Genomic DNA, 56,771 nt, shown 5'->3' with positions numbered 1-56,771 from the left:
TTCTTTCCCAGTTTCGGCAATCCCTATGATTTTGAATCCTTCTGATTCCAAAATCTGTTGGAGTTGTTTGGACTGGAATTTGGAATTCTCAGCAATGAGAATCTGGTATGGTCTGCCTGTGGGTCCTATGCCTGCTTGCATGATGTTCTACGTACCTTATCCAAGTGCCTTTTCGATTTCAATCCCAATTTCTTTCGTTCCAAGGACGGTTGTGCCTTCTTCCGCAATATCACGGGTTCTCAGTCCTTTTTTCAAAACACTTCGGATCGCATTTTCGATGGCAACTGCCTCTGTTTCCATTCCAAATGAGTAACGTAACATCAGGGCTCCCGAGAGAATTTGGGCAATTGGGTTTGCAATTCCTTTTCCAGCAATGTCAGGTGCAGACCCACCGGACGGTTCATACAAACCAAATCCAGATTCTGATAAGGAGGCAGAAGGTAACATTCCAATCGAACCAGTGATGATGGAAGCTTCATCGGAAAGGATATCTCCAAACATATTTTCACAAAGCATCACATCAAATTGTTTTGGTTTCACGATGAGTTGCATTGCAGCATTGTCTACATACAAATGTTCCAATACACAATCAGAGTATTCTTTTTTATGAAGTTCCACAACCACTTCGCGCCACAAAACGGAAGTTGTTAAAACATTTGCTTTATCGATACTTGTGACTTTTTTATTCCGTTTTTTAGCCGCTTCAAATGCAGTACGTGCGATTCTTTCAATTTCCCTTCTGGAATAACGCATTGTGTCATAAGCAAATTCTTCGGCTCCACTGCCTTCTCGGCCTTTTGGTTTTCCAAAATATATACCAGATGTTAACTCACGTAAAATTAAGATATCAAGTCCATCACCAATAATGTCTCCTCGGATGGGACTTGCTTTTTTGAGTTCAGGGTAAATGATTGCGGGGCGAAGGTTTGCAAACAAATCAAAATGTTTGCGAAGAGGGAGTAGGGCACCTCTTTCCGGTTGTCTATCTGGAGGTAGGCCTTCCCATTTAGGTCCACCCACAGAACCAAAAAAGATGGCACTTGCTGATTCACAAAGTTGTAAGGTTTCGTCCGGGAGTGGGAATCCTGTGGCGTCGATCGCTGCACCCCCAACTAATGCGTGTTCAAAGCTAAATTCACTTGCTTTATTGCCTAATGCTTTCCCTACTACTTGTAGGGCAACTTCCATTACTTCTGGGCCGATACCATCACCGGCAAGTACTGCTACCTTTTTCATTTCATTTCCTTTAAAACTGATTCTAAAATATCCAATCCTTCTGTTGCTTTTTCAATGCTAAGAATGAGTGGAGGGATAATACGGATCACTTTGCCTGCGGTGCTATTCACTACCAAACCACGTTTCAAACACTCTTCCACTACTGGTCTTGATTCTGAATAGAGTTCCACACCGATGTGAAGGCCACGTCCACGTACTTCTTTGATTTTGCCAGTGGACTCCATGATTTGTTTGAGGCGGAGAAACATTTGTTCTGAAATTGTTGATACATGGTCTAGGATATTACGAGAAAGTAAAATTTTAAATGTTTCATATGCTGCCACACAAGCCAAATGGTTTCCACCAAAAGTGGAACCATGCATACCTTTTTCCAAAACAGTTTCATACTCTTTGGAGACTACAAGTGCCCCCATTGGAAATCCAGAGCCAAGTGCTTTTGCCAATGTAAATGCATCAGGGTACATCCCATAATGTTCAAAACAAAACATCTTTCCTGTTCTTCCCATTCCTGTTTGGATCTCATCAAACACCAAAAGGGAATTGGTTTCTTCTGTGAGTTTGCGAGCTAAGTTCACAAAGGATTGCGAAAGGGGAATCACACCACCTTCTCCGATAATGAGTTCCATAATGATCCCCGCAACGGAACCACCGTACTGTTCAAAGGCTTGGATCAGGGAATCTTCGTTATTGGCTTCCACAAAATGGATGTCAGCTGCTAGTTCGCCAAATCCGTTACGCACCGATTCATTTCCTGTCATGGACATTGCAGATAAAGTCCTTCCATGAAAACTTGATTGCAGTGCTAAAATAACTGGATGATCGATGTTTTGGTTGATTCCATGTCGGCGCATCAATTTGAAAGCAGCTTCATTGGCTTCAGTTCCAGAGTTACATAAAAACACTTTTCCTGGAATACTGTTTTCAATGATGACTTCTGCGAGTTTCGCTTGTTCTTCTGAGTAATACAAGTTAGAAGAATGGAGGATTTTATCCATTTGATTCCGCAAGGCTTCGATGAGATCTGCTTCCCCATGGCCTAAGTTGGATACAGCAATCCCTGCTAGAAAATCAATATAACCTTTGTTATCTTGGTCAAAGATCATTTCACCAACTCCATATTGGAAGGCAACAGGGTACCGATTGTATGTATTCAAAAGGTATTTGTCAGAAAGTGATTTGATACTTTCAAATTTAGTTTTAGTTTCGGAACTCATAGTAGGCCTGCCAGTTGTAAAAAGTCTTTTTCTGCGAGGGAAATTTCATTTCCAAGAGTTTCCCAAAAACTTGGGATCTCCGATGTTTTTTTTGGTTTTTTTAGAGAAGCAAAAGAGGAATACACTTTCACTTTGGGTTCCGTTCCTGAAGGACGGATGGTTAGTTTTGCATTTCCCTCAAGTTCCACTTGGATGACGTTGGATTTTGGCATCCCTTTGAAGACAGAAGGTTTTCCTTTTCCAGAAGCGATTTGCGTTTCGTAGTCGAAAACACTGACAACCTTCCTTCCACCAATCACTTTACCAATGAGGTTTTCTTTTCGTAAGCTCTCAATGGATTCTTTGATTTTGATTTGGCCAGTACTACCTTCTAAGGTCAATGAATACAAACTTTCCCGGTAAAGTCCATACTTCAGATAAATTTCATTTAAATAACTGAGTAGGTCACCTTTTTCGGCAAGGATTTCCACAAAAAGAAGGGCACTCGAAAGTGAATCTTTATCACGCACAAAGGGAACTGGTAAATATCCATAAGATTCTTCACCACCAAACAGAAATAAGTTGTTTTTCTTAGATTCAATTTCTTTCATCTCTTCAGCAATGTATTTGAATCCAGTCAGAACGTTTTTAATTTTGATTCCATTTTTTTTGGCGATGGCTTCTTGTAAGTCAGTTGTCACAATGGTTTTGACCAAGTGATATACCTTCCCTTTTTCTTTTTTCTTTTCAGAAAGGTATGCCGCCATAATGGAACCAATTTGATTCCCATTTAAATACTCATATTCTCCATCAGGTTTACGAACTCCGACTCCTAACCGATCAGCATCAGGATCTGTTGCGATAAATACTTCAGCTTTTTTCTTTTTCGCATGAAACTCACATAAGGCGAGTGCTTCCTTTTCTTCAGGGTTTGGATATTTGACAGTTGGGAATTCACCATCTGGTTTTTTTTGTTCAGGGACCAAAAAAACAGATTTGTATCCAAAAAAAGATAACATCTCTTTCATGTATTCGCCGCCAGTCCCGTGTAACGGAGAATATACGATCTTTAAATTGTTTCTTGTTTTTGGTTTGGCGTTTGATTGGATTTTTGCTTTTTTTAAATCTTTAAGATAACTTTTGAAACAATCTGTACCGACTGATTTCACAAATTTTTTATAGACCTTATCTGATTTGGAAATCATAGGAATGGAGTTCCAGTCTTCGATCCCACTGATCCGATTTATGATGAGAGCATCATCTGGTGGCACAAGTTGCCCTCCGTCGGCAAGGTAGGCTTTGAATCCATTGTATTCGGGAGGGTTGTGGGATGCAGTAATGACAATTCCTCCACTTGCCTGAAAGTAACGAATGGCGTATGAAAGAAGGGGAGTTGGAGTAACCTTAGGAAATACATATACCTTTACCCCAAGTGTTGCACCAATGCCTGCAGAGAGTTCTGCAAACTCTTTGGACAACCTTCTTGAGTCATACGCGATGACAATGGATGGATTTTCTTTTGTATCTCTTAGATAACTTAAAAAACCAAGTGCCGCCCGGCCTACAGTGTAGAGGTTCATTTTGCCAATACCATTGCCAATTTTCCCTCGGATTCCACCTGTCCCGAAACTGAGAGGGTGTGCGTATGAATCAACGAGTTCCGAGCTGATTCCCTTTTGCCAATCTTCGTATGCCTTTTTGGCCTCTGATTGGATTTCTGTAGAAAAAGGTGATTTCGTCCAAGATAGGATATTGTCTTCTGGTTTCAACATAGCTTACATACTAATCTTTTGAAGCTAAGTTGAATGGAAATCAATTTTGGAACCGAGAGAATTTTTCATAGAAGACCGACTAGAACGATACCGTTTGCATGCTTTTTGTAATATGGGTGAAAGTGGACTTTCCCATTTTACCATGGAGGAGATGTTAACACTCGCAAACCTCACATGGAAAGATCTTTCCCCAATTCCCATGTATGACGCACCAAACCAAGGTTCCTTCGAACTCCGTTGTTCCATTGCAAATCTTTATCCTGGTGTTTCGCCAGAAGAGGTACTAGTCACAACAGGAACAGGAGAGGCATTGTTCCTTGCCTTCCATCTCCTGGTCAAACCAAAGACGAAACTGGCTCTCATTTGGCCGGCCTTCCAGGCTTTGTATGAAATTCCAAAGATGTTAGGAGGAGAGGTCATTCAAGTACCTTACGAAAACGCATTTTTGGCCAATACATGGGAAAAAGTCCACGCGGACCTCTATGTGATCAACCACCCTCACAATCCAACTGGACAAACACATTCACTTGCAGAATGGGACAAACTTCTCACGTTCTTTCGATCACAAAAGAAAACCATCCTATTTGACGAACACTATCGATTTTTACCAAAAGGCGGAGGTTTGGGACGAACCGGTGTGTGTCCAGAGGATCGGTTTTATGGAACAGGTTCTTTTACCAAATGTTTTGGTGTAACAGGGCTTAGGGTAGGTTGGCTTATCGCTGACAAAGATTTTATACGAAGGGCACGTTCGTTTAAGGATTATCTGACCCATACGGTAAATCCAATCTCCGAACGGATTGCACAAGGACTCCTTTCACAAAAAGAACGATTCCTTCCCGAAATCCAAAAAAGGGTACAAAACAATATCGATACATTTACCTCCGTTTGGCAAACGTTACCAATGAGCCTATCCTTTACCCCTCCTGAAGGTGGGCTTGTGGGTTGGTTACAACTGAAACCTGGGATTCGTTCTGAAGGCTATGCTGATAGACTCTATCAAAGAACTGGCGTTTTTGTTTTGCCAGGGTCCAATTTTGAAATGGAAGGATTTTTACGCATTGGATTTGGTGCGAAAGAAGATGTGTTTTTGAAAGGTCTAAAGCGGTGGATCGAATGTACGGATCTCATTTAAAAAAAAGCCTACAACTCTTTCCTGGAATTGGAGAGAAAAAAGAAAAACAATTGTTAGGTGTTGGTGTGTATGATTGGCAGACACTCATCCAATACCAAAAGAAAGCGAATGATCCACTTTTGCCAAATGTATCAATTTTGGAAGAAAGGTGGGAAGAATTAGAACGAGAATTCCAAGAAGCCAATTTTTCTTTTTTCACAAAAGAACTTCCTAGTTTAGAATATTGGAGGCTTTGGCAACATTTCCCCGAACGATTTTGTTTTTTAGACATTGAGACAACAGGCATTTCTGAATCCTCGGTCACAACAGTTGTGAGTTTGTTTCAGGATGAAACCATTCGAACTTTTGAACGTGGGAAAGACTTGGAGTTTTTATTTGATGTGATTGAACCAGAAGACATAATTGTCACCTACAATGGTAGACGATTTGATATTCCTTTTTTAGAAAGAGAATTCCATTACCGTGTGAAAAACCCACAACTCGATCTTATGAACCTCTTACATTCCATTGGCATCAAAGGGGGACTCAAAAAATCAGAAATCCAACTTGGCCTTGTGCGCCCGGAAGCCATTGCAGGAATGGATGGCAGAGAAGCTCCCCTTTTATGGTTTGAATACCAAAGGACAAATAATATAGAGGCCTTGGAAAAATTAATAGCGTATAACAGAGAAGATACGAAGAATCTTAAAATTGTTTTGGAGAAAACAATCGGTTTATTAACGGAAAACCTTTTGTTTTAGTGAGGACCATACATATACTCTCTGAGGATATGCATCTCCGCTTGTGTTTTGCTGAGTTTTGTTTTGACAGCATCACCGATGGAGATGAGTCCAATGATTTTATCACCATCAAGAACCGGCATATGGCGGAAACGTTTTGTGATCATATTGTTTAAGATATCATCCACGTCCTCATCAGGTCCAGCAACTGTGAGTTGGGTTGTCATCACATCCTTTAATTTGATTTTATCCAAATTGGCGTGGTCTTTGGCTACCACACGCATCAAATCTCTCTCTGTAAAAATCCCAACAAGTTTTCCTTGGAAGGTGACGATGAGGGATCCCACTTTGGCACCTACCATCATCTGAGTGGCTTCCAATACATTTCTATCTTCTTCGATGGAAAGAACGGAGGAGGCTTTGTCTTTGAGGATATCTTTTACGGACATGACACCATTGGTGTACCGGAATTCGTTTGAGATAGCAAGAAATTTTTAAAAGGAAAGGGAAAACGGGTTTTTGGAGCGTATCGGGATCGAACCGATGACCTTCTGAATGCAAATCAGATGCTCTCCCAGCTGAGCTAACGCCCCGTTTCTTTTATGGGCCTGACAAGACTTGAACTTGTGACCCCTCGCTTATCAAGCGAGTGCTCTAACCAACTGAGCTACAGGCCCGGGATACGAACAGTATTTTTCGAGAGGGGTCTATGGGCAATCTTTTTTTAGGATAATTTTGCAAACGAAAAGAGAAAATTCAAACAATGATGGAGAGGATAAGGTCATCTAACAAAAGTAATGCTTCCTTTTTCCATTGGAAAATTCCATTGGAAATGGAACAAAGCCCACGTTTTTCCCACAAATGGATGGTTTCGATGTATTTGGCCTGTGAAGATTTGTCCAAATACATTTCGATAAACTCTAAATACCGAAAAGGCGAAAATAACCGAAACAGTGTGAGAGCCAGCTCTGAATTGGGAGTCACTGGTTCATACTGATTTGTTGGTGTTTTTTTTTGGTAAAGACTCGCATTCCTTGGGTTCCCATAACGATGTCCTTCAATCATTCCATGTGCCCCTGGTCCTATTCCAAGATAGGGTTCATAGGTCCAATACTTAAGATTGTGTTTGGATTCAAAACCTGGTTTTGCATAGTTAGAGACTTCATACCAACGATAACCGTGTTTTTCCATTAACTCCGGTAAGGCGGTTAATATTTCAGATTGGATGTTCTCTTCGGGTTCCGTTTTTTTATGATCTTTTACATCTCTCGAATACTGCGTACCTTTTTCCAAGGTGAGGGAATACAAACTTAAGTGGGGAAGTCCAGCCTCTAAGAAGTAAGATAGGTCGGAATAAAAATCAGATGTTTGTAAACCCGGGATTCCATACATCAAATCAATCCCCACTCTTTGGATCGGTGAGTGGGTGAGCGTTTGCAAAAGTGAGTCATATTTTTCTTTGTCGTAATGGCGGCCTAGGTAGGCCAATCCTTTGGGGTTACGAGTTTGTACACCTACATTCACACGGTTGATGCCAATTTTTGCATATTCTTCTAATAATTGTGGGCTTAGGTCTTCTGGATTCACTTCAATGGAAATTTCCAGGTCCCTTGCAACATTGAATTCGGACCTAAGGAATTCTAATAAATGATACCAATTCTTTGTTTTTGCTTTCGAAGGAGTGCCTCCACCAAAAAAAACGGTATCAATGGTCCGATGTTTCAAGTTGGGAAAATGAGATACCCTTTCCGATACTTCCTTTTGGTAGGATTTAAATAGCGACAATTCGTCGTTAGCTGGACCTGCTCCTATCCCTTCTGAATAAAAATCACAATAATCACATTTTTTAAAACAATAGGGAAAGTGTACGTAAACTCCAAAAAAGGAATTTCGGACTTGCCAGACTGTTTCTTCAGTGGACTCTTTCATGTGATGAAGGTTTTGATTTGTTTCCTTTTCCTATTGGGAGGTCTGTCTAATACGATCCTTTCCCAGACTCTCGTGGAACCAAACCAAAACTTTCAATGGGAATCTTTTTCTTTCCGATTCCCAGAACCTGTTGTCGTCAAAGAAGAATCCACAACCCAAAAAAAACTCAACGTGTATCCTGCAAAACGGGATGGATTTTTTATGGTCGTAAGGATACTTCCCTGGAGTGAACCGGTAACGGAAAAAAATCTTTGGTCACAATCGGTATTCCAAAAACCAATCAATCCAAAACAAACCGAAAAGATTGTTTTAGGCAAAACATTCCAAGTGTATGAGGCAGACCAAATTCGGAACCAAAATGCTCTAAGAAACCAAGTATGGGTGCATATGGACAAAAAACCCTACCTTTGGATTTGGCTACAATGGAAATCGGATCGGAAGGATTTGACAGATTTTTTTGAATCCAACCTGTTTCTTTCGCTTTAATGACCAGTCACTTGTTTTGTGCTTGTCTCTACTTATTTCCTCGAAAGATTGGAAGTCAGTGGGGCCTATAGCTCAGTTGGTTAGAGCAGCAGACTCATAATCTGCGGGTCGAAGGTTCGAGCCCTTCTGGGCCCACAAAACAGGAAAGGAAACGATATTGTATGGAGTTTTATGAAGTAAAAATTTCTGATATCAGCCTGACCAATGTTGGTTTTGCCGTTTTCTTACGCCCAAAAGATTCGGAGGACAAACGTGTTGTTCCCATCTTTATTGGACCACTTGAAACCCATTCCATCACCACTGTCATTGATGGCACAAAACCTCCGCGTCCCATGACACATGACCTCATGTTGTATATGTTAACTTCACTTGGGGCAACTGTTCTAAAGATCACGATCGAAGAAATCATTGATAGTACGTTTTATGCTAAAATCCAACTTAAGAAGGATGAAGAAATCATCACTTTGGATGCAAGGCCTTCTGATTCCATCGCACTTGCACTCCGTGCTAATGCTCCTATTTTTATCGCAAAATCAGTGTTAGATGAAACTGGAATCATCATGAAAGAAGATGAAATCCAAGGGGAAAACATCTCTTCTGAGAAAAAAATCCAAGCATTACCAAAATCAAATTTGCAAATCTTAGAAGAAACATTGGAAAATGCTCTCAAAACGGAAGATTACGAAACCGCTGCGAAGATCCGCGACCAAATCAAGAAACTCATCGAAAACAGTTAGTCCAAAACGGGGGTCTTTCCCTTAATTGACTATGTCTCATAGAAATTGTTCGGTCTTACATTTTTTTATTGTAATCCCCAATTCTTTTTCTTACACTTAGAATCCAAAATCTAGGGTAAATCCCTTCGATAGGAATGTTGTATGGAAAAATTGGTTATGGATGTCGTAAATGCTGGAATCGCTTTGTTACGTTCTGGTGAAGAAAAATTTAAGTCAGCAGTTGTAGATTTAGAAAAAGTATACAATGAGTTAAAGTCAAAAGGGGAATTGGATAAGTCGGCGGAAACACAAAAAATCCGTGACCTCTTGAGTAAAACAATCGCTGATGCTCAAAGTGCGATTGGTAAAACTAACGCTAGTTATGATGAAGTTTTGGCAAAATTACAATCAAACTACCAATCCATTTACCAACAAATTGACACAGCAATTCCTCCACAAGTGAAAGAGAAATTGAAACAAACGTTAGATGAGTTAAAAGCACTCATCGACAAAGCAAAATCTAAGTAACGATACAAAAGATTTTGTAGAAAATCACCACAAGCCACAGAGTTTTCTGTGGCTTTTTTTATTTGTTCCCAGAGATTTGTTCTGATGAGTCAGTCTCCTAAAAAAATCCAATTCATTTTATTTTTGATCGTATTTACGGATATGATGGGATTTTCCCTTTTATTTCCCCTTTTTCCAAAAACCTTGGAGTTTTTTTTAGCAAAAGGAGACGATGTTTTTTTTCGATTGTTTTACTCATTCGCAAAAGAGTTATCTTTTGGTGGTGAAGAGAAATACACCTTTGTATTGTTTGGTGGTATTTTAGGTAGTATTTATAGTTTATTACAATTTTTAGCGGCACCAGTTTGGGGTAGGTTGTCTGACCTTTCCGGTAGACGATCCATTTTACTATTTACCACACTCGGTAACACCATTGGGTATCTGCTCTGGTTATTTTCTTCACAGTTTTGGATGTTTGTGTTAAGCCGCGTTATCACCGGGATGATGGGTGGGAATTTATCCGTAGCATCAGCGGCCATGGCAGACCAAACGGATGAAAAGTCGAGAGCTGCGGGTATGGGACTTTTAGGAGCTGGCATTGGTTTAGGATTTGTGATGGGGCCACTGCTCGGTGGGATTAGTTCCCAATGGACGTTTTTAGATTCTTATTTTTTGTCTGGTGAGTTTGTTATTTTTCCTGCTTCTGCTTTTTTTGCCATTTTGGTTTCTCTTGTTTCCATGGTGCTTGTGTATTTGTTTTTACCTTCCACAAAACCCCAAACCATACCTGATAAAGAAATCCATCCGTTTTTATCCTTAAAGAAAATTGAATCTAGGAACTTGGTTCGCATCTCTTTACTCAATCTATTGTTTGTTCTTAGTTTTTCCGGATTTGAATTTGTGGTGAATTTTTTCCTTTCGGATACATTTTCATTTTCACCGAAACAAATTGGATTTACGTTTTTATACATTGGGATCATCATCATACTGGTGCAAGGTGGGGTGGTAAGGCGATTGTCAGGAAAGATATCGGAAAAGAAAATTTCTCTTTATGGAGGAATGATTGTTATACTTGGTATGGCTTTACTCACTCTCTTTGGATCAGAGATGACCGGCCTCTTCGTTTCATTATTCTTTTTGGCTTTTGGAAGTGCTTTAGTGAATCCTGGTTTGTCTTCTTTTGCATCACTCGAAAGTGGAAAAGGAGACCTAGGGAGGTCCCTTGGTCTCTTTCGTAGTTTTGGGTCACTGGGAAGGGCAGTGTCTCCAATCGCCTTTTCCTTGTTATACTTTCAAAAAGGACCTAGTTTCGCATTTTTCGTATCACTCGTTCTACTCATTGTCTTTACTATTTTATTAGGAAAACAACAAGAGAAAACAACTTAAAGAAAGGATTCCAATTTTGCCCGAAGCATTGGAAACATAAGTTTTTCGTCTAATTTGTCTCCGGTAAGAGAGGTACGAAGTAAAAAACTATCTCGGATTTTTCCATCAAAACTATTGGCGGTGAAGCTGATGATATCGATCCCTAAATGGTACAATGCTTCCGTAATTTGGAACAAAATTCCCGGGGTATCCTTCATTCGTAAATCCATCACAGTAAAATCAGAAGAGATTGGGTTGTACAATTTGAGTGAGGCTTCGGAATCTCCAATCTTACGAACTAGAATTTCTTCTTTTGCATTTTCTCTAAGGTACATCGCAACTGATTTCCCTTCATAAAAAAGTGAGTAAAGGTCGGTTCTGATTTGGGAAAGAAGACTTTCCGTCATTTCCTTTCCATCCCAACTTTGGATCACAAAGAGATCCTGGACATGCCCATCACTGGCAGTCTCTGCCACTGCCTCTAAAATATCCCACCTGTGGTGGAATAAGACAGAGGTGACCCGGTAAAGGATACCCAAATCATCTTGGGAAAGTGAAATTTTGAGCAGGGTGGTGTCTTTTCTCGGGACACAAGAGATATGTAGGATGGGTTTTTTGACTTCTTGTATGACTTGTGCCATTGGAATCTCCTAAAACATTTGCAATTTGCTTAGAACCTAAACATAAGGTGTTAGGAAAATCCCACACTGGTTCTAAAATGATCCTACCCAGTAAATTGCAAAAAGAGTGCCAAAGGAAAGGCTAAAAGGCAAATTTTGCGCCAACCATCACGGATTGTACATTCTGCGCTACAATTGCTTCGACGGTTAGTTTGGTGACGAGAGCATTGATTTCCAAACCCGCAATGAGAAAGTTTGTTGTGTTAGGTGCTTGAGCCTTTCCGCTAACATCCATGGTTAAAGTTCCCGTTCTTGTTTGGCCTATTGCAGAAGCAGGGATGAGTGCTGCGACCTCGGCAGAAAGAGAGGAAGAAATGGCATTTGAATCCAAGGCCAGAACGAGGGGGCCAGAACGAGAAAGGTTCAGTGAAGAACTTCCAAAGTTCATAGAAGTTCCTCCTCCGGCAAATAAGGTAAAAAAGTAAAAGAATCGAAATCCTGTACGAAGGTCAATGGGGACACTTGTGACCGTATTGGAATAGTTAAATGTAGTGGCACCACCCCAAGTCCCTACTGCTGGCCCAAGCGTTAGTGATTGTGATTTATTATCGTTGTAGGTAACATCAATGAGTTGGCGTTGGTAGTGCAATCCAAGACCCATAGAGATTCCGGTGAATTCAAATAGTCCAATTCCATCTGAATAGTTTTCAATCAAATGGTAACGAAGCGTAAATCCACCCGTTGTGATATCACCACCCAAATCTACGTTTTTGTTTTGGGCCTCAATTGCCTTTTGAACGTCCCCTTGGGCAAAGTTAAACTGGAATCCGTGTAAGTATAAATTGAATCGATGTAAAAATGTCCTAAGTTCTGGTTCCGTATCAGATGGACCACCACCCATAAGCCAACCTAAGTTGACCGCCACAATGAAGTTAGGTGCAACAGAAGCTCCCACATTGGGAAGTTTTTGAAAACTTAAATTTTGGTACACAACATTGATGTCTTCTTTTTGTTGGCCAGCAACTGCAACACCAAGACCTACCTGGAAACGATTGACAAGGCCAGGTCCCATCAGTGATGAATTGATGTTGGAAACAACGGCAGCTTCAGACATAGTCGTAAGTACCTTATCTGTGTATTGCAATTGTAAGGCTTGGTCTAAATTATTGATCTGGGATTGAATGGTCGTTGGTAAAATGGTACAAGCATCTCCAGAACAGGTGACTCCCGCCTGCATTTGACTTGGCGAAAGGAAAAAACAACCCAAAACAAAACTGATTGTGATAACTTGCGTTTTCATGAAGACCCTATCATACCAAATATCGGAGTTTGGTCTATGCTTTCTTAACAATTGAGGGAGCTAGAATTTCCTAGTTTACAACCAAAGAAATTTGTGCCAAATTCTCGGAATGCCACCAATCCAAGAAAAACGGAAATATGTCCGTGTCAAACCCCTAGAAAATGAACCAGTGGAGATCCATTTGATGGGAACTGCCCTTTTGGATGTTTTGCATGCAAGTGACATCAGTATGGGTGGGGTAGGGATCGTAGCTCCCAACCATTTTGACGAATGGGATATGAACGAAACTGTCGAAATCCTGGTCGCACTTCCAGGGGATTTGGCAGATTTTATGGCCAAAGGTGTGATCAAACAAATTGGGAAAAAATCCAAAGAATCTGGCATATACGGTGTTCAGTTTACAGCTATGGGTCCAAAAGGGAAACAAGATTTACAAGTGTATGTGAACCGGATGGTTCGACAAAATCGCGTTTTGAGTTAAATAAGGATAACACTGTTCTAAATTGAGAGAGATTACCCATTGGATGATTGTTTTATACGTAAAAAGAGAAAGTTTTGGATTTTGAAAATTCGTTTTTACTTATATTCTGAATTTCCAATTGTAATCTAGCATCATTTAATGTAAATTATATCCATCTTTAACAAACCAATCCCATTTTTTAGGGTTGTAGGTGCACGTATGTCGCTTTTCCGCCTTTCGGGAGTTTCTCGTTTAGACCAACTCAAAATTTACACACCTCTCTTTTTGGACAGTTTGTTTGACTCCCATAAAAGGGAATTGATGTTAACAGACCAAGCTGCAAAGGTATTGGCAAGTTTACGGAAGTTATGTGTTCCAGATCTAAACCAAAGTTATTTTGCATTCCAACTCAATTCTGAGACAATTAAAGAAAATGAACTTAAGGTATATGGGAAGGGAATGGTCTCACTCATCCAAAATCTATTGGATCATGAACTGGCAATGCCTATATTTTATTTGGTCCGAAAAGAAGAAGAAGTTTCTGCAAACCAAATTCCTGTCTTTCCTAGTTTGCTGGAACCATTACAAGTGGAGTTAGCCATTGTTTCCTATTCTGGAGAACGGGTCGAAGAAAAATATGCTTTTGCCTATAATGCCATCGCAGCTAGATCCTTTGTAAACTTACAAAATTTTTTAGTCGATAACTTCCAAAAAGAAACAAGTGACTTCTTCCAAATTGCGATGGAAGATTTAAACACAAAACCCATTTCAATCATAAATACCATGTTATTCGAATTTGAATCTCCATTCGAAATCAAACAAGAATTTCGTGATGAATTGATCCAATACTTGGAAGATGGATTTACCAATTCAGAAATTTACTTTTTTTTGCCAATACTCGGTTGGGTTTATTATGATACCACCGATGCGATTCAAAAAGAATTAGAATACTCTAAATTTTTTGATGAGAAAATTGTTCCAAAACTCATCGAATTAGATCCAAGTTTAAAAGTAAGTTATCAAGGAATGAAAGAGAAAATAAAGGATTCAAAGTTTGATGAACTTAGAAACAAATCCTATCTGCCTCAAATCGAATTTCTAGAAACCATTCAGTCCACTCTCTCTTTTGAAGATTATCCGATTCTAGAATTTGTGAAAATATACCAGATATTAACGACCAAGGCGGAAAAAATATCAGAAGAAAAAGCAGCGATTGAAGCCAAACAACATTTTGAAATATTGTATACAATGTTAAAGATGGGAGATAATTTTATCAGTCGGTTTTTGTTAATTGATCAGGCTATGTATACGGGTAACGACCGAGTCATCTTAGAATTACAGAAAGCAGATGATGTGATGTTTTGTGAATACTATTATAATTCAACTTTTTATTGGGTTTTCCTTTCAAAGGATGTGAGCTCTGGAAACATCGTGATGGAAAAAACCATTGAACATTATTATGATGGAGATCACACTCTATACATCTTTGAAACACTCATGGAAAAATACCCCAACGTGAAAAAAAGTTTTTTGTCAAACATAAGATTTAAAAACTTATACAGAGATGCCAAAAACATTGTTTACTGGAAACAAATGCCTTTTGTCTATCGATTGTTTCGTTTTTTCATTGGGGATGAATTTCCATCGGAATGGGAAAAAAATATCCTTTCAAAAGTGAAATACAACCAAATGAAAGCAAAGTATCTACCAAGGAAAAATAAAACCAAAGGATCTGGAACGAAACCATAATCAACTTCTCTTAATTTTGTTGTCAAAAAATGAGAATCCAAAGAGATAAGAGATAACCGTTAGGGGTGCCTAAGGTTTTTGGTTTTCCAAAAATTCGGCTGAGAAATACCCTTTTTGAACCTGATCTTGGTAATACTTGCGAAGGGAAACGGAAAAAAAATATTCCATAGTAACTGTCATTGGCCATGTTCCATAGAAATGGTTTTTATTGATGTTTACGTTTGTGATAAACCTTTTCCTTTCCATCCAAACCAATGATGAGTGATTCCGGCCAAGGAAATCGCATGTCTGAAAACCATCAAAACCATTTACCTGTAAACGAAGTGTTTACACCACAAACCACCATTCCGCTGTCAAATGGAACTGAATTTAAAGCCTATCGCACAGAAGGGATGTATTGCATCCATGAAGAAACATATGATTATAAACAAGGAATCCCGAAACTAAGAAGATCTTGGATAGAAGGTAGAGAGAATCGGGGAGATGAAAATTTTTCCCAACTCTATTTTGCGAAACGAAACATCGTGACCGAAGAGATGTTGTATGTAGCAAAACGAGAAGGGATGACTCCAGAATTTGTGATGAACGAAGTAAAAATTGGCCGTGCCATCATTCCATCTAACAAACGTCACTTGGAACTAGAGCCCATGATCATCGGGAAAAAATTCCTCGTTAAGATCAATGCCAATATTGGAAATTCAGCCATTTTATCTTCCATAGAAGACGAAGTGGAAAAACTAAGATGGGCACTCCACTGGGGGGCTGATACCGTAATGGATTTGTCCACTGGCAAAAACATCCATGAAACAAGGGAATGGATCATTCGGAATTCTCCTGTTCCCATTGGAACTGTTCCTCTCTACCAAACGTTAGAAAAGGTAAAAGGAAAGGTAGAAGATTTAAATATAGCAGTATTTTTAGAAACCTTGGAAGAACAAGCAGAACAAGGTGTGGATTATTTTACGATCCATGCGGGAGTTTTACGTGAATATGTCCAACTAACAGAAAAACGAATCACTGGGATCGTATCAAGAGGGGGTTCGATATTGGCAAAATGGTGTAACCATCATAAAAAGGAAAACTTCTTATACGAACATTTTGATGAGATTTCGAAAGTGATGCAAAAGTATGGAGTTTCCTATTCTCTTGGGGATGGGTTACGGCCAGGTTGTATCAATGATGCCAATGATGCTGCCCAATTTGCAGAATTGAAAACATTGGGGGAACTCACAAAACGTGCTTGGGCAGATGACATCCAAGTGATGGTGGAAGGGCCTGGTCACGTTCCCATGCACCTCATCCAAGAAAATGTTCGATTGCAAGAAGAGATCTGTATGGAAGCTCCGTTTTATACACTAGGTCCACTAGTCACAGACATTGCTCCTGGTTATGACCACATCACATCGGCCATTGGCGCTGCGATGATCGCATGGTATGGGACAGCTATGCTTTGTTATGTGACACCCAAAGAACATTTAGGCCTTCCGAACAAACAAGATGTAAAAGATGGAGTGATTGCTTATAAAATTGCAGCCCATGCCGCAGACCTAGCAAAAGGTCACCCTGGTGCCAAAGAACGTGATGATTTGTTAAGCAAAGCAAGGTTTGAATTCCGATGGGAAGACCAGTTTGCTCTCTCTCTTGATCCAGAACTGGCAAGGTCGTACCATGATGAGTCACTCCCACAAGATGGAATGAAAAAAGCACATTTTTGTTCGATGTGTGGTCCCCATTTTTGTTCCATGAGGCTTACATCAGACCTTCGTAAGGATATAGCAGGTGTGGAAATTGGAATCAGTGGAAAAGAATCAAATCTTTGAGTGGAGAACCAAAGAGTATGATGGGATATGACGAGGTAAGTTTTCTTTACAGTTTACTTACTTTTTTTTGAAACGAAGTTGGAACGTTCTGATAAAAAAACCAGGCAGAAAGCCTGGTTTTATCGGATTCACGATCGAAAGAAAACATGAATTATGTTTTCTCTCCAGTTTTCGTTTTTATAAACCTAAACTTCTACCAATGATTTCTTTCATGATCTCAGTGGTTCCCGCATAGATGGTTTGGATCCTTGCATCGAGGTAAGCTCTTGCAATTGGATATTCCATCATGTAACCGTATCCACCAAAGAACTGTAAACACTCATCTGTATGGCGTTTTTGCATCTCAGTCGCATACCACTTACACATAGAAGCTTCTGCCGTTGTATTTTCACCTTTCATGTGTTCCATGACCACTTTGTCACAGAAAACTTGCGCCATCTCAAGTTCTGTTGCCATCTCCGCCATTTTGAACTTTGTATTTTGGAAAGATCCTATCTTTTGGCCAAATGCTTTTCGTTCTTTGATGTATTGGAGGGTGATGGTTTGTACAAGTCGTGTTGCTTCCACGGCTGCCACTGCTAACACTAATCGTTCTTGCGCTAGTTTTTGCATGAGGTAACGAAACCCTTGTCCTTGTTTACCAATGAGATTGGATTTGGGAACAATCACGTCATTGAAATACAATTCCGATGTATCTTGTGCTTTGAGACCAATTTTATCTAAGTTACGGCCACGTTCGAAGCCTTTCATTCCTTCTTCGATCATGACAAGAGAAATGGTTCCGTTATCATGTTTCACAGCTGTGATGATGAGGTCCGCAAGTTGTCCATTAGAGATAAATGTTTTTTGTCCATTCACAACGAAGTGATCACCTTTATCCACTGCACTCGTACGAAGGGATTTTAAATCGGAACCAGCACCAGGTTCTGTCATCGCAACGGCAAGGATGGATTCACCCGAAGCACATTTTGGCAACCAACGTTTCTTTTGTTCGTCACTGGCATAGGTCGAAATGTACGGAGCGATTACGTCATTGTGGAGGGAAATGAAAAAACCACTGTTTCCCACTCGAGATGATTCTTCGATGATGATGATGTTGTATAGAAAATCGGCTCCCGACCCACCATATTCGGTTGGAACATCGGGACAAAGCAGTCCGTTTTCCCCTGCTTTCCTCCAAACTTCCTTTGGCACAATGTGGTTTTTTTCCCATTCTTCGTGGTGTGGTTTGACTTCTGTTTCAAAAAATTTCCGAGCCATCTCGCGGAATTGTTGGTGTTCTTCAGTAAAGGGGAGGATACGCTCCATAAAATTTGTGACTCCTTGATATGGAAATGTTACAAAAATGGCGAATTGAGGTCAATTATAAACAGTGTTCAGCTTCATGTAGACACCAGGATTTTTCTTGATGTACTGGATGGCATCTTCTTGGGAAAGGACATAGAGTTCTGTGCCTGGCCAAGCGACGAAACTGAAATGGGAAGGCAATCCTTTGGTGAGAGAGTAAATTTCACCCACAAAATCCCCAGCACCCAGTTCCCGTATCGTTTTGTGGTTTTGCATCACCACCACGGTTCCAGACCTCACGATATAGGCATTTTGGAAGGTTTGGTTTTCTTCGATGAGGACGGCTTCTTTTTTGACAGTCTCTAGTTTTAAAATCAGTTCGAGTTGGGTGACTTGGTAACTGGTAAGGCCACGGAAGGTTTGGGACTCGGTCAGTGTTTTCCAAGTATTGGTCTCTCGGATGCTATTCAGTTTGATGAGGTTTTCGTGGAGTTTTGATCCGCGGATGAACTGGAAAAATCTCGTTTTTTCAATCGTGAGGGCAAGTACATCTGTCTCAGCATACACATCGGCTTGGCGCACTGTATCTAGGATCAGGGATGCTTCTCCAAAGTATTCATACGTTCCATACCGTTTGACAGCAGAATGGTCACTGGAAAGTCCCTCAAACCGAACATTCCCTGAGGCAATGATGAAAAACCGATCCCCATGAGTTCCTTTTTTGATGATTTGTTCCCCACGACGGAAACGTTCTTCCTTTACGATTTGTAAAAATTCTTTTGCCTTCTCAATGGGAAATCCAGAGAAGATATCAATCTGAGATAAAATTTCTAAGAGTTGGAACGCCTCTTGGTGTTTGGGAGGAGTGATCTCCGGGTACAATGTATTTTCAATTCCAAATTTAGCAAGAGTTAGGTGGTTCCCTTGTGGCATGTCTTTTGCCGCAATGTGGTAAACTGTAATCCTTTTTTGCACCTCTTCTGGTAAGGAAGCCAAATAACTGATTTTGGTATGGAGGGGAGGGACACCCGCTTCATGGTAAATGATTTTGCGATCCCATGGAAAGTCTTTTAGGAATTGGTACCTGGATTCTGGTAAAACTCCTTTTTTGTACATGTCTTCGAAGGCTTCTGGATCATTTAAATGGTCAGATGTATAATAAAAGGATTGGTCTTGGAAAAAGAATTCAAATCCAACAGAAGGAATGGAATGTAATGCATAGTGAAAGTAAAATTCACCACCGTTGATGATGGTGGGTCTTCCAATCACAACTGGGATAAAATCAAACAAATCTGTGATTTCTTTTCGTGGAATCTTTGTTAGACTACAGTATTTTTTAAGAAACGATTCCATCACCGTTGCCGTTGCATAAATGGTGATTTTGGATTCTTCCAAGATTTTTTGAAAGGTTCCGGCATCATGGTCCGCATGGCAGTGGGTGAGGATGATGGAGTTGATAAACTTTGGATTTACATTGGATTCCCGTAACCATTCCGTTGAGTTTACAGGTGGGTCCACCATGATCCCTTGGCCATTCAACCAAATGATAAATCCAGAAGTGTTGTCTGTGGGATCAAATCCATGTGAGGGTCCAAGACAAGTGATGCCGATGAGTGGTGGTTGGAAAGGTTCTTCCAATCGTTTTCCGATATCGTATTTGACATGAAAGTCCACTTCACCAGGGATTTTGATTTTTTTTTCACCATCGACTACAAGGAATTCATTGGAGGGAAGTTGTTCAATGGTGATTCCACCAAACTTTGCTTTGTGGGAATCATCAAACAAAACAAACTCCACAACCTCTTCCATCGATTTATAACTTCTAAAATAAGCCATTTCGGCTTTGATATCCGGGAAACCAAAACTTTCAGCACCATCGATGAACTCGGAAGAGAGGTTTAGTTCTTGTGGTCCCATAAGTGATTCCCCGAGAACAATGGTTAGCTGTTCTTTTTGCTCAGGGGAACAAACGATAAAGGTTTTTTTGCCACCACGAAAGAAGAAATTAAAGTAAATAGGGAATTCAAGTTCGGCAATGGAGATGCCTTTTTCCACATGGAAAAACTTGTTTGGGAGGACAAACACCAGAGGGGTCTTCTTTTCGAGCCCCATGGTGTCCTTAATTGTTTCAGGAGGGGATCCGAACTGGATGTACCCTTCTGAAGTATCGACTAAATATCCCCCTCTAGGGAGTGCTGTAAAACCATTCGGTTCGGAACTGACCATTAGGGGATAATTTATTTCCTACTTGTGATTTTCTATAAATTTTTTAATTTGCGGTTTTGGTAAAGCACCAATTGCTTTGTCTACTAAAACTCCATCTTTATAGAGAAGAAGGGTAGGGATGGATTGGATACCGAGCTCCTGCGCTGTCTTCTGGTTGAAATCAACGTTTAGTTTTGTAATTTTGATATCCGCCATTTCTTGCGATAGTTCGTCAAGAACAGGGGCTACCATTCTACAAGGTCCACACCATTCTGCCCAACAATCTACTAAAACCACGCCATTTGCAGTTTCTTGTTTGAAATTGGCGTCATTGATTTCTGTAAGTGCCATATTTCGAAATCTCCTTTTGAAACGTATAACCTTTCTATAAACTAGACTGGGGATTCGAGGGAAAATCGTCGATTATTGTTTCTTTTTTTTCTTTTTATCGTCGGATTCGAGGTCAGTGATCTTTTGTTGGAAGGATTCAATTAGTGTTTTGGTTTTTTCCAAATCTTCATTTTCGCCGGTAATTTGGAATATTTTGCGGTTCATCTCGAGCATTTCCACAGAATGTTTCAAATCTGTGGAATCTTGTGTTGACATTTCAAATTTGGAACGATAGTCCTGTGCCGCTTGGTTGGCAAGTTCGATGATGAGGTTAAAGTGTTCCTTTCGGATATAATAATAAGGATTTTCTAAATCTTGTTCTTTTTCATACGCAATGAAATCGAATAAATTTTTAGTACATGCCGCTACGCGGAAATTGATATCAGGCCAAGACCATTTCCATTTCGAATTGGTTCCAAAGGCAGTCACTGTTTTTTTCATGGCTTGCAGTAAACCTTTAATGAGGTTTAACCTTTGGGTAGGTGTGAACCTTTCGATTTTTGCAAGTTGTTCTTTGTTTTCTGAAAGAGAACCGTCCACATTGTTCCCAACGGTTTTTTCAATATAAGAGATGCAGTTATAAATTTCTTTTCTAGCCGTTTCTAAGTAATTGTTATTATTGATCTCAAGGATGGCCTTGGAAAGTTCATTGATCACAATACAAGTGTTAATCGTTTTGATCGAATTGATGGCAAGGGAAATGTTAAAGTAAGGTTCCATTTCCTTACTTTTTTTGGCTTGGACTTTGAAAATATTGGCTTCTTTTTTTAACTCTTCCAGGTAGTTTTTGAAATCTACCAACTTGTCATTGAAGTCCGCTTTTTTTTCCTTCGTGATGGCCATGTCTGGTTTTATTTTCGGCAGAAAGACCTGGTTTTGTCCATAAAAAACGTCGACCTGGTCTAGAGTTTGCCGAAACTGGAAAAGAATGGAAAATTCTCCTAGGAAACATAGGGACCTACTCGATTTACTCGATACCTACAAATACATGAACCAGGCAATTTTCTGGGATTTTTTGGATTTGGACGGGCGTTGGGACTTTGCCAACGGTTGGTTGCAACTAAACCACCCTGAGGATGAGTGGCGGGTTCGGGCCTCGGAACAATTCCCACCCATCCGCCCCGAAGGCACAGACCACTAAATTTTTCCGACAAGGCTGATCGTTTTTGGTTCCTTCCGAAATCCACTTCGCTTCCCACACATACTTCCGATTCCCAGTCTTAATTCGTTCCTTTTGCCATGGCACCTATTGTGGCAGACATAGTCAGAACAAAGGGAGCACGAAGGTTTTAGAATTGTGATTTGATTCGAGGAGAGAAAGAGAACGGAAAGGATTTGGAAAGGGATCCAAGACCAATATTAGGTCTTGGATGGAGATTGGTATGCTTAGATTAGTAAGTGATCTTTAAGTCGGAGATATCGATGAACTTACGGAATAACAAACTGTTTGTTGGTTTTTTTGTATCAAACACAAGGACCGCTACTTTATTGAAACTGAGGAAATTCGGTCTGTATTGGGTGTAATGGTGGCTTGTGATGGTTGTTTTGTATTTGTTATTATAAATGGTGTAGGTGTGTTTTGGTAATGTTTCGTGCACCTGACGTTTTTTTTCATCTTCTGTTTGTGCAACGTAATTATAAATCACTTGTTTTTCTTTGGAAGGTCCAGTTTCACCAAACAGTGTGAAGGGGAGAGCCTTTGCATTGTTTTTACAGAGGTAATCGACTACTTCCGTGAATGTAGGTTCCGGCATTTCTGCTTCAAAACCAGCATAATGGCGTTTTTCCATTTCTTCTTTTTTCTTTGCGTATGTTTCTTCACCCCAAATTTCTTTTGCAGTGAAAGGCGTTGGCATAATATTAGAGAAGTATAATGTTCTTTCGTCTTTTTCCGGGTCAGCTTTACGCCAAGCAGGATACGGAACAAGTCTCCTTTCATCCTTATTGACTCGGTCTCCTTCAAAACCTGCCAAAACAAAAATAGAATATTCGTGGTTGTCTGGAACTCTAGATTCCAATTCCACTTGGACATCTAAAAATTCACCTTTACCCGTATCTGCATGCCTTCTGATGAAACTTACGTTCTTCAAACGGATCCTGGCATCATACATGGAAAGGGGATAAAGATCCCGGTTGTCTTTGGAAGAAGCGGCGGAAACCTGTGTCCCTTGTGGGTTCCCAGATTCTTGTGCAAAGAGCGCAACACTGAGAAGGGTGAATGAAAGAGCGAATATTGTTTTGTTCATGTTCCGACTACCAATTTGGTTTATACAGTTAGTATCGAAGGAATGCCCCAGAAAAATTAGGGAAATTAGGCTTTTTTCGGCCGATTGTTTTCATCTACGAAGACAACTTTCGGTTTGTAATCGTTAGGAAGTTCCTTTTCCTCAACCTGGCCATAGGTGATGATGATGACTTTGTCACCTTTCATCCCAAGCCTTGCCGCAGCCCCATTCAGACAAATCGTTCCCGAACCCCGTTCTCCTACAATGAGGTAGGTTTCGAATCTGGCGCCATTATTTACGTTCACCACACTCACTTGTTCATAAGGTTTCATACCGGCCATATCCATTAGGTCTTGGTCAACGGTGAGGCTACCTTCGTAGTGGAGTTCCGCCTCAGTGACGACGGCTCTATGGATTTTGCCTTTGCAAACAGTGATGATCATTCGGACCTCTCAAATAAAACCCTAAACATTTTGCCCGATAGATTCAAAAGGCTTTTTTGGACAAGAACATGGATTTTCGTATTGATCCTGTCCACAGAAAACGGAATGGCAGCAAAAAGGGGAGTGATGACATAATTTTCGTATAAATTGGGATAATGGCGATTTTCATCCACCACACGGCCTCGGAAAGCTTCCACGACTTTCATCATGACCCGTTTCTCTTCTTTTGATAAAACAAGTCCATCCATGGGCTTCAGAAATCGTAATGTGAATCCCTGGATTCCATTCCCTTCAATTTTCGGCACCACTTCAATATGACCTTTATCTTTTAATTGTAAGAGGGCTTCGTTCAGTTTGACGGGGTAGGGAGAGTCTTCTAAGTGGATATAGTCTCCTCGTGTGATCATCTCCGCATGTTTCTGGAAATGGACACCATCCGAATAGTAAAGGAGCTTTGCTAAATCCAAGCGGGCTCTGCCATTCGGTGATTTTTCGAGGATCCAAAGGATCGCATGCAAAAGTTTCTCCATCAAAAAGGACTACCTTCCTATCTCTTTCCTTCGATTGTACCTTACCAAAGATACTTGGATTTCCAGGAAAATGCCAGGAAAAATCGAAGGGAATCCATGCTCTTTTTGGAACACAGTCCATGTTTGACGGGGGGCATTGGCGCGAAAGCGGAAAATCTTTTGGTTTCAAAGGAGTACTTAACCACTCTAGGGGTTGAACTGTTTTCGCTTCCAAGGGGAGGTGATTTCACAGCCCATGAACCAGGCCAAATTGTGGGTTACCTCCACATTGATTTAAAAAAAAGAAATATCAGTTTGGGTGATTTTTTACGGTACTTGAACGAGAGTTTGGCGGTCGCAGTGAAAGGAACTTGGGGACTTGTGGTGGTAGAAAATCCAAAGGCCCCAGGACTTTATATTGAAACCACACAAAAGAAACTGATCTCAGAAGGGGTTTATGCCAAATCTCATTTTACGAGTTTTGGATTTGCATTGAACGGGATCAATTCTCTCTCCACTTTCTCCCTCATCCACCCTTGTGGGGCAAGGTCAGAAGATATGACATCCCTTTCGGAACTTGGACTTACCAATGGGTTTTTGGAAAAACGAAACGAATTTGTGCTGCGTTTCTCTCGCCATTTCCTTTCTCTTCTCCCTTAAATTCGATTTTTTATGTCCTTTCCTCGAGTTTGGCCGAAAAGAATAAGGGGGATCCATGAAATATTCACGTTTTTTTCTTTCCTTTATACTCTTTTTTATCCTCTCAGAAACCCTTGCACTCAGCGGTGTGGTTTGGACATTTTATGAGTCCTTACAAAATGCGCTTGTACAAGAACAATTTATTTCTGACCACAGGGCTCGGGATTTAAGTTTGGCTCTTGCCAAATCGGCAGAACAACGATTGAATAACGAAGGTTATGTGGAGCTGGAAAAGATGTTCCATCGTTATGTAGAAGAGTCAAAAAATGATCCAGAACAATTTCGATTTTTAAAAATCAGTTTGTATGCACCAGATGCCACTTTGTTAGTTTCAACCGATACCATTTATACAATTGATGAATTAAAAAAACGAAAACCCGATGAAGAATTGGCAAAGTCCACTTTTTTTCGCAAAGGGATAAGGATGAAAAAATGGGAATGGTCGGAACCAGAAAATGGTGAAAATCCCATTGTGAATTCGAAACGTGATCCAAAAATACGAGATGGATTCGAATGGGTACTTTCTTACCTCCCATTAGCAAAATCGAATACAGTTCGGTTGACTACACCCTTGTACAAACCAGGGACCTTAGATGTTTCAGGTCTTGTGATTCTTTTTTATGAACGAGGAAATTTAGGATTATTATTTGAAAACCAATGGAAACTAGCTGAATGGATGGTTTTCAATTACATTCTCATTGCCTTTGTTGTGAGTTTACTACTGACAGGTGCATTTGTCACATATTCAGTGTTTGTTTCTAAAGAAACAGTGAGACAACCAGAATCGGGTGAGTTTTTACCAATCATTCAGAAAAAAACATTGGAAACAACGGAAAACTCTTTGGAACCAGTGAGTGTGTTGGAAGTCGAAGGGGCTGTCCCACAATCCATTTCTAACGAAAAAAAAGATGATGTAGAAGTTTTATCCGTTGGGCCAGTTGTGAATCAAATCAAACCTGAATCAAATGACAAAACCATACAAGATGCGATATTCTTAGGATAATTTATGGAATCAAAAGACAAAGTATTTTCCATTCAATTAAAAGGTGGTTTGGACGGGAGTAGTGCCGAGGATTTTTATCGATACTTCGAATCGCAATTAAACAAAGGGTATCGTAAGTTTTTATTCCAACTAGGGGCTCTCGACTACGTCACTTCGAATGGGATTAGCATCCTTATTAAAATCCACAAACAAATTCTGAAGTCGAATGCTGTGTATGCCATTTATGGATTAAAGGCAGAAGTCGAAGATGTTTTAAAGTTAGTTGGTCTTTTTGATAAACTTCCGGTTTTTAGAAGTCACCATTCAGCTGAGTCTTTTTTACTCCAAGTAGATCTTTCCTCAGAAAATAATGAATCAAATCATCCAAACGATTCGGATGTGATTCCAAACCAAAAGGGATTGCGAGAAGAGCAAACACCAAACCAGAATCAAATTAGATTTTATTTTACAGGCAAATCAAAAGGGGAAGGGAAAGAGTCCCGAGAAAAAGAACCAGTTTCAAAATTGGAATCTTTACCATCGGAAAACAAAGCAGTTCAAATGCAAAACCCCTCCATGGAAACCGTTTTAGAAGAAAAGATCAACCAACTTCGACTCGAAATCAAAGACTCCCTGCAATCCGAACTCGAAAGGCGATTTTCCGTTTACAAATCAGGCAAGGAACCGGAAGCCAATTTGGAAAAAATTCCAAGTTATATCCAATCCAAAACGAAACAATTGGAAACGGTTGAAAGGATCATCCAATGTGAAGTTTGTGGAACCAGGTTAAGGTTATTTAAATTTGGAAAACATGAATGCCCAAGTTGTAAAACACAATTCCAACTCAGTCCCAATGGTTCCATCCGTTTCCTTGAAAAATTAAATCCAATATAAAACCTGGTCGTATGACAAACCAAGTCCCTGGGAAAACTTCGAGTACGAAACGATCCCTTGCTTTATCATTTTATACCTTTTTATCGAGGATTTTAGGCCTTATCCGGGACCACTTTATGGCTGTTAGCTTTGGAACCGGTATGGTGGCATCTGCCTTTAGTGTGGCATACCGACTTCCCAATATGTTCCGCAACTTATTGGCTGAAGGAACGTTAAGCCAATCCTTTATGCCAATCTTTTCAGAGTATGAAAAAATGGGTGTTTTGGAAGCACGTGTGATGGCAGGAACAGTTTTAAGTTTTCTTTTCCTTTGTTTGTCGGTGTTTGTCGCTTTTTTTTGGTTTTTTGCAGCCCAGTTTTTGCCCACCTTAGTTGGCGGGTCACCTGAATATGGTAAATTGGTCGTAGAACTTTCGTTAGTTTTGTTTTTTCTCATCATGACAGCAAGTTTGTCTTCGATCTTTATGTCGATTTCAAACTCCCATCACAAATACTTTGTCCCCTCTTTATCTCCTATTATCCTGAATTTTAGTTATCTGATCGTATTTTTGTTTGTCTTTCCTTTTTACCAGGAAATCAGAGACCGAGTATTTTTACTCGCATATGGAATTGTATGTGGTGGTGTATTACAACTCCTTGTCCAAACATGGTTTGTGTTTCGAAACGGTTATGGTCCCATCTTTCGATTGGATTTCAAACACCCGGCCATCAAAAAGATTTTTAAACTCATGTTACCTGCCGCACTTGGTGGGAGTTTTTATCAGATAGGGCTTCTTGTAGACATTTTTCTAGCCAACTACATCCAAAACCAAAATCCGGGACTTGGTGCTGTTGTGAGTTTGGATTATGCACAAAGGTTAGTCCAACTCCCTACAGGGATCATTGGAGTGGCACTTGCGACAACCATCCTTCCATCTCTTTTAAAAGATTTACGGGAAGGTCGGGAAGAAAATATTCCAAAAGAAATAGCCGATGTATTGTCTTTTGCATTTTTTTTGACATTGCCAGCAAGCATTGGTTTGGCGGTTTTAGGGGAAACTGTATTGGATTCCATTTATTATGGAGGGCGTTGGGACCATCTTGCTACGCTCACTGCGTTTTTCCCACTTGTATTTTATTCATTGGCAATACCATTTTATAGCATCAATAAGGTACTCGTTTCTTCTTATTATGCATTTTCAGATACCAAAACTCCTTTGCGCATCCAATTGGTTTCATTTTTATTAAGTGTAATCGTAAGTATTAGTCTGATGTTTTTTTTGAAACATTCGGCGATCGCCCTTGCATCTGCTCTCAGTTCCATAGTCACATCCTCATTATTACTTTTTTATCTAAAACACCACCAAGTGAGTATTCCATTTGCCACTGTCGGTAAACGTGTGTTAAAGATGGTTCCAGCACTATTTGGACTTTTTTTTTGGCTAATATTTTCGGAGTGGGGAATCAAACCAAATTTACATAGTTGGGGAATTAATGTTTTGGGATTCAGTTATGCAAATCTTAGTCGTTTGAGTCTTGGTATTTCCATCCTCCCTGCAGTTATCATTTATTTTGGGATCGCGACCTATACGGGTCTTTCCGAATCGGAGATCATTTTAGGAAGGTTTTTACGGAAGTGGAAACAAAAACCAAAGTCGTAATCTATGAATTGATTGCTGACTTTGGGTTTGGCATTGGAACGAGAACGGTAACGAAAACGGAGAAATACCTGACTACAGATTCACTCCGTGTTTTGTTACAATTTGTTTTTTAGATCTTTGGGTTCAAATGTTTAACCATTGTTTGGGGATAGTTTGGAAACGACTGTCTCACATCGTTTGCAAAGAGTCCCTTCTTTTTCCGAAACATGACGCCAACATCTTGGGCATTCCGCATGTTTTGGTTTTCGGATTTGGATGGAACCAGTTTCACCCTTCCATTCAGAAAATACTTCTTGGATTTCTTTTCCATCAAAACTGACATGTGACACTACAAAAAATAATGCCAGTTCTTCAGGTGAAAAAGAGTAACTGTCTTTATCACCTTCTATGATCACTTCCGCTTCTAATGACTTTCCAAGTTTTCCCAGTTTTCTTGCTTCTTCCAAAGCCTTTTGTACATCTTCTTTGGTTGCAAAAACTGGTTTCAGTTTGGTTTCAAGAGTTTCATCGATCCATTGGGATAAATCGGAAAAATCAGAATAAAACACAGAATCTTTTTTTCCAAATGTTGTCCAAACTTCTTCTGTGGTAAACGAAAGGATTGGGGCTAGAAGTTTAGTGAGGACATCTAAAATCAAAGCAAGTGCATATTCGGAAGACCTTCTTGTTTTAGAATCTTTCGCATCACAATACATTCGGTCTCTGATGATTTCGAAGTAGTCTTGGCTTAAATCGACAGTACAGAAAACAAGTACCTTATGATACACTTGGTGGAACTGGTAGGAGTCATAAAGTTTTTTTACATCTTCATTCAGTTTAGCCAGTTTGTGTAAGTAGTATCGATCGATAGTTTCGAGTTCTTCTTTTTTTAAGTTCCAAGAGAGGGTATCTGCGTTTGTATTTCCCAGTAGATACCGGAAGGTATTACGGATCTTACGGTAGGCTTCTGAAACGGTTTTGATGGAATCCTTTCCAATTTTAACATCATCTCTGAAATCTTGGGTGCTTACCCAAAGTCTTAGTATATCGGCACCGTATTGGTTGATGATATCCGTTGTTGGATTGATCACGTTTCCAAGGGATTTGGACATTGCATGGCCTTTGTCATCCAAAACATAACCATGTGTGAGAACAGATTTATAAGGTGGTGTTTTCCGAATCGCCATCGATGGCCAAAGGGAAGATTGGAACCAACCTCGGTGTTGGTCCGATCCCTCTAGGTATAAGTCTGCTGGTTCTTTTCCAATTGAATCACCAAACACAGCAAAGCTGGAAACTCCAGAGTCAAACCAAACATCTAAAATATCCTTATCTTGTTTTAGATCTTCGGAACCACATTTGTTACACTTTGTTCCTTGTGGTAATAAATCTTTGGCTTCCTTTTCATACCAAACTTCGATGCCTTCTTTTTTGACAATTTGGATGAAGTGTTGGATGGTTTTGTCATCCAAATGAGTCTGTCCACAAGACTTACAAGTAAAGGATGGGATAGGAACTCCCCAATTCCTTTGGCGAGACAAACACCAGTCAGGTCTAGATTCCACCATGGAACGAATTCTTGTGATCCCCCAATCTGGAATCCATTGTACTTTGTCGATGGCTTTTAGAGATTCTTCCCTGAGTCCATTATGATCGATGGAAAAAAACCACTGAGGAGTTGCGCGAAAGATCAAAGGTTTTTTACTCCTCCAACTATGTGGATAGGAGTGTGTGAATTCTGAGAAATGAACGAGTGCATTTTTTTCACGGAGTAATTCGACAATTTTTGGATTGGCATCCCAAATTTTGATTCCCTTCATCATTTCAAATTCGTCCGTATAACGGCCGTAATCGTCTACTGGGGAAAGTGTTGGCAAACCTGCTGCCGTTCCCACACGGTAATCGTCTGTTCCATGTCCTGGTGCGGTGTGAACACAACCTGTTCCTGCATCGAGTGTGACATGGTTTCCAAATAGAGGAATGGACTCTCTCTCTAAAAATGGATGTTGGAAAACCATTTGATTTAAGTCGGCATTGGAGAGGGATTTGATTTTTGTGAGGGTGATCCCCGTTTTTTGTTCCACCGCCTCTTTTAATCCATCGGCAAGGATGAGCCTTCCATGGTTGTCGGATTGGAAAAGAGAATAGGCGAGTTCTTCATTGAAACAAATCGCAAGGTTTGCAGGAAGGGTCCATGGAGTTGTGGTCCAGATAAGACAATACGTATCCGTTTCACCCTTAACAGCAAACTTTACATAGATGGAAGGTGACACATGGTTTTGGTATTCGATTTCTGCTTCCGCATGTGCTGTCGCAAGATCGATGCACCAGTACACTGGTTTTTTCCCTTTATAAATATATCCTTTTTCAAACAGAGAACCAAATACTTCCACAATCCTTGCTTCGAATTCTGGAGCCATGGTTAGGTATTTATGGTTCTCATCCCAAAAACAAAGGAAACGATTTAGGTCATCCCCTTGTTTGCCTACAAACTCAGTGGCATACTCACGGCATTTTTTTCTGAGTTCACTTGGACTTGTGTTCCGTGCTTCTTTCCCAAGATTCTTTAACACCTGTACTTCGATGGGAAGACCATGGCAATCCCATCCCGGGATCATATCGGTTTGGTACCCACTTAGGGTTTTTGATTTGATGATGATGTCTTTTAAAATTTTATTGAGAGAGTGACCCACATGGAAGTTTCCATTGGCATAGGGTGGTCCATCATGCAAAACAAAGGAAGGTTTTGATTTACGAATTTCCTTCATCTTTTGGAAAACTTTTTGGTCTTTCCAAATTTGTATTTGGCCTGGCTCACGTTTTGCCAGGTCGGCTTTCATGGGAAAATTGGTCTCCGGAAGGAGGACTGTTTTAGAATAAGGATTTTCCGTTTCTGGTTTGGCCATAGTAAGACCAATGTTTGTCATCTAGGCCAGAGAGAAAACGGAAAAAAAATCTTTAGTCCTTAGAGTTTGACACGAACCTTAGGGAGTTCGTTTCGTAGTCTCACCACATCTGATTTTTCCAATAGGGTCTTTTGTAAAACAAGATGTTTTAGGTGGGCAAGTTTTGCCAGGTTTTTTGGAAGGGTTTTGTATTCCCTCATAAGGGTGAGGTCTAAAATTTCAAGTCCTGGTAGAGAGGCGATCACTTCCACATCCGCCTCTGTTAGTTGCACCTTCGTTTCGTCGAGAGCTAAGGTTTTTAGTTTTTTCAATCGTGAGATGACGGCGGGAATTTCCTTTAGCTCCGTCCTTCCCAGTAACAAAACTTCCAAGTTTTCTAAATTGCCAATTTCGTCTGGCAGAGAGGTGAGTGGATTTCCAAAAAGATTTAGGATTTTTAATTGTTTGAGGTTACCAATTTCCCTCGGAAGTACCTTTAATGAATCATACTGGAGGGTGAGTTCTTCTACTTTTGTCAATTCTCCAATGGATTTTGGTAATTCTCCAAACTCTTTATTGGAAAGATTAAAAACACGATCCTCTTTGTGTTCTAAAATCCATTCTTCCGCATTCACAACTTTTTTATTACATTGCAAAAGGAAGGATGTGAACAAAAGGACTGAAAGTGTATTGTAAATAAAAGACTTCATAAAACCAGATTTGTCATTTCAGATATTTATTATAGCCAAATTCTAATTCTCGGATGATAAACTGGATGTAATCCATTTGGTCACGGTCAGATTTATACAAACTGGCTTCCTTACGGTAGTATTCAGCCAGTTGTGTTCGGAATAAGATGGTACGAAAGTCAGCTTTGGAGAGGATGAGTTCTTTCGATCGATTTTTTAATTGGAGGGCTTCTGGGATTTTCATCACAACGGAAATTTGTAAAATTGCATGTTCGATCTCGGCTACAATTTTATTGGAGTCCTTGTTTCTGTCAGCACTTGGCAATTGGAGTATGATGTCGTCCACACATTCTTCAATGTGATTACGCAATCGTTTGGAATCATACACTTTTTCCGCAATGCTATTGAACTTTTTAGGATAAATAAAACTTTCTGCCACCTTTGCAATCGAAAGGGATCGATTTTCTTTTGGAAGTGTTGGTTTCGGTTTTTCTGAAATTGGTTTTGGTTTGCCATCCTTTCTGTATAAATATCCAAGGATCAGACCAACAAAAAAACTGATCAAAAATCCACTCCCGATGTAATCAAGACTTCCTATCAGCAAGGAAACAACGGTGACAACCGACGAAAGGAAAAGAAAACTAAAAACACCGATCGGAACATGAAACTTTTCTTGTAAGGCAGAAAAAGAGATTCTTGGTTCTGATTTCGTAGATGGTATTTTTTCCTCTGTTCCATCTTCATCTATTTCGTCCGTTCTTTCTTCTTTGTCGATGGAAACGTCGGAACGGTTTTTCAAGATGATGCGGATCTGATCAAGGATCGGAAGTTCATTTCGAACCTCAGGGTTTGTTTTTGCCAGTTTGAATGTATTTTCCTCTACCTTCGAGAGTAACTTTTGGTCCAAAGCAAATAATACATGGAAATTTTCTTCCTTCATCTCCAAACACCCGTATGTATCCGATAATGTTTTTACAATTGTATCGATTGCCTTTTTCTTCTCGGAATCAGATTTTAAGTTCAGTGTTTTGATCTCAGAATACAAGTTGAGTTTGGTAAGGGTGAGTGTGTTTTTTGTATTCTCTTCTATTTTTGTACTTAGGAGTTGGATGAGGGAAAATAGCTCGTCTTCCGCATCTTCTTTTTCCTGCTCTGAAAGAAAACGTGATAATTTTTGTAAAATGATCAGACTATCTTGGATACTATTTTTTATGCGAGTGGCTTCGTCTCCATTCAGTTTATCAAAAGGAAAGTTTCCTAAAATTTGAAGTACTTCTGGGATCAGAAGAGGACCTTGTTTGTAAAGTTCCTCAGTTTGTTTTGGAAATTTGGATTCTAAATGTTTTAGTGTTTCGCTATAGGATTCATAATGATTCTCACTTGCATACCGTTTTAGAAATGGGAAAGCAAACTGTTTGAGTCCATCAAGTTGGACAGCTAGGTGTTTGGCATATTCAGGGTGGTGGGATCCACTTGGCAATACGAAATGATACCCAGGAACGATCTCAACTAGGTTTGCTGTTTCTTTTCCACGAGTGATGACATCAATGATAAAGTCTTTTACAGGTAACGGTCCATATGGCTCCATACTTTTGCGTATGATGGATTCAAGTTCTGATTCAAAACTGAGTTTGGTTGGGAAAAAATAAACCTTCCCTTTTTGGTCGGCACGTATTAGGTTTGAACCTGGATTCTCTTCCTCTAATACCAAATTCTGATTTGATCGATTCTTGAGTAATAGATCCACCAAATCAATGCTATATTTAAAGCAAGACCTTCGGAAAGGAACAATATCTGTTTTTTCATTGATTTGAGGAGCGATCATACTGACCCGAAAAATCAATTTTTGGTCAACCTGTAAAATGAAAGGATAAAAATACACAACAGGTTCTTTGTTGTGTTCGGTAAGGCCAGCAAGTTCTTTCAGAGCTTCTTTAATCGCCGAGCCTGATCTATGGGAATCCGTTAAGTGAACTTGTTTTGATAAAAGTTCTGGAATCAAATCCAAAGTTAAAAATAAAGTTGGAGTGATTTCTGCACTCCCATGCATTTCCAACCTTCGGTGCCTAACTCTTAATTCTTCTAAGATGGCTTGCGAGGTTAATGAATAACTGGCAATATTTTTAGGTAAGGAGATAAAATAATTTGGCTCAGAAACACTGCCCAAGTGTGGGTTTTCTGTTGCACCAAGTTCTGAAAATGGTTCCAAAATGCACCTGCTAAGTCACTAGTCTACAGAAGAATTAGGAAAAGGGCAAGAGAGAAAGTAGCGATATTTACGAGAAATGAAAGAAAAGAATCGATTCAGGATTTTGTAACTTGATCCCAATCATAGGAAGTAAAATAGATAAAATGACTCTTTTCCTAACTTAAATAGAAGGATTTCGATTATGACGAAGAGAATTATGAACGCAAACATTCGGATATCAATTATTGACTCGTATTTTATAAGATAAATCCGTCTATTAGTATATGGATATAAGATTGGCAGAAGTTTTGTTGCAACGCCAGAAGAAAGTTGATACATTTTTTGTTTGGGCAATTTTAGCTCACGTTCCCCTTGTTTTTTTTCTCTCACTTGGTTATGGTGCCACTTTTGTTGTCACTAGTTCAGCCATTTTGTTTGCAGTGTTATCGTTTTTATTTTATCGGATGTTTCGAGGAAGTTTTTTCTTACGTGCCTGGAATGGTACCGTACTCATGATGTTTAGTGCGCTACTCATCCAAGCCCAATTTGGCAGGATCGAAATGCACTTTCATGTATTCAGTGCACTCGCCGTTTTATTTGTGTATGACGATTGGAAGGTAATGTTTGTTGCAGCACTAACCATTGCCATCCACCATTTAGTGGGGAATTATTTGCAAGAGTTTGGAGCTGTTTTCTTTGATACCAAAGTGATTGTTTATAGTTATGGAACAGGACTCGAAATTGTTTTTACCCATGCACTTTTTGTTGTGATGGAAACCGGGATCTTAATTTATTTTTCGTTTTTATCGGTGAAAGATTTAAGAGTACAAATTGAAACACAAACAAATTTAGAAACAGTGATGGCTGGTGTGACAGCTGCGATTGACGAGGTGTCTCAAGGCACAAAAATGTACTTAGAAAATTCAAATCAAATTGCAAAAGCAGTTCGCGAGTTTGAATCTTCTTTCCAAAACCAATCTTCCTCCATCGAAGCCATTTCTGCCGCAACAGAAGAAACCACTGCTTCGAGCCAGTTGATATTAGAAGGAAGTAACCGCCAAATCACAGAAGTGCAAAAAGTGGAAGAATTGAATCGTAACCTTTTTAATTTGAATGAAGGATTTGTAAAATCATTAGAAGTGATGAGAAAAAAAATCCAAGAGTCCGCAGAGTCAGTGAAAAAAACAGAATCTGAGTTTTCAACTTTGTACCAATCAATGGAAGTTGCAGTCGATGATTCTGAAAAGATGGAAGAGATTTTAGATTTGATTTCTGACATTGCAGAAAAGGTCAACTTGCTTTCGTTAAATGCATCCATTGAAGCAGCAAGGGCTGGTGATGCGGGAAGAGGATTTGCCGTAGTGGCATCAGAGATTTCCAAACTAGCCGATTCCACAGCAGAAGCGACAAAAAACATCTCCTCAATTTCAGGCAAAATTAAATCGGCAATCCAAGTGAGTTTCAAACAATCAAATCAAATCAACCAAACAGTGCAAGGTTTCGTGAAATCTATTTTATCTTCTGAGGTTGGAATGGGAGAGTTAACGGAAAAAATTTCAGGCACACTGTCTGCGTTTGAAAAACAAGAGAATGCTCTTACCACACTCGATCAAATTGCCAAGGAAATGCAACTTTCGAGCAAAGAACAATCTTCCAGTATGATCGAAATTTCTGATTCCATTATGGATTTGAATTTAAAAACACAAACCAATTTGAATACGAGTTCTGAAATGATTTCATTTATTGATAAAGGGAATGTGATCTTTAATAATTTAAACAATTCAGTGGAGACTCTTGCTTCAATGATCGATCATGGAAGTGCAAACTAAATTTAATTGGAAACGATGGGTTTGGGTTTTTGCAGCCCTTGTTGTTTTTGGTTTCAGTTTTTATTTACAAATTTTCGGTAGTTCTTATCGAAAAGTAAGTTGTGATTTTTGTAAAATTCGATTTCAGTCGGAATTGAACTCGAATTGGATTATCATTTATCCAGGATTAGTTGGTTGTGGTAAAAAATGCCCTTTGGCACTCGAAGCCTTACGACAGTTTCGAAATCGTTTCCCAAAAACAGAGTTTTCGTTTTATTTTTTAGTGACTGACCCAAAGGAAACAGAAGAAGCCATAGGGGAGTATTTAGCATATTACCAAAAGTCTTTGCAGATTACCGCCCTTCGGTCAAGTTCCGAAGCAGAAAAAAGATTCTACAGAAGGTTAGGTGCCTACTTACCTGAACATGAAATACTGAAACAAAGAGATGAACATGGTACCCAATTTTTTCTGATCCCACCAAAAAGAGAGTTTGTTTATACTCTACCACAATTAAAAGAGAAGGATTGGGTTAAAATCCAAAATGAAATTTTGACCCATCCCTAAATCTGTTGTCACAGTTTGATCCATTAATGGATCATGTGATACACTTCTTTCATCTCTTCTCTAAGTAATTTCATTTTGTTTTGCACCTCTGGATGAGAGATGTCTTCAGGATTTAACAAATAGTTTTCAGGTCCTAGTTCACGAATCATCATTTTTGTTTGCCAAGTGTTATCTTGAGGCATATTGATATCCGAAAGATAGGTATAATTTCTTTTGATCTCTGGTTTGATAAAGTCAAGGATGGAATTGAAGTGATGGTCGTTATAAATTTTCCTACCGTCCGCAAGTCGTGTATAACCTCTTACAACGTAATCGATATAAACAACATCACACTCAAAAGCTTCAAATAAAAAGTTAATAGAATCAAGAGGGATGATTTCCCCACATGTAGAAATATCGATATCAACTCGGAAAGAACAAATTCCATCAGGATCGGCGGCATCAGGGTATGTGTGGACAGTGATATGGGATTTGTCCAAGTGCATACTCACTTGTGCAGAAGGAATGGGATTTCCACCACCTTTTACGTCACTCATCAGGACCATGGCAGATGCACCAACTGGATCGTAATCCTGTGCTGAAACAGAAAGGATATTGGCATCAATTCGCTTCACGATCTCTTTTGAAATCTCTGTAATTTTACTAGCATTGTATTTGTCGTGGATATAACTAACGTACCTACCTTTTTGTTCATCATCGAGAGTGATGCAAAAATCGTAGAGGTTGAAACTCAAAACTTTTGTCAGATTGTTGAAACCGGAAAGTTTGATTTTTTCTTTATCCATTGCTACCTGCTTGTATAAAGAACAGAAATTCGGTGATTAGGTAAGAAGCAACTGAAATAACGAAAGGAATTTAGAAAAGTCATGGAAAACAAGACGGAATGGTGGAAACAAACATCGATTTACCAAATTTACCCTTGGTCATTTCAGGATTCAAATGGGGATGGAATTGGTGATATAAAGGGAATCCTCAATCGTTTGGATGAGATCCAAGAATTAGGGGTAGAAACAATCTGGTTTTCTCCCTTTTACTTGAGCCCAGGGGAAGATTTTGGTTATGACATTGCTGATTATACAAAGATTGACCCTCGTTTTGGAACGATGGAGGATTGTGATCGGCTCATCAAAGAAATTCACAAACGGAAAATGAAAGTGGTGCTCGATATGGTGATGAACCATACGTCGGACAAACACCCATGGTTTTTGGAATCAAAATCTTCACCATCAAATCCCAAACGAAAATTTTATATTTGGAAAAAAGGTTCCAAAAAACCTCCCAATAACTGGATTTCAATGGTAGGAAAATCAGGTTGGAATTATGACAGAGCAACGGACGAATACTATTATAGTAATTTTTTATCCTTCCAACCTGACCTCAATTATCGAAATCCAAAGGTCAAACAAACCATGTTCGGTGTGCTAGATTTTTGGTTAAAAAAAGGTGTAGATGGATTTCGATTGGATATCTTCAATTCCATTTATAAAGATGAAAGTTTTCGTGATAATCCATTTAGCCTTCGATTTTTTCCCACACCAGATAACCATGATGAGGCGTTTTTTCAAAAAAAACAATACAATCTAAATTTACCAGAATCATTTTCTTTTGCCAAAGAAGTAAGAAAACATGTATCAAAATACAAACACAAACCTTTCCTCATTGGAGAGGTGAGTGGTTCTGACCAAGTCCTAAAATCATTTTTGGGTGAAAAAGCTGATGGTCTTAACTTAGTGTTTCAGTTTGAACTCATCCACTTCCAATTCAAAGCAAAGTTTTTTAAGAATTTACTTTTAAAAAATGAAACCATTTTTCCAAAACCATTTACACCTACGTATGTACTCGGGAACCATGACCAAAGGCGTTACATCGATCGATTAGGCGGTGATAAAAGAAAAGCAAAATTATTAGTTTGTTTTCAGTTTATGGCAAGAGGTGTCCCCATTATATATTACGGGGAAGAAATTGGGCGTAAGGAAGGTCGTATTTCCAACTTCAAAGGTAAAGATCCAATTGCTAAAATGAATCGGTTTGTTCCTTTGTTTTTATCAAACTTAATTGGAATTTATATCAACCGAGATAATTGCCGTTTGCCGATGTTATGGGACGATTCTAAAAATGCAGGTTTTACCAATGGAACATCTTGGTTACCCGTGGGAACTTTTCAAAAAGAAGACACCGTTGCCCAGCAAAAAAGAGATAAAGATTCATTATGGAACCAATACCGATCCATGTTCCAGATTCGGAAAGAGTGGCAAGCAGTGAGGGAAGGAAGTTTAGAAGTCATTGAGACAAACGTAATGGATGTTTTGTGTTTTGAAAGAAAGTATAAAGAGACAATCTTACATGTGTATCTCAATTTTGGAAATCAATTGCAAAAGTTACCTCTAACAAATAAAACAAATTTGATTTATGCTTTTGGTGGGTCGAAACTAAGAGAATCGTTTTTGGAATTGCCTTCTCTGTCTGGAATGATTTTACGAATGACGGAATCCAAATCGTTAAGGAAGTAGGTGGTGACTAAGATTTAAAATTTTTAAGATCTTATGGATTTGTGGTTTTACATTGACCAAATACAATCGGACACCTTGTTTTTGGAAGGTCATCTTTTTGTATAAGAGTAATCCGAGAACGGCTGAGGAAACCTCTTCTACATTGGAAAAGTCGATATAGATGGCAATTGTTCCTGGTTGGAAGAGGTTTGTCATATCTTCTTCCAAACTTTTTGCGGAATACAAGTCCAATCGATTGGTTTCCACTCGGTAACTTTTTTCGTTTGTGATTTCCGTAACCATTTTGTCCCTCACAAAATGATCTACGGTAATCAATCAAAATACCTTAGGGATCGAATGCAAAAAACGAATTTAAAAAATCTTTTTCAATCCATGTTTTTTTTGAAATTCACTCAAGTTGGAATTATGGATGGGTGTGAGAATTCCTCCCCTTTGAACCGTATAAAAGTGGATGGGACTCCTTCCATTGGTTCCATTTGATGGAAACCAAATCCCAAAGGAAGTAAAAGATCACAAAGGAATCCAATTTGGAATGCCCCCAAGTACGGAGACCGAAGGTATATCCGATTTCCGCGATTTTGTCCGTCTTGACAACACCTAAGATTTCAAAGAGAATTTTATAACCCCTAGGGTGTAATTTGTCTTTGGTGTCTAAATACACGGATTTACGAATTCCAAAAAAACCACTCATCGGATCCGAAATTTTTACAGGGAATAACCACTCCGATATTTTTGTTGCAAAAAGACTTGCTAACTTGCGTAAGATGGGAAAATTTCCGTAACCTCCATCTTGGCTCCTTCTTGTGGCAACAACGATATCATTTTCATTCAGCAATTGGATTAGATCAGGGATTTTAGTGTAATCATGTTGGAAATCTGCATCCACAACAATCAATTTATCACCACTTGCTTTGTCATATCCAAAGGTAACGGCAGAACTCAATCCTTTTTCATTTCGTCTGACAAAGGGTTTGATCCTCTGGTCATATTTTGCCATCACTTTTGTTACTTCGTAAGTTCCATCTGGAGAATTATCATCCACAATAATAATTTCGAAGGTGATTGCCTGTTCCTCTAATACACGAGTGATCGTTTCTACACAATTTTTGATATTTCCTGCTTCATTGTATGTTGGAATGATGATACTTGTTTTATCTTGCATGACTGGTCATTCAACTTCTTTATAATTAAAAAAGCCCCTTTGTTAAATTTTTGATACATACTTCTCCTGATTGGCAGGAAGTTAAAATGGCTTGGGAACATCCTTCAAACAATTGGTATTGTTTAGTGCAGAGTATCTCACATGCAAACTGGACAAGTTTTGGGTCTTGTAATTGTTTTTGTTCATCACTCAAACATCTGTTTACTGACTCACACATCGATTTACATTTAGGTGCTTCCATTGTAGAAACTTTTTTCCCAAATTGCAGGAAATTGTTTTTGGAGAGGTCCCAAATGGTTACTGAAAACAAAATTAATACTAAGATTCCGTATTTCTTCAATTGCCAACTCCCCGTTTCCATAATGAAATTTTTGTTTTGAATTTTGTTAGATCCATTTTCATCATTGAATTGAAAATGGTTGGTAAATCCATCTGTAAGTGTTGGGTCCAGTGGTACCATGAATTTACAAGTATGTATTCGTTAGGAACTTCTGTACTGGTATAATTGATTAAATAGTTTGAATTGGCACAATTTTCTTTAATGGTTAATGGAAGAGAGAATTGTATTTTTGCTTCTTCCAACTTGTTTTGTACATCCATCGCTGTCCAAGGATTCTCTGCCACAACACAAATGTTCTCTCGTTTGGCATCTGATGTCTGTTCCGGTAGGTTTGGATCTGACATGGGTCGTAGTAAAAAAAAGATTAAAATCGGAATGATTGTTATTTGTGAGAGCAAAATGACCCAAAATTTTTTAGTTTTGTTTTGGTCCAAAAATAAAGAACCGGCTACAACCACTGTAACAAAAAGTGAAACGGCAAATAAATAGGGGAGTCTCACAATGATGGCGATGCTCATCAAAATGAAATAGACAACTAAAATTGAATACTGGTTTGTTTTTGTTAATAGATATGATTTCCAGCTCATACGATTAAAGAGTGGAAGCAAAAATAAAAAGCTTACAAAGGGTGTCACATAATAAGGATCTTTTCGATTTGGAAGGAGGTGTAAACTTGTGACCAAAATTAAAAATACAAAAATAGTTTGTACATAGATTTGTTGTTTCGTTTGATTCTTTTTGAGGACGGAGTTCCATAACATTTGGAACAAAGGTATTGTAAAAGGAATCGTATAAAGAATCCATCCAAACCAAATACGAATGCCTGGTTGGTTTGCAGAATAAAACTTACCTACATTTTCCGTGATGAAGAAAAATCTTAGTAACTCTTTCCCGGACGGAACGTACAAATACAAAAACAAAATCCAAAAAACGGGAACAATAAAGGTTAACCCATAGGACAATACAACGAATTTATCTTCTAAAAATTGTTTCCACTTGAAAGATAATTTTCCTTTTCTAAAACGAATCACTGTCACATAAAAATAACTTAAAATAAATAGAGATAGATACACATGAAGGATAGGACCTTTTAATAAATACCCAATTCCTGATACGATACTGCCCACAACCAAGTAAACCTTTCGTTTTGTTATACGGTAGAGGTAAAAATGATAAAAATAAAACAAAACGAAAAATACCATCAGCCCTTCCATCATCATAAGGCTAAAGAATTTTAGAGATAAAAATGAAAATCCAAACAAAATGGATGTGAAAGCAGCTTCAATTCTTGCATTACGAATCAAAAATGCCAATCGATAGAGTAGATATAAGCTACCAAAACCAAAAACCAAAGGAACAAGTCGTTCCGAAACATAACCCACACCAAAAATTTGGTCGGAAGTCATACCGAACCAAAAAAGTAAGGGGGGTTTGTAAGGATTTGGTAGACCGGAAAGACTTGGAAGTAAGTAACTTCCCATTTCCAAACTTTCGCGAATGGAACGGATGTGCATGATTTCATCCCCTTGTGGGAAAGGGGCATCAGGCGATCCAATGATGGCTCCAAAAATGAAAACTAAAAGGGCACTCAAAATGGGAACCATAATCACCATAGTTTTCCATAAACTTAAAAACTGACTGGTCAGTCAATATAATAAAATGGCAGTTGATTGAAATAGTATCAAAACAGAATTCGTTTTTTGGAGAGATTTTTTCACTCATTCTACATTTTTTTTTGTCTAAGCGAGAATTTGAAACTGAGGTTGGGTTTCGGAATTGTAAACAGGTATTGTTGAAAATTAATTCTTTCCAAAGGCAAAATTAATTTGAGGAAGTTTTTGATTGATTGGTCTAAAATGGGAAAAAGATGCCAAATTTATTCGAAGAAAATGAAATTCTATTGTCAGAAGGAATCACTCTTTTAGAGGTTTTGCCTGATTCTTTGTACCATCCAGCAGGGAATGAAAATCTTTCTTCGGTTGGGGAACACTTTCGTCACATCATAGAACATTACCAAATGTTTTTTCAGGGAATGTCTTGTGGTTACATTGATTACGATAACCGAAAAAGGAATGTGAAACTCGAAACAAATCGAGCCTTTGCCATCGAAACGTTAAGTTCGATCAGTTTGGAATTGCAACAGAATGGAATTCCGGAGGGACAGATCCTTGTCTCTCAAAATTACAATCCTGATTTTCCCAAACCGGTTTTATCATCCACAATTGAACGAGAATTAATGTTTTTAGTATCGCATACCGTGCACCACTATGCCATCATTGCTATGATTTTGAAAGGATACGGGTTTTCTGTTCCAATTCGTTTTGGGTACTCTCCCGCAACCTTATACGCAAAACAGTTTTCAACTACCTAATCTTTTACCAGCGATTCACAAACTACCAATCGATAGGGAAATAGTCTTTCAAAAATTTCCCTATCCAATGTTTTCCTGTATTCACTCCGTCAAACAATGGATCGACGACTCTTGCAGCACCATCCACAATATCAAGAGGTGGTTGGAAATCATGTAGGTCTTGTTTGCGTTTGGCAAGTTCAATCGGATCTTCATCTGTCACCCAACCTGTATCAACCGCATTCATAAAGATCCCATCCTTTGCAAAATCTTCTGCGGAGGTATGAGTCATCATATTCAGTGCTGCTTTTGCCATATTGGTATGGGGGTGCCGATCTTCTTTTTTGAAGCGATGAAATTTCCCTTCCATAGCAGAGACATTGATGATATGTTTTTTACCTGTGTTATCTTTTCGCATGAGGCTTACCAATCGATTACACAAAACAAAAGGGGCCACTGCATTTACAAGTTGTACTTCCAACATTTCAGATGTATTAATTTCACCAAGTTTCAATCGCCAACTATTTGTTTTGCGAAGGTCAACTTGTTGAAGGTCAGCATCTAACTTTCCCTCAGGAAAAACTGCTTCTAATTCATGGGAATTGTCATGAGAATATGGAATTTGAGAAAGAGCCGCCGAAGAACGAATGCCCACACCTGGAGTTTTATGGTTCCAACTCACAGCCAGTGCAGTTGCCGTGTCTTTCATTTCTGTATCAGAACGATACGAGTCCAATTCGTTTTTACAATGTTGGTAAAAGGATAATAGTTTTTGTGTTTCAGCTGGTAAATCAGAAATGGCTGTTGTTTCCATTTCCAATAGATGAGCGTAAAAACCTGGTGGTCTTCTCACTGTTTGGGCAGCATTATTGATGAGGATATCCAATCTTTCTAAATGGTTTTCTAAAAACTTACAAAAAATTTCCACACTCGGGGTGTGGCGTAAATCCAAACCAAAAATTTGTAATCGGTCCTTCCACATATGAAAGTCAGATTCCTTTGTGAAACGTATGGCCGAATCAATTGGAAATCTTGTTGTCGCGATGACTCTCGCACCGGCTCGAAGCAGTAGGAGTGTTGCCTGGTAACCAATCTTAAGGCGTGAGCCTGTAATCACGGCCACAGTCCCTCTTAAATCAGCTGTTTGGTATCGTTTTGAATAATTTAAATCCGCGCAATTCGGACACATTGAGTCATAAAAAAAATGAAGTTTGGTGAATGGTGTTTTACAGATATAACATGGTTTAGGCTGTGATAATTCTGTTGCCGTATCCCAGGACCAACCGGCAGTATTGGAAATTTGTAATGGTGCTTTGAAAACTGAACTTTCGCGTGCTCGTCTAATGCCAGTTAAGGCAGTTTTTTGCTTTTCCTGAATTTTGATGATTTGTTTTTTTTCAACACGGACAGTACGATTGCGTTTACGAACTTCATTTCGATCTGGTCTGGAAATTTTTCCGCAAAGGATCATGAGTTCCAGCCGTTTTTCTTCTGGTAAGGTTACAAGTTCTTTGGGTGAATTGATCAGTGTTTTTAATTCACCAAGTAAAGAATCGATGTCCATAAAACCAGAATTTTAGGAACATTGGGCTAGGGCAACTCTCTTTGGGATTAGTTTTTCTGAATCCTAATCCTACGTTTTCCTGTGAAGTGGATTTGCCCATCCAGAATGCACGAATCTTCCATTTCTTGTTTCAAACTTTGGACTTGGTCTCTCATGTTTTGCATGACCTCTATGACACCAGCCACATCCGTACAATTCAATTGTAAAAGTAACTTCTCTTTGTCATAGTACAAGGCTTCTATTTGTTGTTCTAACAAGTAGTTTTCGGATTCATCAGAATGATTTTGGATGAGATCTTGTGATGTTTCCTCAATCATAAGTTCACGGATTGGTTTGGTTAAAAACTGTTGGATCTCAGTTAAGTCCTCTTCATGGATCATCGGTTCTAATGCGATGAGGATATAAGTAGTGAGAGAAGCTTTGATGATCAAATCTGGATCCGCGTCCCCTCGGTTAAAATTCTGGTATTGGATTTGGGTATTTAACTGTTTCCAATAACATTTTAGTTCTACATACTTTGAAAATAGGAGAACACTCAACTCTTCCTTTACTTCCACATCATTTAAAATGTGTATGAATTGGTGGATCACAGAATCAAACCAAGATTGAATCTGTTTTTTTTGCTCTTGGTTTTGCTCAAAACCAATGACCCAATCATCTAGGTTTTCTGAAACGGAACGTGTAAACGAATGATTGGTCAATTTATCTTTGATGAAATGTAGTTCCATAATGATGCCTTTCGTTTTAAGTCGATTCGAATCGATGTTTTGGAATGTATGCGGCGCGTAAGGAATCGATTCGAATCAAATTTGTATCAACTTTTCTATAATTTTCTTTGAATGAATATAGTTTTGATAATTCTTTCCCTAAGGATTCAAATTCTTCTAAAATTGCATCTGTATCAGAAGTTCCGAGACTTAGTTCTAGTTCTTCTTTTTCTTTGTACAAAGTTATGATTTGCGCTTCTAGGTTTTCGTCTCTTGATTCTTTCATCTGTTATTAGACGAATTACTTTTTCAAAATAGAAATAATATTGAATTCTACCAAGATACTCCAGGGACGTTTGCTTTGGCCAATTCGTACTGGTTTTAAAATGCGGGCAAATTGGTTCGAATCGATAAAGGTATAACCCTCTCCTTTCTGAATGGCAAGGAAAGCGTCGGTTGGAAGTGATTCAACTCGAGTTCCTAATTTTTCCATTTCAGGATTGGATGCATAATTACCTTCATAGGTAACCAAAGATGTTTTTCCCAGACCAAAGAGTTGTTTTGGAGATAATTCTTTTTGAAGTTGCTCTAATGAAAAGTCTGCACCTAAGATTCCCGCAAATTTTGAATGTAAAAATAAATTGGTCATAAGACTTGTCATCTTTACCGTTTTTCCTTCGATTGGATAATCGTAGGGTTCCATCATCACATCTTCCCCTAAATCACGAGGAAGGATGTACCAATCATTTTCACCTTGTATGTCATATCCCTGCAGAGGTTCGATTGAGATCCGACCATTATGCCTATGGCAATATGGTACAAATCTTCCTTTTGAGTCATGCCCTTCTTTGTTTGTATATTCAGAATCTTTTTCGTCGATCACGTTTGGTTCACAACAAATTGCGTAAGCTAACTGTTGTTCGTTTTGAATTAAATATTCTTGTAGAATGAGTAAAAGATGTTCTCGTTTCATTCCTATATTGGCATGAACCAAACTTTGTATTAAAAACTTTAATCCATAAAGCGAAGTCGCCATTATATAAAACTTAGATTCGAGTTCTTTTGCAATATTGTTCGTCCATAGTTCTGCATATTCCATGATGGACTGTTTTTCCATCTCTAAAACATCTGCATTTGCTTCTGAATTTTCTAAATTAATTCGAGATAAAATTTCTGAAATTTTTTTGGTGGCTTCAGATGTTTGGAACGAAAGTTTTGTGACTTCATTTGCAACGATTTCAAATCCACGGCCATGTTCTCCTGCTCGAGCTGCTTCTATTGATGCATTTAACGCTAGTAAGTTGGTTTGCTTTGCTACCTGTTGGATTGAAGATGCAACGGAACCAATTTCTTTTGAACGTTCCCCAAAGGAATCAATCAGTTCTTTGAGTTTTCGCATCCCCAAATTTGAATATTGATCATCCATTTTCACCAACCTCGGGAACTAGATCTATTTAGAGTATCGGAGTCGGCCTAAATCTTATTGATATCCAGCTTGTTGCAATCGAAATAGTTTTTCATATTTTCCTTTTTTTGCCAGTAAACTTTTATGATCTCCCCATTCCGTTTTTTTACCTAGTTCTAAAACTAAAATTTTATCTGCCATCCTCACCGTAGAAAATCGATGGGAAATGAGGATCACCGTTTTACCAAGTGTGTGTTCTCTAAAATGTTCAAATACTTTCATTTCAGCTTCTGCATCGATTGCCGAAGTAGGTTCATCCAATATAAGAATATCTGCTTCAGACCTTATAAAGGCTCTTGAAAGCGCAATTTTTTGCCATTGCCCTCCTGATAATTCCCTCCCATCCTGGAACCATTTACCTAAACGTGTGTGGTATTTGAGCTCTAATCGGTTGATAAAATCATGTGCCATGCCTAATTTTGCAGCATGAGTCCATTCATTTTCCGATTGGACTTTATTTACATCTCCCATTCCAATATTATCTCCTACTTTAAATTGGTATTGGACGAAATTTTGAAAGATGACCCCGAAGCGTTTTCGTAAATATTCTTCGTCCCATTCCATTAAATTGACTCCATCTAAAAAAATAGAGCCCGAAGAGGGAGTATACAGACGAGTTAATAGTTTTATTAAAGTTGTTTTGCCAGAACCGTTTTCACCAACGATTGCCATTTTATCACCTGATTTTAACTCAAAGCTAACATTCGTTAATGAATCTGTTTGGGATCCTGGGTACTGAAAAGAAACCGAATCAAAAATGATACCTGATTTGTTTTTTTGATTTTTGAATTTACCAAATTTTTGTAAAATTGGTAGGTTCAAAAATTCCATTAAGTTTTCGATATAAAGGTGGTCTTCGTAGATTCCACCAAAAGCAGACAATGCGTTGGCAAAAGTTGTTTGGCCTTGTCGAAAAATCACCAAATACATTGTCATTTCACCTAAAGTGATTTTTTTTTCTAAGGCTAAACTGATGATCCAAACATAGGTACCGTAGAATGCTAATTGGCTAATCAGTCCTAAGAAAAAACTTACAATAGATTTTTTCAAAGTTAGTTTTCTATCTTCTGAATAAATTTTTTGAAAATTGTTTTTATAACGGTTTAAAAATTCTTTACCAAGGTTAAATAATAATATTTCTTTTGCATTATCTTCTCTTGCCATTAATGTTTCAAGGTATACTTGTTCTCTTGTCTCTTTGGCTTTCCATCGGAATAAACGGAAACTGTGTGTAGAAAAACGTGTTTCAGCGATGAAGGTAGGGATTGCAGCAATGATGAGAATGAAAGAGGCAATAGGAGATAATTTTACAAGTAATCCAAAAAAACTAATGATTGTGATGGAAGATTGAGTGATGGTAAAAAAACGATTCACCATAGATAGAGGTTTAGAGGAAGCTTCAGAACGTGCCTGCGTCATCTTGTCATATGTTTCAGAATTTTCAAAATGTGTAAGTTCCAAAGTGATTGCTTTTGACAAGATCCTTTCGTTTACTTCTTGTCCTAGTTTGATCCGAAGTAAGGTTGTACATAAAAAATAAAGTTTTTGGGATCCAAAAAAAAATATGGTAATGATTCCCTCCAAATAAACATAAATCGCAGTTTCGGATCTTAAAATTTCATTCCAACTCGTGAATACTGTTTTGGAATTTAAAATTGAATCAATGATGAGTTTGCCAATCCATACAAGGATAGAGGGGAATAATCCATTTAATATTGTCAGAAGTGTGATGAGTACTGTCAGTTTTGCTGAACTTTTGTATGATAGATGGAAAGCAGTTTTAGAGGATTGGACTATACGGTAAAAGGTTCCGAACATATTGGTTAGATTGTTTTTGTGAATCCGAATCGGTAGCATTTTTTGTTTTATTTCAAAGGAAAACAAAGAAATGCACTTTTCTAAATTCAGATTTATTTTTCCATGTTAAACATAAATGGCAAAAGAGCGATTAGACAAAGTTCTTGGTAATTATGGTTTGGGTTCACGTTCCGATGTGAAAAAAGAAATTTACCAAGGTTGTGTAACAGTTAATGGGCAGATCATTAAAGATCCAGGATTTAAAGTCTCCCTAGACGATGTTATTGTTTATTATGAAGAAGTTTTGGAGAGAAAAGAATTTTATTACTTCATGATGAACAAAGCTCCTGACTGTATCACTGCCACCGAAGATCCAAAAGAAAAAACAGTAATGGATTATCTCTCAAGTCGACATCAGAATATGAATTTGTTTCCAGTGGGAAGGTTGGATAAGGAAACAGAAGGATTACTATTATTCACAACTGATGGCACTTTGGCACATTATTATACTTCACCAAAACATTTTGTTGAAAAGGAATATTACGCAGAAATATCAGATGAAGTGACTGTAGATGATATCAAACAATTTGAACATGGAATTGTGTTGGATGATGGGTACAAAACTCTTCCAGCAAGACTCGCCATTCCCAATCCAGGAAATCCAAAAGTTGTTACCGTATGGTTGAAAGAAGGGAAATACCGACAAATTCGAAGGATGTTTCAAAGTTTAGGAAAAGAAGTCCTATATTTGAAACGTGTGAAGATGGGAAATTTGGTTTTGGATCCAAATCTTACATTAGGGAGTTATCGGGAACTTACACCGGAAGAAGAAACACTGTTAAAACTGAGATAATGATTCATTCAATAAACCTTTCTATTTTTTCAAAAAAGGCAGATGGAGCTCGTTTTGGTCGAGAATTGGACAAAGAAACAAACAGCTGTTCGTCTTTCATACTCGCAAGAAGTTTACCATTACCATCTACTATATCTTGTCTAAAGTAAAATCGAATTTTCTCAAAACTTTCGATCCAACTATATAATTTTATATGGGAACCTGGACTTGGTTGGTGAAAAATTTGGATTTCACCTCCCATAAAAAAAGTAGTGGAATCGGTTTCTTTGATCAATTGAAAATCTACGATTTCTTTAAAAAATAAAAACCGACCTTCTTCAAAAATTTTCCAAATTGCATCGGCAGGTAAAATCCAAAAACAATTCATATCACTATAGGGAATATAATAGTCATGTTCAATAGAATTTTGTTGTATTGGTTTTGGATGGATCGAAAATTCGTGTTGTTTCTGATTATTGATTTTAGGAATGTTTTCTATTGAAAGTAGGAATCCATTTTGATACAAAGACGATACTGATTCAATCGTACAAACTTTTTTTCCATCCTTATCAACCATCAATTGTTTCCAAAACAATGATGAATTTGGGAGTGAGAATACTTCCGTTTCTACATCAATTTCTGAATTAACAAATTGTTGGTTTAAAAATCGCACATAGGAGCTGTTTGGTGAAATAACGATCGCATTGTTTAACATGGATTCGATAGAGAATCCAAATTCTTTTAGGACTTCGCATCGTGCATCATAGGCAAATTTTTCGTAGGTTCGACTTGTAACATGCCTGTTCCAGTCCAAATCGAAATGCCGGGTGGTTAACGTTTTACGAAAAATTTGATTCATACCACCTTTCTTTTGGTTATCATTGGATGGTAAAGAAAAATTCATAAACACTCGGTTCGTGAAATCTGTTGAAATTTAATCCTTTGCTCAAATCGAATTTAAAGTGAACCAAATGGTCTACCGTTCGTCATAGAAGCAGGAATTTTGGATGAAAATGGAATTTTTGGTAGGTTTTACTGGCGGATGCAAACTTAATCTTTGAATGAATGTTCTGATTTTACAATTGATCTGGGGGGACGTAGTTTTAATTTTAAAAACAAACACGATTATGAGAATCGGTTCGCAATTGATTTCCATTGGTTTTCGTTGGTGTTCGGCTCATAAAAATAAGGCATTTGCCATTTCTGCGTCGCGATGGCCTGTTTGTTTGTTGGTTTAGTCCATTTTGGATAAATGCGAAATCCAAGTTTCCCTTTAGATTTTCCAAATAAAATTCCCTTCTCATTTAATATATGTTTATCGAAAAGAAAGTAACCAATTTTCTTTTTATCGATAACCTCTATGATGCAAATGTCAATAGGATCTTTTTGTGTCAACGGTTGGATCTGACCGTTGGTATTTCGTTTCCATAAGGTAACAAAAAAACCAATTTTTTTGGGTGTGATTTTTGCCTTTCGAAAGAGGATATTTTTTTGATTGCATTTGAAATGACAAGCTTTGTATTCAAAACCCTCATCTTCCATCTGAAATTCGCGTATGTTTACCTTCAACGGATTTAATAAAATATTTTGTACATTGAATAAATAATCAGGTAAAGCATTATCTCTGGGAATATTGGAAATCATGTAACGTTTCTAATGAGATAGAAATTTTAGCCCAACAATGGAAAGAACCAATGTAATCAGAAAAAAGATCCGCCAGAATTCTAAAGGTTCCTTAAAAAATAAAATTCCAATCAGTATTGTTCCTACTGCTCCGATACCTGTCCATACAGCATAACTTGTTCCAATGGGCAAACTTTGGGTAACTTTTATTAGTAAACCCATACTGATCAATAGGGAGATAAAAAATCCCAAATACCAATAATACGTTTCATATCCTTGTGATTCTTTTGCTTTACCTAAACAAAATGCAAATATCACTTCAAATATACCTGCAACCAACAAGAGAATCCAATTCATACTTTATACCCTAAGGATGAACTTTTGTTCTGTTACTTTTCTTGTAAACTCGATATCATCTTCCTCATACACAATAGATTTGAAGATAGGAGAAAAAGCATTCAAAGGAGAGGGAATTTATGCTTTTCTCTCAAGGGGATCTATATCGGGCGGAAGGATGAAAACGAAATTTAAATACAATCGATACGAAACGGAGCATCAATCGACTTGAAATAACTTGGGTGATTCTCCTGATTGAATCTTTAAACATAAAGATTTTAAATACAAAAAAGGATCGTATCCGTTTGCCTTAGCTGTTTCCAACAAGGAGTAGAAAAACGTGCTCATTTCTGCAGTTTCGGAAGTACCAGAAAACAACCAATTTTCGTTTGGATTGACGAATGGTTGTATATCGTTTTCTGCTAGATCCGTATCCAATGGTATTTCCGGATGATCCATAAAAACGAGAAGTTGATTTGATTGGGAATTTAACGATTGGATTGCATTCGCATAAAGTTGATTGGTAGGAATTACTTTTAATTCTTTGTCAATGAATTCAAAAATTTTATCTATGACTCGCCTAGATACTGTTTGCCTATATAGTTTTCTTTCTTCCCTACTCAATGGTTTGATTTTATCTTCAATTTCGTAGATTTCAGTTATAAAATTTAGAAGTTTTATCGCACCTTCATGTTTTTCGTCTGTCGCAATGATTTCGGAAAACATCCTTCGGAAATTTCCCCAACAACAAGCATTCGATATTTTTGAATCAGGACTTGTTAATGATTTGAATGTAACAATATCTTTCGTTTGGATGATTCCTTTGTAATATTTTAATTTTTCGTTAAGAAATTGTTTGTTATGACTATGGATGTAATGAAATCGAAGGATTGATTTCCCTCTATTCAAACCTCGTAATACATACAGATTCGCCTGTGTTTTGGATTCATTTTTTTCTTTGGATGCTCTTATAGGTGTTTCAATAATTTGAATCGATACACTTGCAAATAATTCTTTCCAAAAATCATCTTCTAAATATTTTAATCGTTCGTAACTGTTAAATGCATAATTGCAGAAAGTAGTTGTATTGAACTCGAAACCAAAATTAGAGAAGAGCGTTCCAAGTTTGGAGAAGGGAATCCCTTTACAGAACTTTGATACAAAAAGAAAAGCCAACATACTAACATCTGCTAGTTCTTTTGGAAGAAATTGTGGAAAAGCGGATGCAATTCTGATTTGTGAGTCCTTACACTTAGTGCAAACATACTTTAGGCAAATGTGTCGTATGAGATTGATTTGTGGGGGAAGGATTTCGATTTTATCAATAGTTTCTGATCCAAACGATTTGAGTTTTTCGCCGCAGTTGCATTTTTTTCGTGATGCTGGAATATCGTGAATGATTTTTCTGATTGGTAATTGATCAATCAAACGAAAAGATATAGTCTGATCTTTCGTTTTTGGGTTTTCATTTGCAATAAAACACGGCGTTTCGTTTTTCTGATTCTTGGGACGATTTTTCTCTTCCAATAAACTAACTTCTATTTCATTAAAAATCCTACCCTGGTCTTTTTCTATGAGTGACAAATCATCTGAAGTGTTTGAAAAGAGTTGGAATTTGAATGAATTTAGATCAAATTCTAAACAGTTGTTTTTGTTTTGCGGAGTGGGTGAAAAATCTGCGCGATTACAGCCATCATCTTTCGGCTTAACGGTTACGTTCTTTACATTATCAGGGTTATCTGTTAGGTTTGAGAGGTCCAAAGCAAAGGAATAATCGGATAGTACCTGTTATTTGTCAAAAAAAAAATTGTTTTTTAGTATTTTTTTGTAATCACACGAACGAATTTCTAGGTCCCATTTCACATCTTCAGAATCTGTATAACCTAACAGCGATCGTTTATCAATTTAGTTGAATTCTCCTGTTATGCGAGATTTTCAATGGATCTAGGAATTTGGTACGATTTGGTCGGTTAATAGTGGATAGTCTAGAATTTTGGTCTATTCTTTTGTGTTAGATTGTGCTAAAGGAACAAATTTGATTGGTGGATCGGGAAGTTTTAAATAGATTGAGGATTATTGTTGCAATGTTTTTTTGGGTTAAGATTTTTTGATTCTGACTTGGAAATAGATTTTATAATTTTCTCTTTCGCTTTTCAAATAGAATTTCCATTTGGCAATTATTGGTGTTGTCTGCTTATGAAGTGTTTAGTCTTGAGTTTTCATTGGAAAACAAACCTTCTTCTAAGCGCAAGGCTTAGGTCATATGCAATTGCAGTCGAGTCGTTACTTGATCGGACGAAACGTATTAGCAAGTTGTTTGGAAGTATTTGTTCGGTATCCATCGAAGAAGTAAGTTCGGACCCGAAAATTTAACCTGTTCTTCAGAACTCCGATTTTTAAATCTGGAGAAGTTTGGCAGCTCATTTTAGCATTCAAAGCTTAAAATTCCATATTACGAGGGAATATCCCATTTGTTTAGGATTTTGATCGAGAGAATGGATTCGGTAAAATCGATTCTGAAAATGTATGCATTGACTTTCTCTAAATCAGCTGTACACACAAAACTTTGCAATCGACAGTCCTCAAGAGGTTAGGTGGATTCGACTTTTTGGAAAAAGAAATTATTTCCTTGAGGTAATAAACACATCTTTTTTTCTAGAAACCCTAATTTTTTCTTACAGAAAAATACTTTTATCCATTTGTTTCTGTAATGATTCGGAATGCGAAATTCTACACCTAGCTCTGGTGAAATGGATTCCCTTCGCCAAGCATGCCGTAAGGAATTCCAAATTTGAATCCACAACATGATTCACCCCCATATCAACCCAGCCGATGGCGTATTCGTTGATCTAAATAATATTGAAAAAAAGAACGTTGTGTCACTATCAAACGAAGCTTCATTCCAAATTGTAATGGAGAGTCGCGATTAAATTTATATAAATTACGACACTATGATTAGAATAACCAATTTCTATCCTTTAGAATAAGTCTTTAAACATTTTTATATTGGCTCTTTCATAAAGACCCGATTCCAATTCAGTTTGTTTGAAGCCATATTTTTCGTATAAGTGTATCGCGGATTTTAATTCTGTATTTGAATACAAGACAAGTGTTTTAATTTTCATCGAGTTTGAGAATTCTAAACAATGTTTAAGTAGTAAGGTACCAATGCCGTATCCCTGCATCTTTTCAGTAACAGCCATTTTTCCAAGTTCGAATAATTGTTCTGATTTTTTCATGAGACAGGCAGTTCCAATAATTTCCATATCCCTTTTAGCAAAAAAAATGTATCCACCTTTGTCAATAATAGCTGCTTTGGGATTGGATAAAGAATAAACATCTCCCTCTTCAATTCTAAAATACTTTTGTAACCATTCGTAATTTAAAATTCTAAGGTAGTCTTTATATTCTTCAGAGTAGGAAATGATTTCAAAATTCATAAGGAGGTATCTCCGTTACATTATAATTTTTCATAGCCAATTTTCTTTGAAAATCCTCAGTTCTTGTTGGGAAAATTTGATAGCTTGGCGCCATTATACGTTGAACTTCTTTTACATCAATATGGATAATTGATTTAATTGGGAAAATCGAGATAATACTAGGATCAAAGAATTTGATTAGAACATCGAAATGATCATGATTTTTCTCTATGATACGGGCAAAACCTTTTAACTTAAAGCCTTTTTGAATAAATATATCGATAAAGCTAACGCATACTTTTGGATTTTGCAAAATATTCAGTGCGCTAATCGGAGAAGCAATATTGCAAATTAATAATGTAGAGTTATCTTTATGTGTGAACACTTCTTTGGGAGATACATTGGGTTCACTATCTAGATTGGAAGTTGCAAGCCAACAAAGGACACAATTTTTAATATATCTTTGAACTTCATCTGTTATCATCATTATTGAATCTTAAATGTATAAATTATTTCCCTTTTAAGTATATTGAAATAGGTTGTGGTGATGTAGCTTAGTGGTAAGTCTAAGTGATGAGTTAAATTATTTGTTACAATGTTTCTCGAGGTAATTTTCATAAATTTTATTTGCATCTTGTTTTTGAATATACAAAAAATAAGGAATGGTGATCAACGGAAATAAACCATCGACTCCAGCAGCCCAAGCAAGTGAAAGTGACAAATAAGCTATACCGCCGGAAATACCCCATTGCCCATGGCGATAGTTTTTCATTTTAGTTCTAGTTTCAAAGAAATGAGCTAAACATTCAGGAGTTTCATTTTTTGGAACTTCTGGTATGGAAATGCAAGAAAAAGAGATTATAATTGAAAGAGTTGTAATGATATTTTTGATATGCATTTGTCTAACGCCTTTTTGTTCGAATCTTCAATAAATTCTTCAAAAATGAATGTTCTTGTTAATCCATAAAAATAGATTGTTTCTTCATTATTAATTTCAAAAGTATCAGATAAAATTATATTACGGCTTTTGCTAATTGTGTAATCAACAGAAATGTTATAATCAATTTTTCTAAAATGAAAAGGCCAAAACAAAGTGGCCGGATAGATAATAGGTAAGCTCCACCAATGATTTCTATTTTCGATTAAAATTGGTCTTATTTTAACATCGAGATTAATTGCATTTTGGTTCATTTCGTTATCAGTAATAAAATATTTATTAGTAATTGAAACATCATTGTTCATATAAGAAATAAAAATATATCTCCATGCACTTTCAATTTCCTTTAAATCACTATTCAATATTTCAAAATCACCAATGTTTAAAATATTTTTGTTTTTTCTCTCAATTGGGAAATCTATTTTTTTTGGGCTAGGCAATTGCCGAATATCAAAAGCACAATTGAAAAGAAAAAAGAAGAAAAGGGGGTTGAGTATTATTTTTTTCATATATTGAGTCATTTTTTGTGACCTGCCCCCATTTTCAGTACCAATGGATAAGTTAGTTTTCTCTAAACATTTCAACCATAAGATCGCTTAAACTCTGAAGGAGTCAAGTAATTCAATGAAGAGTGAAGACGCTCGTCGTTGTATTCCTTTTGGAAAATTCGCAAAGCATCGGTTAACTCTCTTTGATTTTTAAAGTAGTGTAGATTCAAACACTCATCTCTAAGTTTACCATTGAAACTTTCTATAAATGCATTTTGTGTTGGTTTTCCTTTTTCAATAAAGTGAATTTCTATCCCCTTATCTTCTGCCCATTTCTGGAAGTCTTTGGATGTAAATTCTGTTCCATTATCCAAAACAAATGCTCTTGGAAGTCTTTCGAGGGTGTTTAAATATCTGATCAACTTTTCTGACGAAAAAGTAAACTCTGCCTGAAGTATGGTATTCTCTCTTGTTAAATGATCAATACCTGTTAAAATTCTTTGCTTTCTTCCATCAATCGTCCGTTCGAAAACAAAGTCCATTGACCAAACTTCGTTTGAATTCTTAGGCAATGGTAGTTGCTGTGATGATGCATTTCTTTTCTTTCGCTTCGGTTTTGTCCTTATTTTAAGCCCTTCTAAGCAATATAGTCGATATACTTTCTTATGATTGATTGTCCTACCCGACCTTCTTAACCTTCGGTAAATTCGTCGATAGCCTTCCCGTTTCCATCGAAAAGCAAGTCTTCGAATTTCGTTCATTGTCTCTTCATCAATAGCTTTCGGCTGATAATAATAACTTGATTTAGGAAGAAGAACAACATCTAGGCTTCTGTTTAGAGAAAGT

Annotated in this window: 56 protein-coding genes, 3 tRNA genes and 1 riboswitch (1 of these 60 running past the window's edge); of the genes, 20 read left to right on the top strand and 39 right to left on the bottom strand. The window is 38.0% G+C overall.

Going from position 1 to position 56,771, the window contains the following annotated elements; genetic code table 11:
* The 4 genes in view from LEP1GSC202_RS15235 to LEP1GSC202_RS15220 are tightly spaced (at most 15 nt apart) and all read right to left on the bottom strand, a layout consistent with a single transcriptional unit that may run on beyond the window.
* Nucleotides 1–141 carry the 5' end (the start) of a response regulator gene (locus tag LEP1GSC202_RS15235; RefSeq protein ID WP_012389278.1) on the bottom strand. 270 nt of this gene lie to the left of the window's left edge, so 141 of the gene's 411 nt are visible here — the first part of the coding sequence; its start codon is at nucleotides 139–141; its stop codon lies off the left edge, out of view.
* A gap of 15 nt (nucleotides 142–156) precedes the next feature.
* Entirely contained in the window at nucleotides 157–1,236 is a 1,080-nt protein-coding gene (gene leuB, locus LEP1GSC202_RS15230) for a 3-isopropylmalate dehydrogenase (protein ID WP_015678664.1), read from the bottom strand.
* Complete coding sequence (locus LEP1GSC202_RS15225) at nucleotides 1,233–2,450, bottom strand: aspartate aminotransferase family protein (RefSeq protein ID WP_015678709.1); 1,218 nt, start codon at nucleotides 2,448–2,450, stop codon at nucleotides 1,233–1,235. The genes leuB and LEP1GSC202_RS15225 overlap by 4 nt, the downstream gene beginning before the upstream one ends.
* On the bottom strand, nucleotides 2,447–4,201 hold the full coding sequence (locus LEP1GSC202_RS15220) for a phospho-sugar mutase (protein ID WP_015678643.1): 1,755 nt from the start codon (nucleotides 4,199–4,201) through the stop codon (nucleotides 2,447–2,449). The genes LEP1GSC202_RS15225 and LEP1GSC202_RS15220 overlap by 4 nt, the downstream gene beginning before the upstream one ends.
* Before the next feature lie 46 nt (nucleotides 4,202–4,247).
* Here LEP1GSC202_RS15220 and LEP1GSC202_RS15215 point away from each other — a divergent pair, with 46 nt between their 5' ends.
* Together LEP1GSC202_RS15215 and LEP1GSC202_RS15210 are read left to right on the top strand one after the other, a co-directional pair.
* Nucleotides 4,248–5,336: a pyridoxal phosphate-dependent aminotransferase gene (locus tag LEP1GSC202_RS15215; protein ID WP_015678704.1), complete on the top strand. Its 1,089-nt coding sequence runs from the start codon at nucleotides 4,248–4,250 to the stop codon at nucleotides 5,334–5,336.
* On the top strand, nucleotides 5,318–6,076 hold the full coding sequence (locus tag LEP1GSC202_RS15210; protein ID WP_015678670.1) for a ribonuclease H-like domain-containing protein: 759 nt from the start codon (nucleotides 5,318–5,320) through the stop codon (nucleotides 6,074–6,076). The genes LEP1GSC202_RS15215 and LEP1GSC202_RS15210 overlap by 19 nt, the downstream gene beginning before the upstream one ends.
* On the opposite strand, the gene LEP1GSC202_RS15205 is transcribed toward LEP1GSC202_RS15210, so the two are convergent.
* From LEP1GSC202_RS15205 to hemW, 4 genes are all read right to left on the bottom strand, one after another.
* Nucleotides 6,073–6,504 (bottom strand): CBS domain-containing protein, encoded by a 432-nt coding sequence (locus tag LEP1GSC202_RS15205; protein WP_015678609.1) that lies wholly within the window; start codon nucleotides 6,502–6,504, stop codon nucleotides 6,073–6,075. The genes LEP1GSC202_RS15210 and LEP1GSC202_RS15205 overlap by 4 nt on opposite strands.
* Before the next feature lie 71 nt (nucleotides 6,505–6,575).
* Nucleotides 6,576–6,648, bottom strand: a tRNA-Ala gene (locus LEP1GSC202_RS15200).
* A gap of 10 nt (nucleotides 6,649–6,658) precedes the next feature.
* Nucleotides 6,659–6,732 (bottom strand) — tRNA-Ile (locus LEP1GSC202_RS15195).
* A gap of 79 nt (nucleotides 6,733–6,811) precedes the next feature.
* Nucleotides 6,812–7,984, bottom strand: a complete 1,173-nt coding sequence (gene hemW / locus LEP1GSC202_RS15190) for a radical SAM family heme chaperone HemW (protein ID WP_015678693.1) — start codon at nucleotides 7,982–7,984, stop codon at nucleotides 6,812–6,814.
* Nucleotides 7,985–7,987: 3 nt separating this feature from the next.
* Here hemW and LEP1GSC202_RS15185 point away from each other — a divergent pair, with 3 nt between their 5' ends.
* From LEP1GSC202_RS15185 to LEP1GSC202_RS15165, 5 genes are all read left to right on the top strand, one after another.
* The gene (locus LEP1GSC202_RS15185; RefSeq protein WP_015678641.1) at nucleotides 7,988–8,470 is read left to right on the top strand and encodes a hypothetical protein; all 483 of its coding nucleotides are present in this window, start codon (nucleotides 7,988–7,990) and stop codon (nucleotides 8,468–8,470) included.
* A 61-nt stretch (nucleotides 8,471–8,531) separates the two neighbouring features.
* Nucleotides 8,532–8,605 (top strand) — tRNA-Ile (locus LEP1GSC202_RS15180).
* Between the two features lie 26 nt (nucleotides 8,606–8,631).
* Nucleotides 8,632–9,207: a bifunctional nuclease family protein gene (locus tag LEP1GSC202_RS15175; protein ID WP_015678690.1), complete on the top strand. Its 576-nt coding sequence runs from the start codon at nucleotides 8,632–8,634 to the stop codon at nucleotides 9,205–9,207.
* 141 nt (nucleotides 9,208–9,348) lie between these two features.
* Complete coding sequence (locus tag LEP1GSC202_RS15170; protein ID WP_015678625.1) at nucleotides 9,349–9,714, top strand: phasin-related domain-containing protein; 366 nt, start codon at nucleotides 9,349–9,351, stop codon at nucleotides 9,712–9,714.
* Nucleotides 9,715–9,798: 84 nt separating this feature from the next.
* Nucleotides 9,799–11,079 carry an MFS transporter gene (locus LEP1GSC202_RS15165; RefSeq protein WP_015678721.1) on the top strand — a complete coding sequence of 427 codons (1,281 nt, stop codon included), beginning with the start codon at nucleotides 9,799–9,801 and terminating at the stop codon, nucleotides 11,077–11,079.
* On the opposite strand, the gene LEP1GSC202_RS15160 is transcribed toward LEP1GSC202_RS15165, so the two are convergent.
* Entirely contained in the window at nucleotides 11,076–11,699 is a 624-nt protein-coding gene (locus LEP1GSC202_RS15160; protein WP_015678659.1) for a hypothetical protein, read from the bottom strand. The two genes, LEP1GSC202_RS15165 and LEP1GSC202_RS15160, sit on opposite strands and share 4 nt — an antisense overlap.
* Nucleotides 11,700–11,820: 121 nt before the next feature.
* Complete coding sequence (locus LEP1GSC202_RS15155) at nucleotides 11,821–12,978, bottom strand: Lsa36 family surface (lipo)protein (protein ID WP_015678651.1); 1,158 nt, start codon at nucleotides 12,976–12,978, stop codon at nucleotides 11,821–11,823.
* Nucleotides 12,979–13,087: 109 nt separating this feature from the next.
* Here LEP1GSC202_RS15155 and LEP1GSC202_RS15150 point away from each other — a divergent pair, with 109 nt between their 5' ends.
* From LEP1GSC202_RS15150 to thiC, 3 genes are all read left to right on the top strand, one after another.
* Entirely contained in the window at nucleotides 13,088–13,459 is a 372-nt protein-coding gene (locus tag LEP1GSC202_RS15150) for a PilZ domain-containing protein (RefSeq protein ID WP_015678720.1), read from the top strand.
* Nucleotides 13,460–13,657: 198 nt separating this feature from the next.
* Nucleotides 13,658–15,187 carry a hypothetical protein gene (locus tag LEP1GSC202_RS15145; protein WP_015678593.1) on the top strand — a complete coding sequence of 510 codons (1,530 nt, stop codon included), beginning with the start codon at nucleotides 13,658–13,660 and terminating at the stop codon, nucleotides 15,185–15,187.
* A 51-nt stretch (nucleotides 15,188–15,238) separates the two neighbouring features.
* A riboswitch (TPP riboswitch) is annotated at nucleotides 15,239–15,351 on the top strand.
* Nucleotides 15,352–15,471: 120 nt separating this feature from the next.
* On the top strand, nucleotides 15,472–17,007 hold the full coding sequence (gene thiC / locus LEP1GSC202_RS15135; RefSeq protein WP_015678697.1) for a phosphomethylpyrimidine synthase ThiC: 1,536 nt from the start codon (nucleotides 15,472–15,474) through the stop codon (nucleotides 17,005–17,007).
* Between the two features lie 177 nt (nucleotides 17,008–17,184).
* Here the strand turns inward: thiC and LEP1GSC202_RS15130 are convergent, their stop codons facing one another.
* The 4 genes from LEP1GSC202_RS15130 to LEP1GSC202_RS15115 are packed head-to-tail and all read right to left on the bottom strand — an operon-like array spanning nucleotide 17,185 to nucleotide 21,732.
* A complete protein-coding gene (locus tag LEP1GSC202_RS15130) occupies nucleotides 17,185–18,315 on the bottom strand; it encodes an acyl-CoA dehydrogenase family protein (RefSeq protein WP_015678711.1) in 1,131 nt (376 codons plus the stop codon).
* Nucleotides 18,316–18,366: 51 nt separating this feature from the next.
* Nucleotides 18,367–20,520 carry a cAMP/cGMP-dependent 3',5'-cyclic-AMP/GMP phosphodiesterase gene (locus LEP1GSC202_RS15125; RefSeq protein WP_015678624.1) on the bottom strand — a complete coding sequence of 718 codons (2,154 nt, stop codon included), beginning with the start codon at nucleotides 20,518–20,520 and terminating at the stop codon, nucleotides 18,367–18,369.
* An 18-nt stretch (nucleotides 20,521–20,538) separates the two neighbouring features.
* Nucleotides 20,539–20,877 (bottom strand): thioredoxin, encoded by a 339-nt coding sequence (trxA, locus tag LEP1GSC202_RS15120; protein WP_083930036.1) that lies wholly within the window; start codon nucleotides 20,875–20,877, stop codon nucleotides 20,539–20,541.
* A 45-nt stretch (nucleotides 20,878–20,922) separates the two neighbouring features.
* Nucleotides 20,923–21,732 (bottom strand): hypothetical protein, encoded by an 810-nt coding sequence (locus tag LEP1GSC202_RS15115; RefSeq protein ID WP_015678613.1) that lies wholly within the window; start codon nucleotides 21,730–21,732, stop codon nucleotides 20,923–20,925.
* Nucleotides 21,733–21,817: 85 nt separating this feature from the next.
* Here LEP1GSC202_RS15115 and LEP1GSC202_RS15110 point away from each other — a divergent pair, with 85 nt between their 5' ends.
* Nucleotides 21,818–22,030, top strand: coding sequence for a hypothetical protein (locus tag LEP1GSC202_RS15110; RefSeq protein WP_015678694.1), 213 nt, complete (start codon nucleotides 21,818–21,820; stop codon nucleotides 22,028–22,030).
* Between the two features lie 250 nt (nucleotides 22,031–22,280).
* Here LEP1GSC202_RS15110 and LEP1GSC202_RS15105 read toward each other — a convergent pair whose 3' ends face one another.
* From LEP1GSC202_RS15105 to LEP1GSC202_RS15095, 3 genes are all read right to left on the bottom strand, one after another.
* Nucleotides 22,281–23,135 (bottom strand): hypothetical protein, encoded by an 855-nt coding sequence (locus tag LEP1GSC202_RS15105; RefSeq protein ID WP_015678689.1) that lies wholly within the window; start codon nucleotides 23,133–23,135, stop codon nucleotides 22,281–22,283.
* Nucleotides 23,136–23,200: 65 nt separating this feature from the next.
* A complete protein-coding gene (panD, locus tag LEP1GSC202_RS15100; RefSeq protein ID WP_015678674.1) occupies nucleotides 23,201–23,557 on the bottom strand; it encodes an aspartate 1-decarboxylase in 357 nt (118 codons plus the stop codon).
* Complete coding sequence (locus LEP1GSC202_RS15095; RefSeq protein ID WP_039929171.1) at nucleotides 23,554–24,087, bottom strand: type II toxin-antitoxin system antitoxin SocA domain-containing protein; 534 nt, start codon at nucleotides 24,085–24,087, stop codon at nucleotides 23,554–23,556. The genes panD and LEP1GSC202_RS15095 overlap by 4 nt, the downstream gene beginning before the upstream one ends.
* Between LEP1GSC202_RS15095 and lipB the strand changes: the two genes are divergently transcribed.
* From lipB to murJ, 4 genes are read left to right on the top strand one after another with little or no spacing between them, the layout of a single operon-like run.
* Nucleotides 24,070–24,726, top strand: a complete 657-nt coding sequence (gene lipB, locus LEP1GSC202_RS15090) for a lipoyl(octanoyl) transferase LipB (RefSeq protein WP_015678638.1) — start codon at nucleotides 24,070–24,072, stop codon at nucleotides 24,724–24,726. The two genes, LEP1GSC202_RS15095 and lipB, sit on opposite strands and share 18 nt — an antisense overlap.
* Nucleotides 24,727–24,781: 55 nt before the next feature.
* Complete coding sequence (locus LEP1GSC202_RS15085; protein ID WP_015678676.1) at nucleotides 24,782–25,768, top strand: LIC_12071 family protein; 987 nt, start codon at nucleotides 24,782–24,784, stop codon at nucleotides 25,766–25,768.
* Between the two features lie 3 nt (nucleotides 25,769–25,771).
* A complete protein-coding gene (locus tag LEP1GSC202_RS15080) occupies nucleotides 25,772–26,641 on the top strand; it encodes an STAS domain-containing protein (protein WP_015678610.1) in 870 nt (289 codons plus the stop codon).
* A gap of 11 nt (nucleotides 26,642–26,652) precedes the next feature.
* On the top strand, nucleotides 26,653–28,281 hold the full coding sequence (murJ, locus tag LEP1GSC202_RS15075; protein WP_015678712.1) for a murein biosynthesis integral membrane protein MurJ: 1,629 nt from the start codon (nucleotides 26,653–26,655) through the stop codon (nucleotides 28,279–28,281).
* A 131-nt stretch (nucleotides 28,282–28,412) separates the two neighbouring features.
* Here the strand turns inward: murJ and ileS are convergent, their stop codons facing one another.
* From ileS to LEP1GSC202_RS15060, 3 genes are read right to left on the bottom strand one after another with little or no spacing between them, the layout of a single operon-like run.
* Entirely contained in the window at nucleotides 28,413–31,166 is a 2,754-nt protein-coding gene (gene ileS / locus LEP1GSC202_RS15070; RefSeq protein WP_015678716.1) for an isoleucine--tRNA ligase, read from the bottom strand.
* A 59-nt stretch (nucleotides 31,167–31,225) separates the two neighbouring features.
* Complete coding sequence (locus tag LEP1GSC202_RS15065) at nucleotides 31,226–31,855, bottom strand: leucine-rich repeat domain-containing protein (RefSeq protein WP_015678617.1); 630 nt, start codon at nucleotides 31,853–31,855, stop codon at nucleotides 31,226–31,228.
* A 13-nt stretch (nucleotides 31,856–31,868) separates the two neighbouring features.
* Entirely contained in the window at nucleotides 31,869–34,043 is a 2,175-nt protein-coding gene (locus LEP1GSC202_RS15060) for a hypothetical protein (RefSeq protein WP_015678679.1), read from the bottom strand.
* A 263-nt stretch (nucleotides 34,044–34,306) separates the two neighbouring features.
* Between LEP1GSC202_RS15060 and LEP1GSC202_RS15055 the strand changes: the two genes are divergently transcribed.
* Entirely contained in the window at nucleotides 34,307–35,851 is a 1,545-nt protein-coding gene (locus LEP1GSC202_RS15055; protein ID WP_039929168.1) for a methyl-accepting chemotaxis protein, read from the top strand.
* Nucleotides 35,835–36,395 (top strand): SCO family protein, encoded by a 561-nt coding sequence (locus LEP1GSC202_RS15050; protein WP_039929166.1) that lies wholly within the window; start codon nucleotides 35,835–35,837, stop codon nucleotides 36,393–36,395. Before LEP1GSC202_RS15055 ends, LEP1GSC202_RS15050 begins: the two co-directional genes overlap by 17 nt.
* A gap of 23 nt (nucleotides 36,396–36,418) precedes the next feature.
* Here LEP1GSC202_RS15050 and speD read toward each other — a convergent pair whose 3' ends face one another.
* Nucleotides 36,419–37,180: an adenosylmethionine decarboxylase gene (gene speD / locus LEP1GSC202_RS15045; protein WP_015678680.1), complete on the bottom strand. Its 762-nt coding sequence runs from the start codon at nucleotides 37,178–37,180 to the stop codon at nucleotides 36,419–36,421.
* A gap of 81 nt (nucleotides 37,181–37,261) precedes the next feature.
* Here speD and LEP1GSC202_RS15040 point away from each other — a divergent pair, with 81 nt between their 5' ends.
* Nucleotides 37,262–38,905, top strand: coding sequence for an alpha-glucosidase (locus tag LEP1GSC202_RS15040; protein WP_015678714.1), 1,644 nt, complete (start codon nucleotides 37,262–37,264; stop codon nucleotides 38,903–38,905).
* Here the strand turns inward: LEP1GSC202_RS15040 and LEP1GSC202_RS15035 are convergent.
* The 4 genes from LEP1GSC202_RS15035 to LEP1GSC202_RS15020 form a co-directional block, all read right to left on the bottom strand.
* On the bottom strand, nucleotides 38,894–39,187 hold the full coding sequence (locus tag LEP1GSC202_RS15035) for an STAS domain-containing protein (protein WP_039929165.1): 294 nt from the start codon (nucleotides 39,185–39,187) through the stop codon (nucleotides 38,894–38,896). The genes LEP1GSC202_RS15040 and LEP1GSC202_RS15035 overlap by 12 nt on opposite strands.
* A gap of 121 nt (nucleotides 39,188–39,308) precedes the next feature.
* Entirely contained in the window at nucleotides 39,309–40,067 is a 759-nt protein-coding gene (locus LEP1GSC202_RS15030) for a polyprenol monophosphomannose synthase (protein WP_015678615.1), read from the bottom strand.
* Between the two features lie 25 nt (nucleotides 40,068–40,092).
* Entirely contained in the window at nucleotides 40,093–40,407 is a 315-nt protein-coding gene (locus tag LEP1GSC202_RS15025) for a hypothetical protein (protein ID WP_015678683.1), read from the bottom strand.
* Nucleotides 40,404–42,011: an ArnT family glycosyltransferase gene (locus LEP1GSC202_RS15020; RefSeq protein ID WP_039929202.1), complete on the bottom strand. Its 1,608-nt coding sequence runs from the start codon at nucleotides 42,009–42,011 to the stop codon at nucleotides 40,404–40,406. The genes LEP1GSC202_RS15025 and LEP1GSC202_RS15020 overlap by 4 nt, the downstream gene beginning before the upstream one ends.
* A gap of 263 nt (nucleotides 42,012–42,274) precedes the next feature.
* Here LEP1GSC202_RS15020 and LEP1GSC202_RS15015 point away from each other — a divergent pair, with 263 nt between their 5' ends.
* Complete coding sequence (locus LEP1GSC202_RS15015; RefSeq protein ID WP_015678626.1) at nucleotides 42,275–42,778, top strand: DinB family protein; 504 nt, start codon at nucleotides 42,275–42,277, stop codon at nucleotides 42,776–42,778.
* Between the two features lie 22 nt (nucleotides 42,779–42,800).
* Here LEP1GSC202_RS15015 and LEP1GSC202_RS15010 read toward each other — a convergent pair whose 3' ends face one another.
* The 5 genes from LEP1GSC202_RS15010 to LEP1GSC202_RS14990 are packed head-to-tail and all read right to left on the bottom strand — an operon-like array spanning nucleotide 42,801 to nucleotide 48,311.
* Nucleotides 42,801–44,321, bottom strand: coding sequence for an SDR family oxidoreductase (locus LEP1GSC202_RS15010; protein WP_015678675.1), 1,521 nt, complete (start codon nucleotides 44,319–44,321; stop codon nucleotides 42,801–42,803).
* A gap of 47 nt (nucleotides 44,322–44,368) precedes the next feature.
* Complete coding sequence (locus LEP1GSC202_RS15005) at nucleotides 44,369–45,049, bottom strand: hypothetical protein (RefSeq protein ID WP_015678606.1); 681 nt, start codon at nucleotides 45,047–45,049, stop codon at nucleotides 44,369–44,371.
* 16 nt (nucleotides 45,050–45,065) lie between these two features.
* A complete protein-coding gene (locus tag LEP1GSC202_RS15000) occupies nucleotides 45,066–45,314 on the bottom strand; it encodes a hypothetical protein (protein WP_015678669.1) in 249 nt (82 codons plus the stop codon).
* Nucleotides 45,315–45,329: 15 nt separating this feature from the next.
* Nucleotides 45,330–46,454, bottom strand: a complete 1,125-nt coding sequence (locus LEP1GSC202_RS14995) for a methyl-accepting chemotaxis protein (RefSeq protein WP_015678713.1) — start codon at nucleotides 46,452–46,454, stop codon at nucleotides 45,330–45,332.
* A gap of 54 nt (nucleotides 46,455–46,508) precedes the next feature.
* A complete protein-coding gene (locus LEP1GSC202_RS14990; protein WP_039929200.1) occupies nucleotides 46,509–48,311 on the bottom strand; it encodes an ABC transporter ATP-binding protein in 1,803 nt (600 codons plus the stop codon).
* Nucleotides 48,312–48,426: 115 nt separating this feature from the next.
* On the opposite strand from LEP1GSC202_RS14990, the gene LEP1GSC202_RS14985 reads away from it, so the two are divergent.
* Nucleotides 48,427–49,143 (top strand): pseudouridine synthase, encoded by a 717-nt coding sequence (locus tag LEP1GSC202_RS14985; RefSeq protein ID WP_015678701.1) that lies wholly within the window; start codon nucleotides 48,427–48,429, stop codon nucleotides 49,141–49,143.
* Nucleotides 49,144–49,147: 4 nt separating this feature from the next.
* Here the strand turns inward: LEP1GSC202_RS14985 and LEP1GSC202_RS14980 are convergent, their stop codons facing one another.
* The 9 genes from LEP1GSC202_RS14980 to LEP1GSC202_RS14935 all read right to left on the bottom strand — a co-directional run.
* Nucleotides 49,148–49,981 (bottom strand): acyl-CoA thioesterase, encoded by an 834-nt coding sequence (locus LEP1GSC202_RS14980; RefSeq protein ID WP_039929198.1) that lies wholly within the window; start codon nucleotides 49,979–49,981, stop codon nucleotides 49,148–49,150.
* A 266-nt stretch (nucleotides 49,982–50,247) separates the two neighbouring features.
* Nucleotides 50,248–50,766, bottom strand: a complete 519-nt coding sequence (locus tag LEP1GSC202_RS14975; protein ID WP_015678604.1) for a MepB family protein — start codon at nucleotides 50,764–50,766, stop codon at nucleotides 50,248–50,250.
* 9 nt (nucleotides 50,767–50,775) lie between these two features.
* Nucleotides 50,776–51,102: a DMT family transporter gene (locus tag LEP1GSC202_RS14970; RefSeq protein WP_015678657.1), complete on the bottom strand. Its 327-nt coding sequence runs from the start codon at nucleotides 51,100–51,102 to the stop codon at nucleotides 50,776–50,778.
* Between the two features lie 198 nt (nucleotides 51,103–51,300).
* Nucleotides 51,301–52,842 carry an IS66 family transposase gene (tnpC, locus tag LEP1GSC202_RS14965; protein WP_015678628.1) on the bottom strand — a complete coding sequence of 514 codons (1,542 nt, stop codon included), beginning with the start codon at nucleotides 52,840–52,842 and terminating at the stop codon, nucleotides 51,301–51,303.
* 1,217 nt (nucleotides 52,843–54,059) lie between these two features.
* Nucleotides 54,060–54,521, bottom strand: coding sequence for a GNAT family N-acetyltransferase (locus LEP1GSC202_RS14955; protein WP_015678700.1), 462 nt, complete (start codon nucleotides 54,519–54,521; stop codon nucleotides 54,060–54,062).
* Nucleotides 54,511–54,987 (bottom strand): pyridoxamine 5'-phosphate oxidase family protein, encoded by a 477-nt coding sequence (locus LEP1GSC202_RS14950; protein ID WP_051125375.1) that lies wholly within the window; start codon nucleotides 54,985–54,987, stop codon nucleotides 54,511–54,513. The genes LEP1GSC202_RS14955 and LEP1GSC202_RS14950 overlap by 11 nt, the downstream gene beginning before the upstream one ends.
* Nucleotides 54,988–55,083: 96 nt before the next feature.
* The gene (locus LEP1GSC202_RS20270; protein ID WP_039929161.1) at nucleotides 55,084–55,398 is read right to left on the bottom strand and encodes a hypothetical protein; all 315 of its coding nucleotides are present in this window, start codon (nucleotides 55,396–55,398) and stop codon (nucleotides 55,084–55,086) included.
* Nucleotides 55,359–55,946, bottom strand: coding sequence for an LBF_2127 family putative lipoprotein (locus tag LEP1GSC202_RS14940; RefSeq protein WP_039929196.1), 588 nt, complete (start codon nucleotides 55,944–55,946; stop codon nucleotides 55,359–55,361). The genes LEP1GSC202_RS20270 and LEP1GSC202_RS14940 overlap by 40 nt, the downstream gene beginning before the upstream one ends.
* Before the next feature lie 71 nt (nucleotides 55,947–56,017).
* Nucleotides 56,018–56,771: IS3 family transposase (locus LEP1GSC202_RS14935; RefSeq protein ID WP_015678686.1), on the bottom strand; the 754-nt coding region annotated here is incomplete at its 5' end.

Source organism: Leptospira yanagawae serovar Saopaulo str. Sao Paulo = ATCC 700523 (assembly GCF_000332475.2).
GTDB lineage: Bacteria > Spirochaetota > Leptospiria > Leptospirales > Leptospiraceae > Leptospira_A > Leptospira_A yanagawae.
Note: the sequence above shows the minus strand (reverse complement) of the source record. Positions and strands in the feature narration are given on the sequence as shown.

Bases quoted from the DNA above. Each gene is read 5' to 3' on its own strand.
- LEP1GSC202_RS15040 (WP_015678714.1), top strand. From the start codon at position 37,262: ATGGAAAACAAGACGGAATGGTGGAAACAAACATCGATTTACCAAATT.
- ileS (WP_015678716.1), bottom strand. From the start codon at position 31,166: ATGGCCAAACCAGAAACGGAAAATCCTTATTCTAAAACAGTCCTCCTT.
- LEP1GSC202_RS15160 (WP_015678659.1), bottom strand. From the start codon at position 11,699: ATGGCACAAGTCATACAAGAAGTCAAAAAACCCATCCTACATATCTCT.
- LEP1GSC202_RS15065 (WP_015678617.1), bottom strand. From the start codon at position 31,855: ATGAAGTCTTTTATTTACAATACACTTTCAGTCCTTTTGTTCACATCC.
- LEP1GSC202_RS14995 (WP_015678713.1), bottom strand. From the start codon at position 46,454: ATGGATGATCAATATTCAAATTTGGGGATGCGAAAACTCAAAGAACTG.
- LEP1GSC202_RS15095 (WP_039929171.1), bottom strand. From the start codon at position 24,087: ATGGAGAAACTTTTGCATGCGATCCTTTGGATCCTCGAAAAATCACCG.
- LEP1GSC202_RS14970 (WP_015678657.1), bottom strand. From the start codon at position 51,102: ATGAATTGGATTCTCTTGTTGGTTGCAGGTATATTTGAAGTGATATTT.
- LEP1GSC202_RS14955 (WP_015678700.1), bottom strand. From the start codon at position 54,521: ATGAATTTTGAAATCATTTCCTACTCTGAAGAATATAAAGACTACCTT.
- LEP1GSC202_RS15085 (WP_015678676.1), top strand. From the start codon at position 24,782: ATGAAATATTCACGTTTTTTTCTTTCCTTTATACTCTTTTTTATCCTC.
- LEP1GSC202_RS15170 (WP_015678625.1), top strand. From the start codon at position 9,349: ATGGAAAAATTGGTTATGGATGTCGTAAATGCTGGAATCGCTTTGTTA.
- LEP1GSC202_RS15125 (WP_015678624.1), bottom strand. From the start codon at position 20,520: ATGGTCAGTTCCGAACCGAATGGTTTTACAGCACTCCCTAGAGGGGGA.
- LEP1GSC202_RS14950 (WP_051125375.1), bottom strand. From the start codon at position 54,987: ATGATGATAACAGATGAAGTTCAAAGATATATTAAAAATTGTGTCCTT.
- hemW (WP_015678693.1), bottom strand. From the start codon at position 7,984: ATGAAAGAGTCCACTGAAGAAACAGTCTGGCAAGTCCGAAATTCCTTT.
- speD (WP_015678680.1), bottom strand. From the start codon at position 37,180: ATGGATAAAGAAAAAATCAAACTTTCCGGTTTCAACAATCTGACAAAA.
- LEP1GSC202_RS15150 (WP_015678720.1), top strand. From the start codon at position 13,088: ATGCCACCAATCCAAGAAAAACGGAAATATGTCCGTGTCAAACCCCTA.
- murJ (WP_015678712.1), top strand. From the start codon at position 26,653: ATGACAAACCAAGTCCCTGGGAAAACTTCGAGTACGAAACGATCCCTT.
- LEP1GSC202_RS14940 (WP_039929196.1), bottom strand. From the start codon at position 55,946: ATGAAAAAAATAATACTCAACCCCCTTTTCTTCTTTTTTCTTTTCAAT.
- LEP1GSC202_RS15175 (WP_015678690.1), top strand. From the start codon at position 8,632: ATGGAGTTTTATGAAGTAAAAATTTCTGATATCAGCCTGACCAATGTT.
- LEP1GSC202_RS15000 (WP_015678669.1), bottom strand. From the start codon at position 45,314: ATGAAAGAATCAAGAGACGAAAACCTAGAAGCGCAAATCATAACTTTG.
- LEP1GSC202_RS15185 (WP_015678641.1), top strand. From the start codon at position 7,988: ATGAAGGTTTTGATTTGTTTCCTTTTCCTATTGGGAGGTCTGTCTAAT.
- leuB (WP_015678664.1), bottom strand. From the start codon at position 1,236: ATGAAAAAGGTAGCAGTACTTGCCGGTGATGGTATCGGCCCAGAAGTA.
- lipB (WP_015678638.1), top strand. From the start codon at position 24,070: ATGCAAAAGTTTCTCCATCAAAAAGGACTACCTTCCTATCTCTTTCCT.
- LEP1GSC202_RS15155 (WP_015678651.1), bottom strand. From the start codon at position 12,978: ATGAAAACGCAAGTTATCACAATCAGTTTTGTTTTGGGTTGTTTTTTC.
- LEP1GSC202_RS15115 (WP_015678613.1), bottom strand. From the start codon at position 21,732: ATGGCCATCACGAAGGAAAAAAAAGCGGACTTCAATGACAAGTTGGTA.
- LEP1GSC202_RS15010 (WP_015678675.1), bottom strand. From the start codon at position 44,321: ATGGACATCGATTCTTTACTTGGTGAATTAAAAACACTGATCAATTCA.
- LEP1GSC202_RS15015 (WP_015678626.1), top strand. From the start codon at position 42,275: ATGCCAAATTTATTCGAAGAAAATGAAATTCTATTGTCAGAAGGAATC.
- LEP1GSC202_RS15055 (WP_039929168.1), top strand. From the start codon at position 34,307: ATGGATATAAGATTGGCAGAAGTTTTGTTGCAACGCCAGAAGAAAGTT.
- LEP1GSC202_RS15225 (WP_015678709.1), bottom strand. From the start codon at position 2,450: ATGAGTTCCGAAACTAAAACTAAATTTGAAAGTATCAAATCACTTTCT.
- panD (WP_015678674.1), bottom strand. From the start codon at position 23,557: ATGATCATCACTGTTTGCAAAGGCAAAATCCATAGAGCCGTCGTCACT.
- LEP1GSC202_RS14990 (WP_039929200.1), bottom strand. From the start codon at position 48,311: ATGTTCGGAACCTTTTACCGTATAGTCCAATCCTCTAAAACTGCTTTC.
- LEP1GSC202_RS15110 (WP_015678694.1), top strand. From the start codon at position 21,818: ATGGAAAATTCTCCTAGGAAACATAGGGACCTACTCGATTTACTCGAT.
- LEP1GSC202_RS14975 (WP_015678604.1), bottom strand. From the start codon at position 50,766: ATGATTTCCAATATTCCCAGAGATAATGCTTTACCTGATTATTTATTC.
- LEP1GSC202_RS15105 (WP_015678689.1), bottom strand. From the start codon at position 23,135: ATGAACAAAACAATATTCGCTCTTTCATTCACCCTTCTCAGTGTTGCG.
- thiC (WP_015678697.1), top strand. From the start codon at position 15,472: ATGTCTGAAAACCATCAAAACCATTTACCTGTAAACGAAGTGTTTACA.
- LEP1GSC202_RS15050 (WP_039929166.1), top strand. From the start codon at position 35,835: ATGGAAGTGCAAACTAAATTTAATTGGAAACGATGGGTTTGGGTTTTT.
- LEP1GSC202_RS14980 (WP_039929198.1), bottom strand. From the start codon at position 49,981: ATGAATCAAATTTTTCGTAAAACGTTAACCACCCGGCATTTCGATTTG.
- LEP1GSC202_RS15145 (WP_015678593.1), top strand. From the start codon at position 13,658: ATGTCGCTTTTCCGCCTTTCGGGAGTTTCTCGTTTAGACCAACTCAAA.
- LEP1GSC202_RS15030 (WP_015678615.1), bottom strand. From the start codon at position 40,067: ATGCAAGATAAAACAAGTATCATCATTCCAACATACAATGAAGCAGGA.
- LEP1GSC202_RS15035 (WP_039929165.1), bottom strand. From the start codon at position 39,187: ATGGTTACGGAAATCACAAACGAAAAAAGTTACCGAGTGGAAACCAAT.
- LEP1GSC202_RS15020 (WP_039929202.1), bottom strand. From the start codon at position 42,011: ATGGTTCCCATTTTGAGTGCCCTTTTAGTTTTCATTTTTGGAGCCATC.
- LEP1GSC202_RS15130 (WP_015678711.1), bottom strand. From the start codon at position 18,315: ATGGAGCGTATCCTCCCCTTTACTGAAGAACACCAACAATTCCGCGAG.
- LEP1GSC202_RS15210 (WP_015678670.1), top strand. From the start codon at position 5,318: ATGTACGGATCTCATTTAAAAAAAAGCCTACAACTCTTTCCTGGAATT.
- LEP1GSC202_RS15165 (WP_015678721.1), top strand. From the start codon at position 9,799: ATGAGTCAGTCTCCTAAAAAAATCCAATTCATTTTATTTTTGATCGTA.
- LEP1GSC202_RS15005 (WP_015678606.1), bottom strand. From the start codon at position 45,049: ATGGAACTACATTTCATCAAAGATAAATTGACCAATCATTCGTTTACA.
- LEP1GSC202_RS20270 (WP_039929161.1), bottom strand. From the start codon at position 55,398: ATGCATATCAAAAATATCATTACAACTCTTTCAATTATAATCTCTTTT.
- LEP1GSC202_RS14985 (WP_015678701.1), top strand. From the start codon at position 48,427: ATGGCAAAAGAGCGATTAGACAAAGTTCTTGGTAATTATGGTTTGGGT.
- LEP1GSC202_RS15205 (WP_015678609.1), bottom strand. From the start codon at position 6,504: ATGTCCGTAAAAGATATCCTCAAAGACAAAGCCTCCTCCGTTCTTTCC.
- LEP1GSC202_RS15080 (WP_015678610.1), top strand. From the start codon at position 25,772: ATGGAATCAAAAGACAAAGTATTTTCCATTCAATTAAAAGGTGGTTTG.
- LEP1GSC202_RS15220 (WP_015678643.1), bottom strand. From the start codon at position 4,201: ATGTTGAAACCAGAAGACAATATCCTATCTTGGACGAAATCACCTTTT.